This is a genomic window from Arthrobacter sp. CAN_A212 (genome assembly GCF_015752345.1).
Taxonomy (GTDB): domain Bacteria; phylum Actinomycetota; class Actinomycetes; order Actinomycetales; family Micrococcaceae; genus Arthrobacter_D.
In genome coordinates, this window is record NZ_JADOUT010000023.1 from 1 (window position 1) to 47,948 (window position 47,948).

General features: G+C 63.8%; 44 protein-coding genes and 1 pseudogene. 26 read left to right on the top strand and 19 right to left on the bottom strand.

Annotated elements, in window-relative coordinates; translation table 11 throughout:
* Positions 1-244: 244 nt before the first annotated feature.
* Positions 245-517, top strand: coding sequence for a hypothetical protein (locus IWX64_RS17130; RefSeq protein ID WP_334683328.1), 273 nt, complete (start codon positions 245-247; stop codon positions 515-517).
* 149 nt (positions 518-666) lie between these two features.
* Positions 667-2,376 (top strand): glycosyl hydrolase family 18 protein, encoded by a 1,710-nt coding sequence (locus IWX64_RS14475; RefSeq protein ID WP_196867836.1) that lies wholly within the window; start codon positions 667-669, stop codon positions 2,374-2,376.
* A gap of 140 nt (positions 2,377-2,516) precedes the next feature.
* Here the strand turns inward: IWX64_RS14475 and IWX64_RS14480 are convergent, their stop codons facing one another.
* A complete protein-coding gene (locus tag IWX64_RS14480) occupies positions 2,517-4,022 on the bottom strand; it encodes an S-layer homology domain-containing protein (RefSeq protein ID WP_334683329.1) in 1,506 nt (501 codons plus the stop codon).
* A 404-nt stretch (positions 4,023-4,426) separates the two neighbouring features.
* On the opposite strand from IWX64_RS14480, the gene IWX64_RS14485 reads away from it, so the two are divergent.
* From IWX64_RS14485 to IWX64_RS14495, 3 genes are all read left to right on the top strand, one after another.
* Entirely contained in the window at positions 4,427-6,205 is a 1,779-nt protein-coding gene (locus IWX64_RS14485; RefSeq protein WP_196867838.1) for an ABC transporter family substrate-binding protein, read from the top strand.
* Positions 6,206-6,415: 210 nt separating this feature from the next.
* Positions 6,416-7,957, top strand: coding sequence for an ABC transporter permease (locus tag IWX64_RS14490; protein WP_196867839.1), 1,542 nt, complete (start codon positions 6,416-6,418; stop codon positions 7,955-7,957).
* Entirely contained in the window at positions 7,954-9,003 is a 1,050-nt protein-coding gene (locus IWX64_RS14495) for an ABC transporter permease (RefSeq protein ID WP_196867840.1), read from the top strand. The genes IWX64_RS14490 and IWX64_RS14495 overlap by 4 nt, the downstream gene beginning before the upstream one ends.
* A 64-nt stretch (positions 9,004-9,067) precedes the next feature.
* On the opposite strand, the gene IWX64_RS14500 is transcribed toward IWX64_RS14495, so the two are convergent.
* Positions 9,068-9,697 carry a PH domain-containing protein gene (locus IWX64_RS14500; protein ID WP_196867841.1) on the bottom strand — a complete coding sequence of 210 codons (630 nt, stop codon included), beginning with the start codon at positions 9,695-9,697 and terminating at the stop codon, positions 9,068-9,070.
* Between the two features lie 80 nt (positions 9,698-9,777).
* Here IWX64_RS14500 and IWX64_RS14505 point away from each other — a divergent pair, with 80 nt between their 5' ends.
* From IWX64_RS14505 to IWX64_RS14520, 4 genes are all read left to right on the top strand, one after another.
* On the top strand, positions 9,778-11,601 hold the full coding sequence (locus IWX64_RS14505; RefSeq protein ID WP_196867842.1) for an ABC transporter ATP-binding protein: 1,824 nt from the start codon (positions 9,778-9,780) through the stop codon (positions 11,599-11,601).
* 191 nt (positions 11,602-11,792) lie between these two features.
* Positions 11,793-13,574 (top strand): BCCT family transporter, encoded by a 1,782-nt coding sequence (locus tag IWX64_RS14510; RefSeq protein ID WP_196867843.1) that lies wholly within the window; start codon positions 11,793-11,795, stop codon positions 13,572-13,574.
* Between the two features lie 318 nt (positions 13,575-13,892).
* Entirely contained in the window at positions 13,893-15,809 is a 1,917-nt protein-coding gene (gene typA / locus IWX64_RS14515) for a translational GTPase TypA (RefSeq protein ID WP_196867844.1), read from the top strand.
* 11 nt (positions 15,810-15,820) lie between these two features.
* The gene (locus tag IWX64_RS14520) at positions 15,821-16,354 is read left to right on the top strand and encodes a hypothetical protein (RefSeq protein WP_196867845.1); all 534 of its coding nucleotides are present in this window, start codon (positions 15,821-15,823) and stop codon (positions 16,352-16,354) included.
* Positions 16,355-16,361: 7 nt separating this feature from the next.
* On the opposite strand, the gene IWX64_RS14525 is transcribed toward IWX64_RS14520, so the two are convergent.
* Entirely contained in the window at positions 16,362-16,856 is a 495-nt protein-coding gene (locus IWX64_RS14525) for an ArsR/SmtB family transcription factor (RefSeq protein ID WP_196867846.1), read from the bottom strand.
* 231 nt (positions 16,857-17,087) lie between these two features.
* Between IWX64_RS14525 and IWX64_RS14530 the strand changes: the two genes are divergently transcribed.
* The gene (locus tag IWX64_RS14530; RefSeq protein WP_196867847.1) at positions 17,088-17,933 is read left to right on the top strand and encodes a type IV toxin-antitoxin system AbiEi family antitoxin domain-containing protein; all 846 of its coding nucleotides are present in this window, start codon (positions 17,088-17,090) and stop codon (positions 17,931-17,933) included.
* Positions 17,934-17,980: 47 nt separating this feature from the next.
* On the opposite strand, the gene IWX64_RS14535 is transcribed toward IWX64_RS14530, so the two are convergent.
* On the bottom strand, positions 17,981-18,211 hold the full coding sequence (locus tag IWX64_RS14535; RefSeq protein WP_196867848.1) for a putative acetyltransferase: 231 nt from the start codon (positions 18,209-18,211) through the stop codon (positions 17,981-17,983).
* 116 nt (positions 18,212-18,327) lie between these two features.
* Here IWX64_RS14535 and fdxA point away from each other — a divergent pair, with 116 nt between their 5' ends.
* The 3 genes from fdxA (at position 18,328) to IWX64_RS14550 (ending at position 21,194) form a co-directional block, all read left to right on the top strand.
* Positions 18,328-18,654: a ferredoxin gene (gene fdxA, locus IWX64_RS14540; protein WP_196867849.1), complete on the top strand. Its 327-nt coding sequence runs from the start codon at positions 18,328-18,330 to the stop codon at positions 18,652-18,654.
* Complete coding sequence (gene dapC / locus IWX64_RS14545) at positions 18,651-19,805, top strand: succinyldiaminopimelate transaminase (RefSeq protein ID WP_196867850.1); 1,155 nt, start codon at positions 18,651-18,653, stop codon at positions 19,803-19,805. The genes fdxA and dapC overlap by 4 nt, the downstream gene beginning before the upstream one ends.
* Before the next feature lie 105 nt (positions 19,806-19,910).
* On the top strand, positions 19,911-21,194 hold the full coding sequence (locus IWX64_RS14550; RefSeq protein WP_196867851.1) for a citrate synthase: 1,284 nt from the start codon (positions 19,911-19,913) through the stop codon (positions 21,192-21,194).
* A 107-nt stretch (positions 21,195-21,301) separates the two neighbouring features.
* Here IWX64_RS14550 and galE read toward each other — a convergent pair whose 3' ends face one another.
* Positions 21,302-22,315, bottom strand: coding sequence for a UDP-glucose 4-epimerase GalE (gene galE, locus IWX64_RS14555; protein WP_196867852.1), 1,014 nt, complete (start codon positions 22,313-22,315; stop codon positions 21,302-21,304).
* A gap of 137 nt (positions 22,316-22,452) precedes the next feature.
* Between galE and IWX64_RS14560 the strand changes: the two genes are divergently transcribed.
* The gene (locus IWX64_RS14560) at positions 22,453-23,061 is read left to right on the top strand and encodes a hypothetical protein (RefSeq protein WP_196867853.1); all 609 of its coding nucleotides are present in this window, start codon (positions 22,453-22,455) and stop codon (positions 23,059-23,061) included.
* A 14-nt stretch (positions 23,062-23,075) separates the two neighbouring features.
* On the opposite strand, the gene IWX64_RS14565 is transcribed toward IWX64_RS14560, so the two are convergent.
* Complete coding sequence (locus IWX64_RS14565; protein ID WP_196867854.1) at positions 23,076-23,957, bottom strand: hypothetical protein; 882 nt, start codon at positions 23,955-23,957, stop codon at positions 23,076-23,078.
* 7 nt (positions 23,958-23,964) lie between these two features.
* A complete protein-coding gene (dapD, locus tag IWX64_RS14570; RefSeq protein ID WP_196867855.1) occupies positions 23,965-24,924 on the bottom strand; it encodes a 2,3,4,5-tetrahydropyridine-2,6-dicarboxylate N-succinyltransferase in 960 nt (319 codons plus the stop codon).
* 33 nt (positions 24,925-24,957) lie between these two features.
* Here dapD and dapE point away from each other — a divergent pair, with 33 nt between their 5' ends.
* Positions 24,958-26,049, top strand: coding sequence for a succinyl-diaminopimelate desuccinylase (gene dapE, locus IWX64_RS14575; RefSeq protein ID WP_196867856.1), 1,092 nt, complete (start codon positions 24,958-24,960; stop codon positions 26,047-26,049).
* Between the two features lie 99 nt (positions 26,050-26,148).
* Here the strand turns inward: dapE and IWX64_RS14580 are convergent, their stop codons facing one another.
* The 4 genes from IWX64_RS14580 to IWX64_RS14595 form a co-directional block, all read right to left on the bottom strand.
* Complete coding sequence (locus IWX64_RS14580; protein ID WP_196867857.1) at positions 26,149-27,015, bottom strand: amino acid ABC transporter permease; 867 nt, start codon at positions 27,013-27,015, stop codon at positions 26,149-26,151.
* Entirely contained in the window at positions 27,012-27,686 is a 675-nt protein-coding gene (locus IWX64_RS14585; RefSeq protein ID WP_196867858.1) for an amino acid ABC transporter permease, read from the bottom strand. The genes IWX64_RS14580 and IWX64_RS14585 overlap by 4 nt, the downstream gene beginning before the upstream one ends.
* Before the next feature lie 81 nt (positions 27,687-27,767).
* The gene (locus IWX64_RS14590; protein WP_196867859.1) at positions 27,768-28,613 is read right to left on the bottom strand and encodes a glutamate ABC transporter substrate-binding protein; all 846 of its coding nucleotides are present in this window, start codon (positions 28,611-28,613) and stop codon (positions 27,768-27,770) included.
* Between the two features lie 52 nt (positions 28,614-28,665).
* On the bottom strand, positions 28,666-29,454 hold the full coding sequence (locus IWX64_RS14595; protein WP_196867860.1) for an amino acid ABC transporter ATP-binding protein: 789 nt from the start codon (positions 29,452-29,454) through the stop codon (positions 28,666-28,668).
* Positions 29,455-29,573: 119 nt separating this feature from the next.
* Between IWX64_RS14595 and IWX64_RS14600 the strand changes: the two genes are divergently transcribed.
* The 4 genes from IWX64_RS14600 (at position 29,574) to IWX64_RS14615 (ending at position 31,624) form a co-directional block, all read left to right on the top strand.
* Positions 29,574-30,359, top strand: a complete 786-nt coding sequence (locus tag IWX64_RS14600) for a TIGR00730 family Rossman fold protein (protein ID WP_196867861.1) — start codon at positions 29,574-29,576, stop codon at positions 30,357-30,359.
* Positions 30,360-30,401: 42 nt separating this feature from the next.
* The gene (locus IWX64_RS14605; protein ID WP_196867862.1) at positions 30,402-30,725 is read left to right on the top strand and encodes a DivIVA domain-containing protein; all 324 of its coding nucleotides are present in this window, start codon (positions 30,402-30,404) and stop codon (positions 30,723-30,725) included.
* On the top strand, positions 30,722-31,300 hold the full coding sequence (locus IWX64_RS14610) for a DNA-3-methyladenine glycosylase I (protein ID WP_334683330.1): 579 nt from the start codon (positions 30,722-30,724) through the stop codon (positions 31,298-31,300). Before IWX64_RS14605 ends, IWX64_RS14610 begins: the two co-directional genes overlap by 4 nt.
* 156 nt (positions 31,301-31,456) lie before the next feature.
* Positions 31,457-31,624 (top strand): DUF3117 domain-containing protein, encoded by a 168-nt coding sequence (locus IWX64_RS14615; protein ID WP_167993928.1) that lies wholly within the window; start codon positions 31,457-31,459, stop codon positions 31,622-31,624.
* A gap of 135 nt (positions 31,625-31,759) precedes the next feature.
* Here the strand turns inward: IWX64_RS14615 and IWX64_RS14620 are convergent, their stop codons facing one another.
* Positions 31,760-32,404, bottom strand: coding sequence for an O-methyltransferase (locus IWX64_RS14620; protein WP_196867863.1), 645 nt, complete (start codon positions 32,402-32,404; stop codon positions 31,760-31,762).
* 302 nt (positions 32,405-32,706) lie between these two features.
* Between IWX64_RS14620 and sigE the strand changes: the two genes are divergently transcribed.
* Genes sigE through IWX64_RS14635 form a run of 3 tightly spaced genes read left to right on the top strand, consistent with a single transcriptional unit; the run spans position 32,707 to position 34,819 of the window.
* Positions 32,707-33,339: an RNA polymerase sigma factor SigE gene (sigE, locus tag IWX64_RS14625; protein ID WP_196867864.1), complete on the top strand. Its 633-nt coding sequence runs from the start codon at positions 32,707-32,709 to the stop codon at positions 33,337-33,339.
* A gap of 5 nt (positions 33,340-33,344) precedes the next feature.
* Positions 33,345-34,316: a zf-HC2 domain-containing protein gene (locus IWX64_RS14630; protein WP_196867865.1), complete on the top strand. Its 972-nt coding sequence runs from the start codon at positions 33,345-33,347 to the stop codon at positions 34,314-34,316.
* Positions 34,317-34,357: 41 nt separating this feature from the next.
* Complete coding sequence (locus tag IWX64_RS14635) at positions 34,358-34,819, top strand: twin-arginine translocase TatA/TatE family subunit (protein ID WP_196867866.1); 462 nt, start codon at positions 34,358-34,360, stop codon at positions 34,817-34,819.
* Positions 34,820-34,870: 51 nt separating this feature from the next.
* Here the strand turns inward: IWX64_RS14635 and IWX64_RS14640 are convergent, their stop codons facing one another.
* Genes IWX64_RS14640 through IWX64_RS14650 form a run of 3 tightly spaced genes read right to left on the bottom strand, consistent with a single transcriptional unit; the run spans position 34,871 to position 37,867 of the window.
* Positions 34,871-36,004, bottom strand: coding sequence for an Mrp/NBP35 family ATP-binding protein (locus IWX64_RS14640; RefSeq protein WP_334683331.1), 1,134 nt, complete (start codon positions 36,002-36,004; stop codon positions 34,871-34,873).
* Positions 36,001-36,594: a DUF1003 domain-containing protein gene (locus IWX64_RS14645; RefSeq protein ID WP_196867867.1), complete on the bottom strand. Its 594-nt coding sequence runs from the start codon at positions 36,592-36,594 to the stop codon at positions 36,001-36,003. The genes IWX64_RS14640 and IWX64_RS14645 overlap by 4 nt, the downstream gene beginning before the upstream one ends.
* Positions 36,587-37,867 (bottom strand): magnesium transporter MgtE N-terminal domain-containing protein, encoded by a 1,281-nt coding sequence (locus tag IWX64_RS14650; RefSeq protein WP_196867868.1) that lies wholly within the window; start codon positions 37,865-37,867, stop codon positions 36,587-36,589. Before IWX64_RS14650 ends, IWX64_RS14645 begins: the two co-directional genes overlap by 8 nt.
* 118 nt (positions 37,868-37,985) lie before the next feature.
* Between IWX64_RS14650 and IWX64_RS14655 the strand changes: the two genes are divergently transcribed.
* The gene (locus IWX64_RS14655) at positions 37,986-38,810 is read left to right on the top strand and encodes a general stress protein (protein ID WP_196867869.1); all 825 of its coding nucleotides are present in this window, start codon (positions 37,986-37,988) and stop codon (positions 38,808-38,810) included.
* A 238-nt stretch (positions 38,811-39,048) separates the two neighbouring features.
* Here the strand turns inward: IWX64_RS14655 and IWX64_RS14660 are convergent, their stop codons facing one another.
* A complete protein-coding gene (locus IWX64_RS14660) occupies positions 39,049-40,635 on the bottom strand; it encodes an aminopeptidase P family protein (RefSeq protein ID WP_334683332.1) in 1,587 nt (528 codons plus the stop codon).
* Between the two features lie 78 nt (positions 40,636-40,713).
* Here IWX64_RS14660 and IWX64_RS14665 point away from each other — a divergent pair, with 78 nt between their 5' ends.
* Positions 40,714-41,559 carry a PHP domain-containing protein gene (locus tag IWX64_RS14665; protein ID WP_196867870.1) on the top strand — a complete coding sequence of 282 codons (846 nt, stop codon included), beginning with the start codon at positions 40,714-40,716 and terminating at the stop codon, positions 41,557-41,559.
* 13 nt (positions 41,560-41,572) lie between these two features.
* Here the strand turns inward: IWX64_RS14665 and IWX64_RS14670 are convergent, their stop codons facing one another.
* The 3 genes from IWX64_RS14670 to IWX64_RS14680 all read right to left on the bottom strand — a co-directional run bounded on the left by IWX64_RS14670 (position 41,573) and on the right by IWX64_RS14680 (position 45,961).
* A complete protein-coding gene (locus IWX64_RS14670) occupies positions 41,573-42,475 on the bottom strand; it encodes a DNA-methyltransferase (protein WP_196867871.1) in 903 nt (300 codons plus the stop codon).
* Between the two features lie 7 nt (positions 42,476-42,482).
* Positions 42,483-44,210, bottom strand: coding sequence for a DEAD/DEAH box helicase (locus tag IWX64_RS14675; protein ID WP_442859064.1), 1,728 nt, complete (start codon positions 44,208-44,210; stop codon positions 42,483-42,485).
* A 248-nt stretch (positions 44,211-44,458) separates the two neighbouring features.
* Positions 44,459-45,961, bottom strand: coding sequence for an RNB domain-containing ribonuclease (locus IWX64_RS14680; protein ID WP_196867872.1), 1,503 nt, complete (start codon positions 45,959-45,961; stop codon positions 44,459-44,461).
* Between the two features lie 95 nt (positions 45,962-46,056).
* Here IWX64_RS14680 and IWX64_RS14685 point away from each other — a divergent pair, with 95 nt between their 5' ends.
* Positions 46,057-46,830 carry a ferritin-like fold-containing protein gene (locus IWX64_RS14685; RefSeq protein ID WP_196867873.1) on the top strand — a complete coding sequence of 258 codons (774 nt, stop codon included), beginning with the start codon at positions 46,057-46,059 and terminating at the stop codon, positions 46,828-46,830.
* Positions 46,831-47,178: 348 nt separating this feature from the next.
* Positions 47,179-47,856: pseudogene (locus tag IWX64_RS14690) on the top strand (HNH endonuclease); the annotation flags it as partial.
* Between the last annotated feature and the right edge of the window lie 92 nt (positions 47,857-47,948).

The following is a 47,948-nucleotide window of genomic DNA, read 5'->3' on the forward strand; positions in this document are numbered from 1 at the left end:
CACGGCGGCGTGGATCAACCAGCCCCAACAAAGCGAGGTCCCCACACACGCCTAACCACTTAGCTGTGTCTCAAACGCCTTGACAGATTCCGCCCCGGGACTTCCTGAGCAGGTTGCTCCGTTGACTATCTTCTATGTTGCCGTTGACGACAACGGTGTTTCAGGACCCGCGATCGGCTGCGGTGACAGCCTTGTCGCTACAACCACGGCCCCTGTCCGATTCACGGACCAGGTTGGCCCCAGCATGAAGACTCTACTCGCCAACAAGAGCCGCGACGTCGGCATGTCGGGGCTCGTAAACGTCTTGTACCAGTCCAGGCTCACGTACGTCGGCGGCGAGCTGAACGGCAGTACTGTCACCATCTGGCTCACTGGACAGTTCATGCTCGGGGGTGTTTGCGATATACCGCGAGCGAAGGCGCAGCTGGAATACACCGCCATGACCGCCGCCGGTGCAACAACTGCCCGGGTGCTTATTAACGGTCGCCCGATCGACGAGGTGCTGAGTCAGAAATAGGGCACAAAACCGTTCCCCGGCCTGCCGGAACTCTGCCGCTTGACCAGTATTGTCGTCTCCTCTGGCCGGGCGCGTTAGCCAGCAAGCTTCATCCAGTAGCCTAGAAGAGCCGCTGCCTGCCGGTGCTGGTCTCACATGCCGGAGGAAAAATGAAACGAGTGCGCCCGCGCCGATCCCAACGGATCGTCGTCCTGGCCGTCGTCGCGCTACTCGGAATCAGCGGCATCGCCGCCTGTTCCTTCGATGGTTCCTCGGAGGGAAAGAGTCCCGACGACGCAGCCACCACTCCTGCTCTCATCAACGGCTACCGGAGCGTTGGCTATTTCCCCCAGTGGGGGGTCTACGGACGCCAATACACAATGAAGGACCTTCAGGACTCGGGCGCGGCGGGCAACCTGAGCCACATCAACTATGCCTTCGGCAACATCCACCACGAGACCCTCACCTGCTTCCAGGCAAACAAGGCTCAGGAAAGCGGACCGGATGGCTCGGACGGCGCCTCCGATGCCTGGGCGGACTACGGCATGGCCTACGACGCCGCCGGTTCGATTGCCGGTACGCCGGACACGGCTGAGCAACCGCTGACAGGATCGTTCAACCAGCTGAAGCAGTTGAAAGCAGCCAACCCCGGGTTGCGCGCCGTAATCTCGCTCGGTGGATGGACCTGGTCGAAAAACTTTTCCCGCGCCGCCGCCACCGACGAATCCCGGAAAGCCCTGGTGGCCTCCTGCATCGACCTGTACATCAAGGGAAACCTTCCGGTTATTGAGGGCAGGGGAGGGGTCGGCGCCGCTGCCGGCCTGTTCGACGGCATCGACATCGACTGGGAGTGGCCGGGCACCGACAAGGGTCTCGAAGGGAACGGTGTGGACACCGAGAACGACGCCGAGAACTTCCGGTTGCTGTTGCAGGAGTTCCGGGCACAGCTCGACGCCTACGGTTCAACCACCGGTGCCTCCTACTCCCTGAGCGCCTTCCTGCCCGCAAATCCGGTGGTCATCGAGGCTGGCGGGTGGAACGACCCCGCCTTGTTCGAGTACCTGGACTTTGGAAACATCCAGGGCTACGACCTATGGGGAACCTGGGAGCCGAACCTCACCGGACACCAGGTGAACCTCTTCGACGATCCGGACGATCCTCGTGAAGATGGTGAACGTTTTTCGGTCGACCGGACCGTGAGCGCCTATCTCGATGCAGGGATCGATCCCGCCCAGCTCGGGCTCGGCCTCGCAGCGTTCGGCAGGGGCTGGTCCGGAGCTGACTCCGCAGAGCCCTGGGGTACAGCCACCGGGCCTGCACCGGGTGGCGAAGAACCCGGCCTCGAGGACTACGACGAACTGCTTGAGGTTGGTGAAGAGTTCACCGACTCGATCCTGGGTACGGCCTGGCGGTTCGACGGCGATCAGTGGTGGAGCTACGACAACCCCGAGACCGTGCGCCTCAAGAGTGACTACATCCTGGAGCGTGGACTGGGCGGTGGAATGTGGTGGGACCTGGCCGGCAACCGGGACGGCTCGCTCTTTGCTGTGCTGTCCGATCAACTGCGCGACGCTGCGACGGGCCCTGCCCGTGACCGGGTGATGCCCGAGCCAACAGTCCAGCCATCCAGCCCGACGTCGGCACCCGGTACGCCGACCGCTGTCCAGGACCCGACCACCCAGGGAGCGGCGGACTCCGACCCCTCACCGTCGGTAGATGAGGCAGCGGACGTTGCACCCGTTCCGTGGGACGAAAACGAGGTGTACACCGAGGGCCGCCGCGTGGTCTTCGAGGACAGGGTGTACCGGACCCAGTGGTGGACCCGCGGCGATGTGCCTGGTGCCGAGCAGTGGGGCCCGTGGCGGCAATCGGATGACTGACCGGTCCCAGACAACGCTGTTTCATTGACAAAGACCATGGCCGTTACGCAAGTAGCCGGTCAGCTTCCGGCTGGTTTGCAGAACCGGAATTGCCTAAACCCGAAAATACAGTTGAGTGAGCTCACTGGTGTCACAAACAATCAGCGGGCGCCAGCAATGTTGTCTCTTGTGTTGTTGGTGACAACGCGCAGCAGGGGACGAAGTTTCGCCCAGTCATTCTTAAGGGCTTTGACCTGTGTCTGGTCTGATGCTGGCTCCGCATAGAGTGTCACCCCGCTGGAGCGGACCAGGACATGTCCGCCATAGTGTTGCAGCGCTTCAGCGAGCGCATATCCCTCTGGCGACAGTCCAAGCCCACCCAGGGCGGTGCCTTGAGGAAGGGCGAGCATTGAGCCCATAGGGATATTCCCCGTGTAGGCCCGCGCTGAATCGCCATCCTCTCGCCGTGCTGGCCAGACGCCGGTGCCGCTGTTAACGCTCTTGAGCTGCGCATTGTCGATACCAATCGCGAGGCTATGGTTGATGTCGAGGTTCTTCAGCTCGTCCTTGCGAATCAAGCCATGGAGATGGCTGATTCCAGAAGCCCGAGCCCCAGCTGTCATTCCCTCGCCGCGAATGTCGGTCTTAACGATGTAGCGGGCGGTCCACTCAGTTGCGGATATCCGCTGCATCCCCCAGGCCTCGTAAGCAGTTTGAGCGTCGGGCTGGATGATCGACATGTGTTGGTCGGTCCCGCCGGTGGTGGTCGCGTTGAGCGGCATCCTGATGGAGTGGGTGCCGCCGGCGTCGGCACGCACCGTGGCCACCGGATCGCTTTGCGAGGCTTGTTGAACGGAGATGGACCACCGCTCGCTGTTGACGTTGGTTCCGCCGGAGAGAAATGTTGAGTGCCGTGGGTCAGACGCGCTGGCGAACCTTATTGCAGGTCCCACTCTGGTGTTGGAGAACGCAGAAGTACTGAACGGATAGAGCCTGAAATCCTTTGTCACGGGTATCAACGGCAGGATGTGATTTGGGGGCAATTCGGAGGCGGTCCGGTACATAAAAGCTGCCATCGCGTCGCGGTTGACGGCTTGCAGCGGCTTGAAGACGTCGCCTGGGTACCCGGTAGAGATTCCGGTGGTCGCAAGCCAGCAGATCTCCTTATAGAACTCGACACCGACCGGAACATCGCCGAAGGCTGCTGCTCTTGGGGGAGCGAACTCGGGGCTGACGGCGAAGCGGTAGAGGAAGGCAGCCATCGCGTCCCGCTTAACTGGTTGAAGCGGTTTGAATGTCCCATCGGACCAACCAGTTGCAATCCCGGAGGAGGCAAGCCAATGAATCTCTTTAAAGAATTGCGATCCCACTGGAACGTCGACGAATTTCGACTGCGCGGGCGAGTTGAACGATGGCTTGCCTGCCAAGCGGTATAGGAAGGCCGCCATAGCGTCCCGATTGACGGGCTGTCCCGGCTTGAAGGTTCCGTCAGGATAGCCGGTGGAGATGTTCTGGGTTGCCAACCAGGTGATTTCGGAATGGAACGGTGTGCCCGGTGGAACGTCGCTGAATGCGGAAGCCGACGTAGCTGGTTGGGGAGCGATGAGACTGCCAGCCAATAGAAGGAAGGCGCACACTACGAGAATGGCAGATTTGATCAGCAACAAGCGGGTCTCCAAGGCAGAAGGTGCGCAACGAGGATCCGCTTCGCGAGAGTGAGCTCAAGTTGTACCGGGATCGAAACAACTGTGGCGGGTAGCCGACTGAGCTCTTGTTGTTGAGAGCGTATCTTCGCGGTTGCTGCCCGAGGAGGGTCCAGCGAATTTCCTGTACAAAAACTGGGCGAATATTGATGATCAGCGGGGGCTGGGAATCAGCTGTGCGATGGCTGGAAATAAATTTGGTTGCATCTCGGTAACAACCCGGACGCGCCGGGGGTTATGACACCTCGCCGCAACAATTAGCATTTATGCTTCTAGTCATGTGAGGCACGCCACTCCTCTCGCGGGGGCGTGTCAGCTCTTTGTAAAACCACATTGAGCTATTTCCAGAACATGAAATAGGAGGCGGAATGCGTTTCGGACGTACTTCCAAAGCTGTTGGAGTCGCAGCAATCGCTGCACTTGCACTCAGCGCCTGCGCCAGCACTGACAGCGGCGACGGCAATTCTGACCCAGACGCAAGCGGTGACACCGGAGCCTCAAGTGGCGGCGTCGTCAGCGTTGCCGAGGTAAACCCGTTTACCTCGTTCAACTCAGACAGCGCCACAGGCAACGTGGACATCAACGGCAAGGTCAGCTACCTGACCAAGTCGGGGTTCAACTACATCAACGACCAGCTCGAGGTTGTTCCCCGGGAAGAGTTCGGATCCTACGAAGTCGTCTCCGAGGATCCCCTGACGGTCACCTACACCGTGAACGAGGGTGTCGCCTGGTCCGACGGCGAGCCCATCGACGGTGGGGACCTCCTGTTCTCCTGGGCCGTCAGCTCCGGCTACTTCGATGATGCAGACGCCGAAGCAGAAACCGGCACTACGTACTTCACTGCTGCGAGCACCGCTGGCCTAGATCTGTCCCTCCTCCCCGAACTGGGTGAAGATGGCCGTTCCATCACCATCGAATACACCGAGCCCTACGCCGACTGGGAAATCGCCTACGGCGTGATCGACACCCCAGCGCACGTGGTCGCCACCCAGGCTGGTCTGGCTGACGAAGATGCACTGATTGAGCTCATCCAGAACACCCCTGAGGGTGACCCGGAGGATCCCCAGGAGCGTCCCGATCTGCAGCCTGTTGCCGACATCTGGAACACCGCGTTCGACACCACCACCCTTCCTGACGATCCAGCCATGTACCTGTCCAGCGGACCGTACATCGTTGACGCAATGACGCCCGACCAGTCAATGACCCTCGTCAAGAACGAGGACTACAACTGGGGCCCCGAGACCCAGCTCGACGAAATCACCATCCGCTACATCGGTGACGCCACTGCCCAGGTCCAGGGCCTGCAGAACGGCGACGTCGACGTCATCCAGCCGCAGGCATCCGCCGACACGCTGGCTTCACTCGAAGCCCTCGATGGCGTCAACATCTTCGAAGGTGACGAACTCTCCTTCGATCACCTTGACCTCAACTACAGCGGTGTCTTCGAAGATGAGAACGTCCGCAAGGCGTTCATGATGACGATCCCTCGCGATGCGATTGTTGAGTCAACCATCCGTCAGCTCGACCCCGAAGCAGATCACAGGAACTCCCACATCTTCGACGTCGGCACCCCCGGCTACGAAGCCGCAGTGCCTGAAAACGGTTCGGATATGTACGACGAGGTAGACATCGAAGGAGCCACCGAGCTGCTTGACGGTGCTACCCCAGAGGTCCGCATCATGTACAGCGTCGACAACCCCAACCGTGTTGACGCCTACACCCTCATCGCTGAGAGCGCCGAGCAGGCAGGCTTCGTAGTTGTTGACGGCGGTCTCCCCGGTAACGAGTGGGGTTCTGCCCTCGGAACCGGCACCTATGACGCGACCATCTTTGGCTGGGTCAGCACCGGCGTCGGCGTCACCGGCGTTCCGCAGCTGTACGGTTGTGGTTCGGCATCCAACTTCAGCGGATTCTGCGATGAGGAAGCTCAGGCCGCTATGGATGAGCTGATCGTCACCACTGATGAAGCTGAGCAGCAGGAACTGCAGACCATCGTCGACACCCGTCTGTTCGACACCGGCTACGGCCTGCCACTGTTCCAGTCGATCGGCATCAATGCCGCCAGCGACTCCATCGAAGGCGTCGGCTTCAGCCCGACCCAAGAAGGAATCTGGTGGAACTTCTGGGAATGGAACGTTGCTGAGTAATTCGGCCACACCCACGACCTAATGTGCTAGATCTGAAAGCGCTGGGGCCGGACCACTGGCCCCAGCGCTTTTCTAGTGCCTGAAGTACCCGAAGACGTGCCCAGGAAAGCGATTGGGATCTCCCAAATATCGGCTGACTATTAGGTGCATTACACTTTTGCCACAACGCCGGGTGATCCCCGGAACCTTAACATTGAGGTTATAAACACTATGGTGACCTACATCGTCCGGCGCTTAGTTGCTGCCGTACTCATCCTGCTGGGCGCATCCTTCATCGTCTACATGCTGACCGCAGCATCAGGCGATCCGTTGAGGGACTTGCGCGAGAGTAACGTCCCCAACCGGGACACGCTCATCCAGCTGCGGACAGACCTCTTGAGTCTGGACGTCCCCGCCCCTATCCGTTACTTCGAATGGCTGGGTGGCGCCGCAAGCTGCCTCATCCCCTTCGCCGCTACCTGCGACCTCGGCAGCAGCATCGCCGGCATCGAGGTGACCCAGCTCCTGGGCCGGGCAATGGGACAAACCATTCTCCTGGTGACCGGTGCCACCGTCCTCGCGATCCTCATCGGTATCTCGCTGGGAATCATCACCGCCCTCCGGCAGTACAGCGGGCTGGACTACGGCGTGACCTTCATGGCATTCCTCTTCTTCTCTCTCCCCATCTTCTGGGTGGCGGTTCTCCTCAAGGAATACGGAGCGATCAGCTTCAATACGTTCCTCGCCGATCCGAATATCTCTCTCACAGCCATTCTCATTACCAGCCTGGCGAGTGCGTTCATCTGGTATCTGGTGGCACGTGGAACATTGAAGAAGCGACTCATCGCAGCCGCCGCAGGGTTCGCCTTTGCGGCTGCCATCCTGTTCTTCCTTGACATCACGCAGTGGTTCAGCTCGCCAGGCTTCGGCCCAGTAGTGATCGCAATCGCCGGCGTGGGCATCGCCTACGGGATCACCCTGCTGACTGCCGGGCTCAAAAACCGTAAGGCCCTGTACTCCTCCCTGATCACCGTGGGAATCGGTCTCATCGCCTACTTTGCGGTCCAGCCACTCCTGGATCTGGCCACCCCGCTCATGATCGTCCTACTGGCCATCGTCACTGTCCTGGTCGGCGTTGCGGTCGGCTACTTCATGGGCGGCTACGACCGGCGTCAGAGCATGAATGCGGCCGGGCTGACAGCGTTCCTCATGGGGTTCACTATCCTGCTCGATCGCTTCATGCAGTCCTGGCCGCTGTACTCGGACAACAACCGCATCCGTGGCAGGCCAATCGCTACCCTCGGTTCGTCAACCCCGAATCTTGACGGCGACTTTTGGATCATGGGCATCGACACGTTCACCCACCTGCTGCTCCCAACCATCGCCCTCATGCTGATCTCCCTGGCTGGTTACAGCCGCTACTCCCGCGCGTCAATGCTGGAGATCATGAACCAGGACTACATCCGCACCGCCCGGGCCAAGGGCCTGGGGGAGCGCACGGTGGTCATGCGTCACGCCTTCCGCAACGCGCTCATTCCGCTGGCCACCCTCGTGGCGTTCGATATCGGCGGTCTGATTGGCGGCGCCATCATTACCGAGCAAGTCTTTGCCTTCAGCGGCATGGGCCAACTCTTCATCGGTGCCCTAGGACGCGTTGATCCAAATCCCATCATGGGAGTCTTCCTGATTACCGGCATTCTGGCCCTGGTCTTCAACCTGGTTGCTGACCTGGTCTACTCGGTACTCGACCCACGAGTGAGGGTAAAAGCATGAGCACGAGAGCAGAGAACAAGAAAAAGCCCACCCCGGCGAAGGACGACTCGATCGGTCTGAGCCAGGGTCAGATCGTCCGTAAACGGTTCTTTGGCAACTCCGCTGCCGTCGTCAGTATGGTTGTCTTCGTCTTCGTGGTGATCATGGCCTTCACCTCGATTGGGTACGCAGGTATCCCCGGCTGGTGGAAATGGAACTACGTCCAGACGCTTCCTTTGGCGACTCCGAACGGGGCTCCCACCTGGGTCCTGCCGTTCGACTTCGGTGACCACCCATTCGGTCAGGACCGCGTTGGTCGTGACCTGTTTGCGATGACCATGCGTGGGACCCAGCTGTCCCTGATCATCATGTTCATCATCGGCATCCTCGGAGGCATCCTCGGAGTCATCATTGGTGGTGTCTCCGGGTACTTCCGCGGTTGGGTCGAAGCAGTGCTGATGAGGTTCACCGACGTCATCATCGTGATCCCCCTGATCATCCTCGCCGCCGTACTGGGCAGCGTGGGCAACAACCTCACCGGGAACGGCACCTTCCTGCGGACCATTATGGGCGGCAGCGCCGGAGTGATCCTGCTGGGCGTCTTCGTGGGACTCATCATCTGGACCGGACTCGCACGTTTGGTCCGCGGCGAATTCCTTTCCCTGCGAGAGCGCGAGTTCGTTGATGCTGCCCGGATCGCCGGCGCATCCGACACCCGGATCATCTTCAAGCACATCCTGCCGAACGCCGTCGGTGTCATCATCGTCAACACCACCCTGGTGATGGCCTCGGCAATCCTGCTCGAATCCGCGCTGTCCTTCCTGGGGCTCGGTGTGAGGGCTCCGGACATTTCCCTGGGCAGCCTGATCAGCGATAACCAGCAGGCATTCAACACCCGTCCCTGGCTGTTCTGGTGGCCGGGGCTCTTCATCATCCTGATCTGTCTGTCGATCAACTTCATTGGTGACGGTCTCCGGGATGCGTTTGACCCGCGGCAGAAGAAGTTCAATGCCAAGAAGGCAGTGCATTCGGGCGACATCTCCGATCCCAACCGTCCCGAGGCCTAAGATGCCGAGGCGCAGGGTTCATCCGGTGGGTGTGGCAGCGGTGCAACTGCGCCGCGCCCACCGGTTAGACCATGGAGAAGGCGATCACATTGGCGGCGATCAGTGCAACAGCGCAACCGATAGCAATCCAGTGGAAGCGGGACGTCACAGTGGTCGTTTCAGTGGCGTCAGCGTCAATCAGGCCGCCGTCGACGAGCGTCGCCCAGTGGGTTCGCACCAGGAAGGCTGCCGCACCCGAGTCGGTGTTTTTCAGGTCTCCAGGCCGGATCGATTGAGCAGGACCGTAGCTGGATTCGGGGAGCCCCTGAACATGCTCGGGCTTCCCCCGGTGAGTGCCCCACACCCCGGGCGCCGGTGCTGCCCACGCGGTATGGCTGCCCCGGACGGTGACCAGGGTGAGCGCGAACTTTGTGTCGACATGGATAAGCGCCGGCCACGGGACGGAGATGGACCGCACCGGGTTATTCAGCGTGACAGCATTGTCGGCAACAACCACCGAGGGATACCAGAACAGCAACCAGCCAAAGTAGGCCAGGGCGAGCAGGGGCCACGCGGACACCAGGCCCTCGACGCCATCGCTGAAGACCGACAGCACAATGCCGATCCCCGCCAGCACCCAGGTCAGGGACGCAAACCACTTGCCGAACCGGGGTTTGAACACAACGGGGCTGGCGGCATCATTCGGGCGACTCATACCCATATAGTTTCAGGATTCCGGGCCAGGCCACTAATCACCAGAATGTGGCAGGCCACGGGCGGAAGGAAAGCAGAATCATGACCGACGGCGTCATCATCAACTCGGACTCAGGGCAGCCACCTCGAAGCGACGTGCCAGTGCTGGAGGTCAGGGGCCTCAGCGTTGACTACGGGGTGGACAAGGTCTGGGTGCCTGCGGCCATTGACCTCAACTATGAGGTCAGGGCCGGTGAGGTACTCGCAATCGTCGGTGAGTCCGGTTCCGGCAAAAGCGCCAGCTCGATGTCGCTGCTGGGGCTGTTGCCCGAGAACAGCCGCACCTCCGGCAGCGTCAAGCTCAATGGGAGGGAAATTCTGGGCCTGACGGGGAGCAAGCTTCGGCAGATCCGCGGCCGCGACGTCGCCGTGATCTTCCAGGAGCCGATGACGGCGATGAACCCGGTCTACACGATCGGCTTCCAGATCGTTGAGACGATCCGGCTGCACAACGAGATCTCACCTGAAGAGGCGAAAGAGCGCGCCTTGAAGTTGCTGGAGATGGTCGAACTGCCGGATCCGGACAAGGCCTTCAAATCCTATCCGCACCAGTTGTCGGGTGGGCAACGCCAGCGCGCCATGATCGCCCAGTCGCTCTCCTGCGACCCGAAACTGCTGATCGCTGACGAGCCAACCACCGCCCTCGATGTGACGGTCCAAGCAGAAATCCTCGATCTGATGCGCAATCTGCGCAGCAAGCTCAACAGCGCCATCGTGCTGATCACCCATGACATGGGGGTCGTCGCCGACCTCTCCGACCACATTGTGGTCATGAGCAAGGGCAGAATCGTCGAGGCTGGCACCGCCGAACAGATCTTCCACAACCCGCAGCACGAGTACACACGTAAGCTGCTCGCAGCCGTGCCCCACCTCGGGCAGGGCGGCGAAGGCACCGATGAGGTGGACATCACCGCGGCGCTGGCCGCCGCCACGTCCACCGAGCTGCGCGGGGTGGACCACGACGAACTGATGCGCCGCGAACGCGAGAACCAGGCCCGCCTGGAGGAGAAGGAACGGGCGGCCGACACCTCGCGGGGTGAGGCAGTCCTCAAGCTGACGGACGTGGCGATCGAATATCCCAAACAGGGCCGGGTGCCAGCGTTCCGCGCAGTGGAAGGCGCGAACCTGGCAATCTACCCTGGAGAGATCCTCGGCCTGGTGGGGGAGTCGGGATCAGGAAAGACCACGATCGGCCGGGCTGCGGTTGGTCTTCTGCCTGTCGCCGAAGGATCCCTGACCGTCACGGGCAAGGAGATTTCCAACGCCACCCGCAAGGAACTCTTCGAGCTGCGACGCAATGTTGGAATGGTTTTCCAGGATCCCTCCTCATCCCTGAACCCTCGCCTTCCCCTGGGTGAAAGCATCGGCGAGCCCATGTTCCTCGCCAAGGTAGCCAAGGGTGCGGACCTGCAGAAGCGGATCGAAACACTCCTTGACCAGGTGGAACTGCCGCGCGCCTACCGCAACCGGTACCCCCACGAGCTGTCCGGCGGCCAGAAGCAGCGGGTTGGTATTGCCCGGGCGCTGTCCCTGAAACCCAAGCTGCTGGTCGCCGATGAGCCGACGTCGGCGCTCGACGTCTCGGTGCAGGCCACCGTCCTGGAGTTGCTGAAGAACCTGCAGCAGGAGTTGGGCTTCGCCTGCCTCTTCGTGACCCACGACCTCGCCGTCGTCGACCTCATGTCCGACCGTATCTGCGTGATGCGGCGCGGCAAGATTGTGGAGCAGGGCACCCGGGACCAGATTCTTCGGCGACCACAGGACCCGTACACCCAGCGACTGCTGGCAGCGGTGCCGTTGCCCAACCCGGAGAAGCAGCGCGAACGCCGCGAACTGCGGGCGAAACTCCTGGCGTCAGCCGAGTAGTCCCTCACAAAACCGGCGCGAACGACGGAGTCCTGTCCCTGCGGGGATAGGCCGCCGTCGTTCGCAGGTTAAGGGGGACCTTATGCATAAGGAGCCTTACTTCTGTAGGGTGGGATAGGCTCTACTGCCTTTGCAGCGGCGTGTCAATAGTCTTTCTCACCCTAAATCGAAACGTACGAGGAGTAACTCGAATGTCCCTCAGGTCCGGAATTCCGGCAACCGATAGTCCACCCGGCGAGCAAGACGGCCATCCCACGGAAGGAAAACCGCAGCCTGCCTCACGGCTGTCCAAAGCGGTGTTCATTCCAGCAGCTGCCCTCATCGTGGTGTTCGTGGGCTTCGCCCTCATCTTCCCCTCCACGGCCGCAGAGGTCTTTGGCGCCATCCAGACGAACGTCATCAGCGGGTTCGGCTGGTACTACGTGGCAATCGTCGCCATGTTCGTTGTGTTCTCCCTCTGGGTCGGACTGAGCCGCTTCGGAGACATCCGGCTCGGTAAGGACGAGGATCGTCCCGAGTTTTCACTGATGTCCTGGTTTGCGCTGCTTTTCGCTGCGGGCATGGGCATCGGCCTGGTGTTCTGGGGTGTTGCCGAGCCGCTGAACCACTTCGCGGCTCCGCCTCCCGGAACTGAAGGGACCGGCATCGAGCTGGCCCAGCAGGCCCTCACCCAGACCTTCCTCCACTGGGGACTGCACGCCTGGAGCATCTACGTGGTGGTGGGTCTTGCGATCGCCTACGCGGTCCACCGCCGCGGCCGCCCGATCTCGATCCGTTGGACCCTTGAGCCGCTGCTGGGCGACAAGGTCAAGGGTAAATGGGGCGACGCGATCGACGTCATCGCCCTGGTGGGTACGCTCTTCGGTGTCGCCACCTCCTTGGGCCTCGGAGTGCTCCAGATGTCGGCCGGTCTTGACACCGCCAACATCGTGGAGGCAACCAAGTTCACCCAGGTGGGCCTGATCCTCTGCATCACGGCGCTGACCCTGGTCTCCGTGGTTTCCGGCGTCGGCAAGGGCATGAAGTGGCTCTCCAACACCAACCTGGTCTTGGCCGGCGTACTTTTGCTGTTCATCCTCTTTACTGGTCCCACCCTGTTCCTGCTGCGTGAGTTCGTTCAGTCGATTGGTAACTACCTGCAGAACGTCATCGGACTCACCTTCGACACCCTGGCGTTCGCCGGGGCCGACGGCGAAGCCTGGCAGTCCGCCTGGACCACCTTCTACTGGGGCTGGTGGATTTCCTGGGCCCCGTTCGTAGGTATCTTCATTGCCCGTATCTCCAAGGGCCGCACCGTGCGCGAGTTCGTTGCCGGCGTGCTGCTGGTACCCACCATGCTTACTTTCCTGTGGTTCTCGGTGCTCGGCGGATCAGCTCTCTACCGCGAACTGTTCGGTGAGGGCGGCCTGGTGGGCGAAGACGGAGCGGTTGACACCAACAACGCCCTGTTCGGGCTGCTCACCGAGCTTCCCGGTGGGCCGATCCTGTTGATCGGCGCGATCATCCTGATCGCCATCTTCTTCATCACCTCCGCGGACTCCGGCGCGCTGGTGATGAGCATGATCTCCACGGGCGGGCACCCGGATCCGAAGAACTCGGTCCGTGCGTTCTGGGCCGTTGCTGCAGCATCAGTGGCGATCGCGCTCCTGCTCGTCGGGGACGACGGGCTGGCCTCAATCCAGACCGCCGCGATCCTCACGGCCCTGCCGTTCAGCGTGGTGATGATCTTCATGTGCATTGCGACAGCGAAGGCCTTCCACGACGAGCACCAGCAGTTCCTGCGTGCCCAGCGACGCCAGGCCCGCAACGCCCTCGCCGACCAGGTCACAGACCAGGTCAACGAGCACATGTCCGATCGCATGGATCAGCAGATCCAGGACCAGCTTGCGGATTACCATCTCGAGGAAGCCTCAGGCTCGGCGGGCACCAGCTCCACCCGGCGCTGGAAGCTCTCCCGCTCGAAGAAGTCCTAGCCTCCTCCGAGCACACGTCCTGCGGCTCGAGATAGCGCAGAAAGCAGCAGCGGCCCGTCCCTCTGGGACGGGCCGCTTTTTTGTGCCACCGGACGCTGTCTGGCGCAAACTGCTGGTCACCGACCGGTCCGACGGCGGCTCGCTCCCTGGGGGTGGGCCGCCGTCGGGCGTTGCAGTGACCGGCGAAAGAGCTGTGATTTTGACCCGAAATGGTCCCTGCGTTAGGCCATTTTTTCCTGAGAGCTTAGACTGGTACAAGCAGGCGCCGTCCTCATAACGCTAGATTCCCCTCAAGATTACTGAATTGAGTCATTACGCATGTCTGAAACCACAGGCAACACAGCTGTTCGCAGCGACCTCCGCAACGTTGCCATCGTGGCCCACGTTGACCACGGAAAGACCACCTTGGTTGATGCCATGCTCCGGCAGACCAATTCCTTCGCAGCCCACGGCGACGTGGCAGACCGGGTCATGGACTCGGGCGACCTTGAGCGCGAAAAGGGCATCACCATTCTCGCCAAGAACACCACCGTCTTCTACGACGGCCCGTCGGCTAACGGTGAGACCATCACGATCAACGTGATTGACACCCCCGGCCACGCCGACTTCGGCGGTGAGGTGGAACGTGGACTGTCGATGGTTGACGGCGTCGTTCTGCTGGTTGATGCCTCGGAAGGCCCTCTGCCCCAGACCCGTTTCGTGCTGCGTAAGGCCCTGGCCGCGAAGCTCCCCGTGGTGCTGCTGGTCAACAAGACCGACCGCCCCGACTCGCGGATCGACGAAGTGGTCAGCGAATCCATGGACCTCCTCCTGGGCCTCGCGTCAGACCTGTCCGACGAAGTTCCTGACCTGGACCTCGATTCGGTGCTGAACGTTCCCGTGGTGTACGCCGCAGCCCGTGAAGGCGCAGCCTCGCTTGAGCAGCCCGCCGATGGAACGGTTCCGTCGAATGACAACCTTGAGCCACTGTTCAAGACCATCATCGATCACATCCCAGCGCCACGGTACAACCCGGAGGGCGTGCTGCAGGCCCACGTGACCAACCTGGACGCCTCACCGTTCCTCGGCCGTCTCGCCCTGCTGCGTATCTTCAACGGCACCCTGCGCAAGGGCCAGACCGTTGCCTGGGCGCGTCACAACGGTGAAATGAAGTCAGTCAAGATCACCGAGCTGTTAGCCACCCGCGCCCTCGATCGTGTGCCCACCGATTCTGCCGGACCGGGCGAGATCGTCGCCGTCGCCGGCATCGAAGACATCACCATCGGTGAGACACTGACCGACATTGACAACCCTCAGCCACTGCCGCTGATCACCGTCGACGATCCGGCCATCTCGGTCACCATCGGTATCAACACCTCGCCCCTCGCGGGCCGGGTCAAGGGGGCCAAGGTCACCGCGCGCCAGGTGAAAGATCGCCTGGACCGTGAACTGATCGGCAACGTCTCCCTGAAGGTTCTTCCCACCGAGCGTCCCGACGCCTGGGAAGTCCAGGGCCGTGGCGAGCTCGCTCTTGCCATCCTGGTGGAGCAGATGCGCCGCGAAGGGTTCGAACTGACCGTCGGAAAGCCACAGGTTGTTACCCGGATGGTTGACGGCAAGGTCCACGAGCCGATGGAGCACATGACCATCGACGTCCCTGAGGAGTACCTCGGCGCCGTCACCCAGATCCTGGCAACCCGCAAGGGCCGGATGATCAACATGTCCAACCACGGCACCGGCTGGGTGCGGATGGAATTCATCGTTCCCGCCCGCGGCCTCATCGGCTTCCGCACCAAGTTCCTCACCGACACGCGCGGCGCCGGCATCGCTTCCTCGTACTCAGAGGGCTACGAGCCGTGGGCCGGTGACATCGAGTACCGCACCAACGGTTCGATGATCGCTGACCGTGCCGGAGTTGTCACCCCGTTCGCCATGATCAACCTGCAGGAGCGCGGCTCATTCTTCGTGGAGCCCACCTCCGAGGTGTACCAGGGCATGATTGTCGGCGAGAACTCACGCGCCGACGACATGGACGTGAACATCACCAAGGAAAAGAAGCTCACCAACATGCGTGCGGCCTCCTCTGACACCTTCGAGAACCTGACCCCTCCCCGCAAGCTCACGCTGGAGGAGTCGCTGGAATTCGCCCGCGAAGACGAGTGTGTCGAGGTGACCCCTGAGTCGATCAGGATCCGCAAGCTGATCCTCGACGCCAACGAGCGGATGCGTGCGGCTCGTTCACGCGCCCGCGTCTAGGGTCGCTGACGTTGCAGGATCCTCCTCCGGGACTGACTGACGACGACGCGCGGCGCCCTGCCGCCGTCGTCGTCGGTCGTTCGGGGGGCAGTACCCCTGGTGACCGTAATCGGGGGAACTCTGCGTGGCGTCCCGCGTCCCGCTGGCTTTCGCTGGCAGGTTCGGTCGCTGCTGGGGTGGCCGCAGCCATCCTGGGGACCGCGCTGCACGCCCGGGGATGGGATCTGGCTGGGTTGACCGTGCCCCTCGGGGCCCTGGCCGCTATCGTCCTGGTGGGAAGCACTGCTGTTTTCGCTGCGGTGTGTGCCCGGAACGTGTATTTGAGCCCCGTGGTCGGCGGGGTGGCGTACCTCGTGGTGGGGTGGTTTGCCGCCGTCGAGACCTATCCCCTGGTCCTGACCGATACGGGAGCGGATCCGGCGCTGCCAGCGGCAATCGCCGGAAGTGTCTGGGTTTTTGGAGTGGCCGTCGCCACGCTCCTGGCGACCCTGGTGTCCTGGTGGGCGCTGCGTCCCCGGCGCCCAAACAGGCTTCGCGCCGTGTAGCTTTTGCCTAGTCGGCGCTGCGGTCCAGGTGGTGGGCCAGCATGATCGAGGTTGCGGTGCCGTCGGTGTCGGAGTCACGCACCGCGTATTCTTCGAGGATTTCGCGGATCCTGCGCATCATCTCGGTGCGATTGTCCTCGTTGAGTCGTACTCCGAGGCGCCAGACATCAATTTCGGACGGGTTCAGACCGTCAATCTCCTGCAGGAACGTTTCCACCAGCACCGGTGCGGCATTGGGAATCCTGCTGCGCCACGACAAACCTGTCGCGCGGTAGGGGATTTCCTTCGCTCCACGGTTACCGGTACGGGGCTCTTCTGCGGCGAGGAACTCGGTGGCCAGCAGGGTCCGCACGTGGTGCAGCGCGGTCGCTGGGTTCAGGTCGAGGATTTCGGCAATTTCCTTGTTGGTTCTGCCCTTGTGGAGGCATAACCGGAGGATTCGCAGTCTAACGGGGGAGCTGAGCGCACGGCCGCGCGCCTGTACGTCCTCATCAGTATCCATGGCTTAAATGATACGTCAGACCGGCCGAGTGGTTGACAATTTCCAATCACTGCCCGCTCCAGCTCTGGAAGCCGCAGTGTGTCCCAGTGACGAGGGTTATTCAGTGGAATTGTCTAGACAGTCCCACTGACTCGTGGGCTTCGGTGGGACAGTTCGCCATTGCGGCTGAGGATTGTCCACATCCAGCCTCCCGCCCCCACAAGGAGAGCTGTCCGGGAGCAGTATTCATTCATGGATCTTCTCAATCTGATGGCCGCAGGTGGTGGAGTTGCCCGGCGCAAGGATCTGGTCGCCAACGGAATCAGTAGTCACCAACTCGCCGCAGCGCTCTCTGCAGGCCAGCTATCCAAACCTTGCCGCGGAGTCTATTGCCTTCCCAACGCCAACCGCTCCGCCCTAGCCGCTGCCTGCGCGGGTGCTGACCTCGCCTGCATCAGCGCGGCCACGCGGCACGGACTATGGGTCCTGCGTCCACCGACGCAGATTCATGTCAGCATTGACCATGGCCGCTCGCTGGATCAGGCGTTCAAGGTCCACCGATCGTCAAAACCCCTGACCATTCTTGATATCTGCGTTCAGTGCATGAGGTGTCTGCCCGAGCTGGATGCGCTGTGCATCGTCGAGTCCGCGGTAGTCCTGGGCGAAGTCACCATTGACGCCCTTCGGCGCAGGGCGTCCGGCCGTCGGGATGCATCGCTTCGAACAGTCATCGACATGATTGACCCATTCTCGCAGTCGATCATCGAAACGGTGTCAAAATATTACCTGCGTCGGGCCGGATACAGCTTCCAGTCCCAGGTCTACGTCAAAGGGGTGGGACGGCTGGACCTGATTGTCGAAAAGGTGCTGGGGATCGAAGCAGATGGCCGTCAGTTTCACAGCGGGGCATCAGACTTCGAGGAAGATCGTCGGCGGGGAAACCTGCTTGTGATCAAGCGAATTCCAGTGCTGCGGGCTTCATACGCACTGCTGGTCGACCACCCGGAGGTGTTCCTTCAGCTGGTCAGACAGGTGATCGATGCGTACGTTCCCACTGAACAGCACCCACCGGTGGGAATATCTAGACAGTCCCACTGATCGGGTGGGTTCGATGGGATATTCGGTGCCAGGGTGAGCACACCGGGCTAGAACCGCCGGGGACGGCGGGGCGGCGGGGGAGGAACGGGCTTCGCAGCGGTCACGAGGTCCAGATTGATAACGACGTCGCCCTGCCGCCGGGTCCGTACCGTGCAGCTGACGCTGTCAACGTGCACCAGATCGCCCAGCGCATCCGTCAGTCCACCATCGATGCGATACCGCACCACCACGCGGGTACCCACGGGAAGGTGCGTCAGCTGCTGTCCGGGGGAGTCCATTCTGTTTATCGTAGTGGGCAGCGTCATAGCGCGGGTCGTGGAGGCGATGCGGCTGCAACCGGCCCTTGCGTTAAGCTGGAAACGGAATCAAAGCCCCAACTGGAAAGGCGTGGGAAGTGACCTACGTAATCGCACAGCCGTGCGTGGATTTGAAGGACAAGGCCTGCATCGAGGAATGCCCCGTAGATTGCATCTACGAAGGCGAACGGTCCCTCTACATCCATCCGGATGAGTGCGTCGACTGCGGCGCCTGCGAGCCGGTGTGCCCGGTGGAAGCCATCTACTACGAGGACGACACCCCCGACCAATGGGCCGAGTACTACAAAGCCAACGTCGAGTTCTTCGACGACATCGGCTCCCCGGGCGGTGCCGCGAAGCTGGGAAACATCGGCAGGGACCACCCGATCATCGCTGCCCTCCCGCCCCAGACCCACGACGTATGAGCGTCCAGGGCGGAAACCGGCAGTTCGGGATCGCCCTCCCGGACTATCCGTGGGACGCCATGGCACCCTACGTGGCGATGGCAGGAGAGCACCCCGACGGCGCGGTCAACCTCTCGATCGGCACCCCGGTGGATCCCACACCCGCCGTCATCCAGGACGCCCTGACCGCAGCCGCTGACGCGCCCGGCTACCCGACCACCCACGGCACCCACGAACTCCGGGTGGCGATCAGTGACTGGTTTGCCCGCCGCCGGGGAGTCGATGGCTTGGACCCCCTGAACATTCTGCCGACCGTCGGCTCCAAGGAACTCGTCGCCTGGCTGCCCACTCTCCTTGGCCTGGGCGAGGGCGACGTCGTCGTCCGCCCCACCGTCGCGTATCCCACCTACGACATCGGCGCGCTCCTGACCGGCGCCACAGCAGTGGCCGCCGACGACCTCTCCACCCTTGACGACGACACCCGTGCGCGGGTGCGGCTGGTGTGGGTCAACTCGCCGGGGAACCCGACCGGCCAGGTGTTGTCAGCCCCCGAGCTGGAGCGGATTGTCACGGATGCACGGGCGCTCGGAGCCGTCGTCGCATCGGACGAATGCTACGCGGAGCTGGGCTGGGGCGACTGGGACAGCGTGCGCGGTGGCGAGGCCGTACCCAGTGTGCTCGACCCCCGCGTGAACGGTGGCGACCACACCAACCTGCTGGCCGTCTACTCGTTGAGCAAACAATCCAACATGGCGGGTTACCGGGCGGCGTTCACCGCTGGCGACCCGGATCTGATCGCGAACATGGTCAACTCCCGCAAACACGCCGGGATGATTGTGCCCTTCCCTGTTCAGGCTGCCATGCGCGCCGCCCTCGGCGACGACGACCATGTGCAGGCCCAGAAGGACCTTTACCGGGCGCGCAGGGAACAACTGATGCCGGCACTTCAGCACTTTGGCCTGAAGATCCAAGACTCTGCCGCTGGACTGTACCTGTGGGCCACCGCGGGTGAGGACACCTGGACCACCGTCGAACGGTTCGCCCGGCTCGGCATCATCGTGGGGCCCGGCACCTTCTACGGCGAGGCCGGCAAAGGGTTCATCAGGGTGGCCCTGACCGGGACCGACCAGGGCATTGCGGCGGCCGCAGCAAGGCTCACCGCCGCGCAATGAGTGTGACGGGGCTGGCGGATTAGCGCTGGGGGTGCCCCTGACGGTAGCGTTTTAGTTGAATGTGCCGTAGAGCCAATGCATGCCCCACTCCTAGAGGAGAGTTCAATGACCGAGCAAAACGGTGCGTCCCTGCACTATGACGGAGGCGAACTCAGCCTTCCGATGGTCAACGCCGCTGAAGGCAACAATGGCTACGATGTGTCGAAGCTGCTCAAGCAGACCGGCGCTGTCACCTTTGACCCCGGCTTCATGAACACCGCAGCCACCACCTCGGCGATCACCTACATCGACGGCGACCAGGGCATCCTGCGCTACCGGGGTTACCCGATCGACCAGTTGGCGCAGCACTCGAGTTTTCTCGAAGTCTCCTATCTGCTGATCTACGGGAATCTGCCCACCCCCACCGAGCTGGCCGCGTTCGACGACCGGATCCGACGCCACACCCTGCTGCACGAGGAGCTTAAGGGCTTCTTTGGCGGCTTCCCCCGTGATGCGCACCCCATGCCGGTGCTCTCGTCGGCGGTGTCGGCGCTGTCCACCTTCTACCAGGATTCCCTCGACCCGTTCGACGATGAGCAGGTGGAGCTCTCCACCTTCCGCCTCATGGCGAAGCTCCCCGTCATCGCGGCGTACGCGCACAAGAAGTCCATCGGACAGCCGATGCTTTACCCGGACAACTCGATGAACCTGGTCGAGAACTTCCTCAGGCTCTCCTTCGGCCTCCCCGCCGAGCCGTACGACCTGGACCCGATGATGGTCAAGGCGCTCGACCTGCTGCTGATCCTGCACGCCGACCACGAGCAGAACTGCTCGACGTCGACCGTCCGCCTGGTCGGCAGCTCGAACGCCAACATGTTCGCCTCGGTTTCGGCCGGCATCAACGCGCTGTTCGGCCCGCTGCACGGTGGCGCCAACGAGGCAGTCCTGAACATGCTCCGCGACATCCATGGCAAGGGCATGAAGCCCGAAGACTTCATGGAAAAGGTCAAGAACAAGGAAGACGGCGTGAAGCTCATGGGCTTCGGACACCGCGTTTACAAGAACTATGACCCCCGCGCCACCATCGTCAAGGCCACCGCCCACGACATCCTCAGCAAGCTCGGCGGAAACGACGAACTGTTGGACATCGCGATGCGGCTTGAGGAGAAGGCCCTCGCCGACGACTACTTCATCGAGCGGAAGCTGTACCCGAATGTGGACTTCTACACCGGCCTGATCTACAAGGCGATGGGCTTCCCGGAGAAGATGTTCACCGTGTTGTTCGCCATTGGCCGCCTCCCGGGCTGGATTGCCCAGTGGCGCGAAATGATGCAGGACCCGCAGACCAAGATCGGTCGCCCGCGGCAGCTCTACACGGGCGAGGCGGAGCGCAACTACCCCGCGCGGTAGCGGTAGCGAACGCCGCATCGGTGTCTTCTGATTAACGACGACGACGGCCGGTCACCTCCTGAGGTGGCCGGCCGTCGTCGTCATACCCGGGGGAATCCGGGCGTCTCCTAGCTCGCGTAGCCCTGGGGGTTGTGCTTCTGCCAGCGCCAGTGATCCTCGCACATCTGCGACAGCGAACGGTGCGCGGACCAGCCAAGGTCGGCCAGGGCCGCTGACGGGTCGGCGTAGCTGACCGCCGCGTCGCCGGGCCGGCGGTCAGCGAATTCGTAGGGGATTTCGTGGCCGGCGGCGGACGAGAAGGCGGCGAGGACTTCCAGGACCGAGGAACCGTTGCCGGTGCCCAGGTTCCAGCGGTGCACCCCGGCGTGGGTGCGCAGGTAGTCGAGGGCGGCCAGGTGGCCGGCTGCGAGGTCCACCACATGGATGTAGTCGCGGACGCCGGTGCCGTCGGGAGTGGGGTAGTCGTTGCCGAAGACCATCACCTTCTCGCGGCGGCCCACCGCCACCTGTGCGACGAAGGGCAACAGGTTGTTCGGGATGCCGGTCGGGTCCTCGCCGATCTTCCCCGACTCGTGGGCGCCCACAGGGTTGAAGTACCGAAGGAGGGCAATGTTCCAGCGGTCGTCCGCCGCGCCAAGGTCGGTGAGGATGTCCTCGATCTGTTCCTTGGTGCGGCCGTACGGGTTCACAGCGTCGAGGGGCATCTTCTCGATCAGTGGCACCTCTTCAGAAGCACCGTACACGGTCGCCGAGGAGCTGAAGACCAGGGTCCGCACCTGCCGGGAGTCCATGACGCGCAGCAAGTTCAGGGTGCCGCCCACGTTGTTGTGATAGTAGTGCAGCGGTTGGGCTACCGACTCGCCGACAGCCTTCAGGCCCGCGAAGTGGATGACGGCGTCGATGGCCTCGGCGTCAAACACCGCGGTCAGCGCCGCCTCATCCAGCAGGTCCACCCGGTGGAAGGTGAGGTCTTTCCCGCTGAGTTCCCGGACCCGGTCCAGTGCTGTCTCGGAGGAGTTCATCAGGTTGTCGACGACCACCACCTCGTGTCCCGCGTCGAGGAGGGCGAGTGTCGTATGGGAGCCTATGTACCCGCTACCGCCGGTAACCAAAATTTTCATGCTTCCAGCCTAGTTTGTTCCTGCCATATTGATCTGCTCAACCGCTGGAGGGGTGTGAGAGTTAGGTCTACCCTTGAAGGCAGCGGGCCGAGCCCAGGACCGGGTACCGGGAGGGCTTGCCGGGAAAGGTTGTGCTGATGATGTCCACCGGTGGGCCCGGATGGCAGGTCGTTGCTGGTTCATCGCGGGTGCTGCTGTTCGCTCTGTACCTGCGGGACTGCGCCGGGCTGGAGGCGGTGGGAAGCCCCCTGCTGCCGCCGGTGATCCCTCCGGTGCGCAGGGCAGACCCATGTCAGCTGGTGCACGCGGCGGGTGGGCTGACGGTCCTGCGGATCGAATGGGAGACCTGGTGGTATCAGCTGGTGGGAGATTGCTTCGACGCCAAGGCGACCGCTCCGGGGTTCCCTGAACTCGATTCGCTCCCGGCGTTGCAGCTTCTTGCTCGTGCCCACTACGGGGCGGGCCTTGACTGGGCCCGCGAACGGCGGACGGAGTACGTTGCCATGGCCGAACGTCGCGGCGGTAGCTTACGGCAGCCGGAACCTTTCGATCAGCTGGTTCATGAGCGGGAGCTGGAACTGGGCAGGGACGCACGGCCTTTCACGTTGCGGGTGGTTGAACTTCCGCTCAGCGAGGCGCGGGCATGGTTCGTCGAACCCGGTACCCTCCTGATGAGTCAGGACCTCGCCACCGACCCGCCGACCTTCAGCAGCTACGTGCGACCGGTGGTCGAACTGCTCGCTTAAAGCTAGAACTAGGACTAGGGCTGTTCGCCGTCGTCGCCAGCGAGCTCGATGCGGATCTGTCCGGTGGTCGTGTCGACGGCGGTCCATCCGTGCCCGGCACGGGTCCATTCGAGGCCTCCGAAGGCTACCGACTCGATGTGCAGCGCCTTCGCGTTGGCGACCGCCCACTGCGCCGCCGCCCAGCCGGTTGCGCCGGTGGCTTCGAGGATGAGCGATCGGTCATCCACCACCGTCGAGCCGAGTGATCCGAAGGCAGTCGCCGCCGCAACCTGGACTGACTCAGGGTCCCCCACCTGGTCGGCACCGCGCAGCACACAGTTGAGCGACGCGGGGGAGTTGCCGGTGAGGGCCGAAGCGAACGCCCGGCCCTCCGCCTCATGGTCGGCGTAGGCGTCAGGCAGCGCGCTGCGCTGCACCGCCTGCGCAGCCTCAGTGATGGGCAGCGACTCGTACCCCGGAATGTCCAGCAGGGCGTCGTAAAACGCGCCGGCAGCATAGAGCGGGTCCTGCACCTGATCGTCGGTACCCCACCCCTGGGAGGGGCGCTGCTGGAAAAGACCCCGCGAGTCTGGGCCGGCGTCGTCCCCGTAGTCGAGGTTGCGCAGCCCCGACTCCTGGACGGCCGTGGCCAGCGCAATCGATGCGGCGCGGGCGGGAAGGCCACGCGCCACCGCCACCGCCACGATCAGGGAGGCGTTCTGTGCCTGTTCGAGGCCCAGCTCGTACGTGTCGTTGCCGACGACGGCGGTGCACCGTTCCCGCACCAGGACCTCCGAGGAATTCACCTGGCTGACGGCGAGGTAGATCCCACCCGTCAACACCGCCAGCAGAATGACGAGGACAATCGCAGTCTTCCGGCGGCGGCGTCGACGTGCCTCGGCCTTCGTGTACGCCATCGGCTAACTAGTTGGCGTGCAGCACTGAGTTCAGGGCGACGCCGTGGCCGCTGCGGGGACGGGCTTCGACGACGCCGGTGGCCGAGTTGCGGAGGAACAGGAGGTGCGATTCGCCGGAGAGCTCGGACGCCTTGATCACGCGCGCGTCCGGCAGGGTCACCTTGGTGCCGGCGGTGATGTACAGCCCGGCTTCGACGACGCAGTCGTCGCCCAGGGAGATACCGATGCCGGCCTGCGCACCGAGGAGGCACCTCTCGCCGATGGAGACGCGTTCCTTGCCCCCGCCGGAGAGGGTGCCCATGATGGAGGCCCCGCCGCCGATGTCCGAACCGTCGCCCACCACCACTCCGGCGGAAATACGGCCCTCAACCATCGAGTGTCCGAGGGTACCGGCATTGAAGTTGACGAATCCCTCGTGCATCACCGTGGTTCCGTCGGCGAGGTGGGCGCCCAGGCGAACCCGGTCGGCGTCAGCAATACGGACGCCGGTGGGCACCACGTAATCAACCATCCGGGGGAACTTGTCCACCCCGTAGACCACCACGGCGCCGCGGGAGCGCAACCGCAGGCGGGTGGTGTCAAAGTCCTTCACCGGGCAGGGGCCGAAGTTGGTCCACACCACGTTGGCCAGGAGGCCAAACAGTCCGTCGAGGTTGATCGAGTTGGGAGCGGCGAGCCGATGGGACAGCAGGTGCAGACGCAGGTAGGAATCGGCAGCGTCGGCTGGCGGGGCATCCAGATCGCTCTGCACCTGGACGACCTCCTGGCTGGTGCCGCGGAGGTCATCGGGGCCGGCCAGGGCGGTAAGGGAGTCCCTGAGATCCTCCTGGGTGGAACCGCCAAGCTCCGGGCGGGGGAACCACACGTCGAGGACTGTGCGGTCGGCGGTGAGGGTCGCCAGGCCTAGTCCGTGGGCTGAGCGGGGGCCAGAATGGGCTGGGGCGGGAGCTGTGGCTCGTTCAGTCATGGCCTCAAGTCTACCGAGCGATAGGCTGGATCAATGACCGCACACCTTCCCCCCGCCCTTGATCTGACCGCCGATGTTGCCCTCCTGACCGCCTCGCTGCTGGACATCGAGAGCGTTTCTGGGAACGAGCTCACCCTTGCCGATGCCGTTGAGACCGCACTGCGGGGGTACCCCCACCTGGAGGTGGTGCGCGACGGCGACTCGATAATCGCCCGGACCTCGCTGGGCCGGGCGGAACGGGTGATCCTCGCGGGCCACCTGGATACTGTCCCCCTGCCGACGGTGCCGGGCTCCCGCGGCACCGTGCCGAGCACCTGGGACGGGGAGGTTCTCTACGGCCGTGGCGCGACCGATATGAAGGGCGGCGTGGCGGTGCAGCTGGCCCTGGCCGCAGAGCTGACCGCGCCCGCCCGCGACATCACCTATGTGTTTTACGACCATGAGGAAGTGGAGGCCTCGCTCAGTGGGCTGGGCCGACTGGTCGAACGGTTCCCGGACTGGCTGACGGCCGACTTCGCTGTCCTGCTGGAACCCACCGACGGCACCGTGGAGGGTGGGTGCAACGGCACCGCCCGTTTCAACGTGACCACCACCGGGCGGGCCGCGCACTCCGCCCGGGCCTGGATGGGGGAGAACGCCATCCACGCCGCAGCCGACATCCTCGCCCGGCTTCGGGACCACGAGCCGTTGACTGTCGACGTCGATGGCCTGGCCTACCGCGAAAGCCTCAACGCCGTGATGATCAAGGGTGGCACAGCGGGGAACGTCATTCCGGACCGGACGGTGATTGAGGTCAACTACCGGTTTGCGCCGGACAAGACGCCCGACGACGCCGAGGCTTACGTCAGGGCAGTGCTGGCGGGCTACAACATCGAACGAACTGATGCAGCAGCCGGCGCACGTCCGGGCCTGAACCATCCGGCGGCCGCCGACTTCGTTGCGGCGGTGGGAGCCGAGCCCAAGCCGAAGTACGGCTGGACCGACGTCGCAAGGTTCAGCGAACTGGGTATCCCCGCCGTGAATTTTGGGCCCGGCGACCCCTTGCTGGCCCATTCCGACAATGAGCATGTGAGCGCCGACGAGATCAGGCAGTGTCTGGGTGCCCTGCGGACCTGGCTGGGCTAAAGCCCCTCTTCCGCAAGGCTCCATGACGCAAAGAGTGCGGCTACACCCCTGGGGGTGTAGCCGCACTCTTTTGTATCGCGAAGTAATCCTCGCGGGCGATCAGGGTACTGGGGCAGCGGCCGCCAGTTCCGGATCCTCGGTCTTCTTCACCTTGCGCCCGGTTCTGAAGCTCAGGAGCGTGGAGAGCTTGTTGGCAACCGATGACAGGATGAAGTTGATCAGGATGAAGATGAACGCTGCGATCAACAGGGACTGCAGGAGGTTTCCTTCACCCACGCCGAGTCGACGTGAGTACTGCAGCAGCTCGGCGTAGCCAATGATGTAACCCAGCGCGGAGTCCTTGAGGATGACCACGAACTGGCTGACCATTGCCGGGAGCATTGCCACCAGCGCCTGGGGAATCTCGACGCTGCGCAGTGACTTGCCGGGCGTCATGCCGATCGCCATGGCTGCCTCGCGCTGGCCCTTGGGCAGGCCGTGCACACCCGAACGGACCAGCTCGGCGATTACCGAACCGTTGTAGAGAGTCAGCGCCGTGACAACGGACACGAAAATCGGATCCTCAATGAATGGCACCTGCGACAGTGCCAGCCACAGGAAGATCATCATCAGCAGGACCGGGACAGCGCGAAGGAATTCGACCACCAGTCCGGCAAACCAGCGGATCGGGGCGATGTGGGACAAACGGCCGATACCGAACAGTAGACCGAAGGCGATTGACGTTACGACCGCCACCGCTGCTGCCTTGAGGGTGCTGAGAAGGCCGGGGAGGATAAAGAACTCCCAGGTCCGCCACTCAAGGAAGGGAGTCCATTTTGCTGCGGCGAATTGCCCTTGCCCGGCCAGAGCGACGACGACGAAGGCCAGGAGCCCGACGACCAGCAGGACGCCGGCAATGTTGCCGAGGAGAATGCGGCGCTTGCCCTTGGGCCCGGGGGCATCGAATAGAACCTGTTGAGCGCTCATCGTGCCACCGCCAGTTTCTTCGACAACCAGGTTGTCAGCAGGCCAATGGGAACCACGATGATCACGAACCCCATGGCGAAGACGAAGAAGATCGGGATCACCAGGTCGCCTCTGAACTCGATCATTTCCTTCATCAGGTTCGATGACTCGACGACAGACCCGGCAAATGCGACAGTCGAGTTCTTGGTGAGGGCGATCAGGACGTTACCCAGCGGTGCGACGGCGCCGCGGAGCGCCTGGGGGAGGATGACCAGGCGTGCAGCCGGGAGGAAGCTGAGCCCGATGGCACGGGCGGCTTCGGCCTGGCCGAGCGGGACGGTGTTCACGCCGCTGCGGATCGCTTCACAGACGAAAGCGGCGTGGTAGATACTCAGCCCCAGGATGGCGAGGCGGAGAAAGTTCACCTGGAAGTCTTCGGCCAGGACAACGTTCAACTGCCCCCAGAGCCCGAGAACACCGAAGGCAATAATCACCGTGAGCGGTGTGTTCCGGAAGATGTTCACGTACGCAGCCCCGAACCACTGCAGGCTGGCGATCGGCGAGATGCGCATCAGCGCAAGAATGGTTCCCAGGATGAATGACCAGATAGCGGCCCAAAACGTCAGCTGGATATTGACCCAGAACGCTCCTGCGACGTCGTACGTCTCAAAGAGCGATAGGAAATTATCCATGGTTCACCTCTTCCGTGGTGGTGAAATGCCTTGACGGGGCGACCACAGGGTCACCCCGCCAAGGCATTAAACGGTTGGAGCCTAGGCGCAGGCGTCAGGTTCTGGTGGGTTCAGTTCGTCGTTGTATGAGTAGTCAGCACCCTCGGTGTTGGCCATGATGGCCTCTTCCCAGGCGCCGTCGTCGATCATCTGGACGATCGCGGCGTTGATGTCTTCACACATGTCGCTGCCCTTGGGGAGGCCAACTCCGTAGTTCTCCTCGGAGAACGGGTTGCCGACCACCTTGAAGTTGCCAGCGTTGGCTTCCTGGGAGGCGAGGCCGGCCAGGATGATGTCATCGGTGGTGACGGCGTCAATCTGGCCGCCGCCCATCAGTGAGACACACTCCGCGTAGCCGGGCTGCTCCACCAGGTTCGCGTCAGCGCCGAACTCTTCGTTGATGCGGGCGGCCGAGGTTGAACCGGCAACTGAGCAGAGGTTCTTGCCGGTCAGCGCCTCCGGGCCCGTAATCTCTTCATCGTCGGCGCGGACGAGGAGGTCCTGGCCAGCGACGAAGTAGGGTCCGGCGAAATCGACGGTCTCTTTGCGCTCGTCGGTGATGGAGTAGGTCGCGAAGATCATGTCCACCTCGCCGGTGGAGAGCAGGTTTTCACGGTTGGCTGAGGGAGCCTCAACGAATTCGATCTGATCCTCTTCGTAGCCAAGTTCAGCGGCTACGTACTTGGCCACGTCGACGTCGAAGCCGGAGTACTCGCCGCCCTCATCGAAGCCGAGTCCCGGCTGGTCGAACTTGATACCGATGCGGATGCTGTCGGAGGCTGCTTCCGAACCGGTGTCGTCGCTGGCCTCGTCCCCTCCGCCACAGGCGGAAAGGGTGAGTGCGGCTGCAGCAGCCATGGCGGCTACTGCATAACGGGGCTTGCGCATGATTTCTCCTTGCGTTCGTCTATTTATTGAAATTTTTTCGGTGCGGTGGCAGCTAGTGCGCAAGAATCTTGCCGAGGAAATCCTTGGCACGGGGGCTCTGGGGGTTGGTGAAGAACTCTTCGGGAGTGGCTTCCTCGACGATCTGGCCATCGGCCATGAAGATCACCCGGTCGGCAGCCTTCCTGGCGAAGCCCATCTCGTGGGTGACCACGATCATGGTCATGCCCTCCTTGGCCAGGGTGACCATGGCGTCGAGCACCTCGTTGATCATCTCGGGGTCGAGCGCGGAGGTCGGTTCGTCGAACAACATCACCTTAGGCTGCATGGCAAGCGCCCGGGCGATCGCGACACGCTGCTGCTGGCCGCCGGAGAGCTGGGCTGGCAGTTTCTGGGCCTGGTTGTCAACGCCAACCCGTTTCAGCAGGGACATAGCGAGCTCTTTGGCCGCGCCGCTCTTCATGCCCTTGACCTTGATCGGGCCGAGGGTCACGTTCTCGAGGATGGATTTGTGCGCAAATAGGTTGAAGGACTGGAACACCATCCCGACGTCGGCACGGAGCTTCGCCAGTGCCTTGCCTTCGGCGGGCAGTTCGACACCATCGATGCGGATTTCGCCGTCGTCGATGGTTTCCAGCCGGTTGATGGCACGGCACAGGGTCGACTTTCCGGAACCGGACGGACCAATGACCACCACCACCTCCCCGCGGGCAACCTCAAGGTTGATGTCCTGCAGCACGTGCAGGTCGCCGAAGTGCTTGTTGACGTTCTTCAGCAGTACGAGCGGCGTCTGCGCCGATGCTGCAGTGGACCCGGACGAGTTTGCTTCGAAATCACTGGTCATAGTGATGAATGTAGCGAAGGATTGGCTGCTGGCAAGACACCTTGGTGCCGAATGTCGAAATCGTGACTCAAGAGCAACCAAGACGGAGAGGGGTTGCGGTGGACCGATAGGCTCAAAAGATGCCTTCCAATGAGTTCACCCAGGATCCAGTACCGACCACTGCCACCCCTACGCCGACCCGGCGCCGAGGGCAGGTCGAGTTGCGCCGCGGCCAGACCAAGGCAACCCAATCAGACCGGTATCTGCTCGATTCCGGTGGCGGCAACCACTTCACCAAGACGGACCCGTGGCGGGTGCTCCGCATCCAGAGCGAGTTCGTGGAAGGTTTCGGCACCCTTGCGGAGTTGGGCCCGGCGATCAGCGTGTTCGGATCCGCCCGCACCCCACGGGATTCACCGTTCTACGCGATCGGTGAGGAGGTGGGTCGCCGGCTGGTGGAAACGGGCTACGCGGTGATCACCGGTGGCGGACCGGGCGCCATGGAAGCAGCCAACAAGGGTGCGTGCGAGGCGGGCGGCATGTCGGTGGGCCTGGGTATTGAGCTGCCGTTCGAGCAGGGGATGAACGAGTGGGTGGACCTGGGCGTCAACTTCAGGTACTTCTTTGCCCGCAAAACGATGTTCGTGAAGTACGCCCAGGGCTTCATCGTGCTGCCGGGTGGTTTCGGCACACTGGATGAACTCTTCGAGGCGATGACCCTGGTCCAGACCCAGAAGGTGACCTCCTTCCCGATCGTCCTGATCGGCACCGAATTCTGGACACCACTCTGGGACTGGGTCCGCGGCAGTCTGTTGGCGAACGGGATGATCTCCGCCAAGGATCTGGACCTGGTCCATCTGGTGGACGACCCGGCCGAAGCGGTCCGGTTGGTGCGCGCGGACACCGCCTCCCATGTCTCACCCTGACGGAGGAGCCGTCGCTGATCCTGGGGTGGGTATCTTAGAACGGTGAGCATTTTCCTTGTCCTGGTCGCGGTAGCAGTTCTCGGCGCGGTGGCGTTTGCGTTGCTGGATGGGCGCCGCGCCGGTGGACAGGACGCAACGCCCGCCGCCAACTTCGCAGGGCTGGTTGAACCCACTCCATCCCTGCCTGCGGTGTTGTTGCCTGACGAACCGGACGCTGCCGACGTCGGAGCGGTCCGGTTCGCGCCAGCCCTGCGCGGATACCGGATGGACCAGGTCGACGAGGTCCTCGATCGGCTGGCGACAGTGCTGGAGGAGCGCGACGCGACGATTGCCGAGCTTCGCCAGGCACGCCAGGATTACCCGTGAGCGCCGGTGTCCGTGGCGAGGACGGCCTGATTCGCTGTGACTGGGCGGATTCAACCGCGGAATACCGGAGGTACCACGACGAGGAATGGGGCCGGTCCGTCGCCGGTGAGGCGGCACTTTTCGAACGGCTCAGCCTCGAAGCTTTCCAGTCGGGTCTGAGCTGGCTCACGATCCTGCGCAAACGGGACGCCTTCCGGGCCGCGTTCAGCGCGTTCCAGCCATCAGCGGTGGCTGATTTCGACGACGACGACGTCGAGCGCCTATTGCAGGACCAGGCGATCGTCCGCAACCGGGCCAAGATCCTCGCCACCATCGCCAACGCCCGCGCACTCCAGCAACTCCCGCCGGGGGAGTCCCTGGGCATACTGCTGGAACAACACCGTCCGGCGCCCCGGCCGGCACCGGCCACTCTGGCCGATGTTCCTGCGGTGGTCCCGGAATCGGTGGCTTTGGCCAAGGCCTTGAAGGCCCGCGGGTTCCGGTTTGTCGGGCCCACCACCGGGTATGCGATGCTTCAGGCCACGGGGTACGTGAACGACCATCTGCGCCACTGCTGGGTGCGGGGTTCGATGTGACCCACGACGCACCGCGATTCGCCCACTCAGCCCACGTGTTGGATAATGAACAAGGATCATTGCGCGGGGGCCAGCATGCCGCCGTGTACGTGAAGTTAATTTTCGTTGACGGGCGGCCGGGGATCCCGGGCGCGCACTTGTGAAGGGATACTCCTTATGGCTGCGATGAAACCGCGGACCGGCGATGGGCCGATGGAAGTCACCAAAGAGGGACGCAGCCTGATTATGCGGGTCCCGATCGACGGCGGCGGGCGGCTCGTTGTCGAGCTCAACGCGGAAGAAGCGGGCAAGCTCAAGGACTGTCTCCTCACCGTCACCGAGTAGTCAGCGGTCCGTCATCACGATGACGGACCGATCCTGTCGCGGTGAGTCAGCTGCCGCGGAGAGTGACCAGAACCGACAGCGACCGGTACCGACCGCGGCCGAATCACCCCATGGGTGGTCGGCCGCTGTCGCGTCTCAGCGGCTGGTTGGCATCTTGACGGCGAGCAACAGCCCATGGCCGGTCGGAAGCAGCGCTGTGACCAATTGGTCGTGATCGCGAATGGTGCGGCCCACCTGGCGCGTGACGTTCGTCGATTCGTCCCTGATGGCGGGGTCCGCTACCCGGTCCTGATCCAGCGCATCGTTGAGCATCAGCATGCCGCCGGGCTTGAGCAGGCGAATGGCCTGGTTCACGTAGAGCGGGAGACCTGCCTTGTCAGCGTCGATGAAGACCAGGTCATACGCGGCGTCGGTCAGGCGTGGCAGCACGTCGGCTGCCCGGCCCGAGATGGTACGGGTCCGGTTGCCCGGCACGCCTGCTTCGGCGTACGCTTCCCGGGCTGCCCTCAAATGGTCGACGTCGGAATCAATCGTGGTCAGGACCGCCTGTGGCCCCAGTCCTCGCAGGATACACACTCCCGAAACGCCCGCTCCCGCGCCGATTTCCACGACAGTCTGCGCCTTCGACGTTGCGGCCAGGACGGTCAGGGCCGCGGCAACACCGGTGCTGACCGGAGTGACCCCGAGTTCGTAGGACCGGTCGCGGGCCCGCAGGAGCACGTCGTCCTCATCGGGGAGTCCCTCGGTGTAGGACCAGCTGCTCTGTTTGTCCGCGCTCATATGTATACCGCTGTCTTCTCGCTCAGGTTGTGTGCACTTCGACGTCCAGCCGCTGGGTGTCCCTGCAGTCGGCGAAAGTTTTCCTTACCAGCGTACTGGGTGCCGGCCCGTGGCCCTATTGTCCGCAGGCCGCGCAGTGCGTGCTGATTCATGACCGCGAGGGCCAAGGGACTGCCGGGTTGATTTTTCAGCGATCTCCCAGCTTGATAGGGCAATATTCAAGTCCGGGCATCCGGTTCTTCATCGGCCGCGAATACCCTGATGAGACGGCAGCAGCCGTCCCACACTGGGAGGAGAGGTTGATGTCCACTTCGCAAACAACGGTGGCCGATTCGACTGCTGCCGATGGAACCCCCGAGACGGAACCTGTTTGGGTGGCGCCGTCCTGGGAAGAGGTAGTGACCGTCCATTCGCCAAAGGTTTACCGTCTTGCCTACCGGCTGACGGGCAACAAGTTCGACGCCGAGGATCTCACGCAGGAAGTGTTTGTCCGGGTCTTCCGGTCACTCGCCAATTTCAAGCCGGGGACGCTCGACGGTTGGCTCCACCGCATCACCACCAACCTGTTCCTCGACCAGGCGCGACGCAAGAGCAGGATCAGGTTCGACGGGCTGACCGAAGAGGCCGAAAGCAGACTTCCGAGCGCTCACCCGGGCCCCGAACGAACCTTCGAGTTCAACAACCTGGACATTGACGTGCAGGCTGCCCTGGAGGAGCTTCCCCCAGATTTCCGCGCCGCGGTGGTCCTCTGCGACCTTGAGGGTCTTGCCTACAACGAGGTCGCGGAGGCGCTCGGCGTCAAGCTCGGAACGGTTCGCTCCCGGATTCACCGCGGCCGCACGATGCTGCGGGAGAAACTCGCCCACCGGGATCCGTCGCTCACCGCGGCGAAGGGTCCGCGGATGCAGATGCCCCGGATTGCAGGTGCCCGTTAGCGGCTATGCGACATCCGAAGCGACATCTAGCTGACTTCGTCGACGGGGAGTTGCCCTCCGGCCGCCGTCGGGCGGTCGAGAACCACCTTGCTCGCTGTGGTTCCTGCCGGGAGATCGTGCAGGGACATCGTGGTGTCCGGAATCGGCTACAGAATTCCGAGATCCCGAGGCCCGACGCCGACCTGGTGGGCCGGATCATGGCCACAGCCCACCACGAACCGGCCAACGCGCCCGTGGACCTGACCGACGACGTCGGGTACCACGGTGAGCAGGCCCGCAGGATGAGCGGGTTCGCGTCGCGTCACCGCACACCCATGGCCGTCGCGGGCGGCCTCGTCGTTGTGGCATTGGCAACCCTGACCGGCGCCTATGTACTGGGTGCTGAATCGGAGGACGACATCCTCGCCGACACGGGCCGGAATGGCGCGCTGATGGCGGGCTGGGAGTCGGTGGCCGCCGAATCACCTTCGGTGCTGAATGCCAGCGAACTCGACGAGCTGAGGGGCGGCGGTTGGTATTGCCCGGACCTGGAGCGGATGGGGTTCACGGTCTCCAGCGCAGAAGCGATCACCGTCGCCGGTCGCCCGGCGCTGATGATGGTGCTCGAGGACGGGGCCAATTCGGTCACCATCTACGAGCAACGGAAACTGGGCAGTGGTCGGCAGCCTGAGGCGTCGCCGCCCATCAACGCCGTCACCGGGAACTCGGTGACTGCGGACGGCTTCGAACGCATCGGCGGGATGCAGCGCCAGCTGTGGGTCCACCCCGGCCACTCCTGGCAGGTGGTGCTCGACTCCCGCTCCGTGACCTACACGGTGATTTCCAGCCTGCCAGCTGCCGAGATGCCCGCGGCCGTCAACCAGCTGGTGCTGGCCGAACACTCGCAGCTCGCCCCCACCACGCCGACCCCCCACGATCCGCTCAGCCGGATCCTTCGCGGCCTCAATAAGTTGGCGCAGCCATCCTCGGGGCAGTGAGCCAAGTAGCTCCTGCCGCCGCAGAAAGGTAGTCTTCATCAGTGTTTGGAATCAACGGGCTCGAGTTTCTGCTGCTGGCGGTCATCGCCGTCATGGTGCTCGGACCCGAACGCCTCCCCGAGTATGCCGGTCAGCTGGGACGGCTGGTCAAGGACCTCCGACGGATGGCCACCGGCGCCCGTGAACAGCTCCGCGACGAGGTGGGTCCGGAACTCGACGAAGTGGACTGGCGGAAGCTCGACCCCCGCCAGTACGACCCTCGCCGGATCATCAAGGAAGCCCTGCTCGACGACGTGCAGGAGGCGTTCAAGCCGGTCAGCGGCGGCGCACCCGGCAGCATCAAGGGGTCAGGTGCCGCGGCATCGGGTGCCGCCGGGTTGGCCACGGGTGGTGCGGTGCCTCCGGTCGAGTCGGGACCACGCGCCCGCCCGATGCCGTCGGTAGCCAGCTCCCCACATCTTTCGGTCGGCGAGCGAGCACCGTTCGATCTGGAAGCGACCTAGGCCACCTGCGCTGACCGCGCTGGTCGTCACTGACCGCTGTGGTCAATCCGCCTAGGTGGGAGTGACCTTCAGCCGCAGGTCGCCGAGCCCGCGTGGACGGCGTGCAAGGGCCCCCGCGATGTCGCGGAGTTCCCGTGCGGCGGCCGAGTCGCTGGCGCCGGCGACGATGGGTTGGCCGCTGTCGCCGCCCTCCCGCAGCGCAACCTCCAGTGGGACACTGCCGAGCAACGGTACCGTATATCCCATCGCATCGGTGAGGCGCCCCGCGAGGGCGGCTCCGCCACCCCTGCCGAAGAGTTCCATCCGTTCCCCGCCGGGGAGCTCAAGCCAGGACATGTTCTCGATGACTCCCGAGACCTTCTGCCCGGTTTGAGCGGCGATGGTGCCCGCCCGCTCGGCCACGTCAGCTGCGGCTGTCTGCGGCGTGGTGACCACGAGCAACTCGGATGAGGGGAGGAGCTGTGCGACCGAGATCGCGATGTCTCCCGTGCCGGGAGGCAGGTCCAGGAAAAGGACATCCAGGTCACCAAAATGCACGTCGCCGAGGAACTGTTCCAGTGCCCGGTGCAGCATCGGTCCTCGCCATGCGACCGGCTGGTTGCCGGTGATGAACATGCCGATGGAGATGACCTTGACGTCCATTGCCACGGGGGGCAGGATCATTTCATCCACCCGGGTGGGCGCCTGGGTGATCCCCATCAGGGACGGCACGGAGAAGCCGTACACATCGGCGTCGACAATCCCAACGCGCAGCCCCTGCGCGGCCATCGCCACCGCAAGGTTCACTGTGACACTGGATTTACCGACGCCGCCTTTTCCGCTGGCCACCGCATAGATCCGGGTAAGGGACCCGGGGTCGTTGAAGGGGATACCCAACCGGTCGCCGGGCCCTTTGAGCTGTTCCTTGAGCCGGTCCCGCTGCTCCTGGGTCATCACCCCTAGCCGGACCTCCACTGCCGAAACGCCCGGCAAGCCGCCAACCGCTGCCTCAACATCCCGGGTAATCGTGCCCCGAAGCGGACAGCCCGCAATGGTGAGCAGAATGTCGACGGTGACCACGCCGTCGTCGAACGCGGTGCCAGCCACCATGCCGAGCTCCGTGATGGGTTTGCGAAGTTCAGGATCGATCACGGTCCCCAGGGCCGCGTCAATTTCCTCCAGCGTTGTAGCTGACGTTTCCGTCACGTCCGGTCTGTCCGGTTGGGTTGGAGTTTTGGCAGGGACGCTGTTTGCTCGCCGCTCCGGCGCCGGGCCTTTTTATGCAGTGCGGTGTCCTTGTCCTCGGTGTCGAGGATCTCCTCGAGCACTGAGCGGAGCTCCGACCTGACGTAGTCGCGGGTGGCAACCTCACGGATGGCGATGCGGAGTTCCGCGATCTCGCGGGTCAGGTACTCGGTGTCGGACAGGTTGCGTTCGGCACGCTGACGGTCCTGGCGGAGTGACACCCGGTCGCGATCGTCCTGCCTGTTCTGGGCCAACAGGAGCAGGGGAGCGGCGTAGGACGCCTGCAGGGACAGCATCAGGGTCAGCAGGGTGAAACCGATCGCGGCGCTGTCGAAACGCAGCCCGCCGGGTGCCCACGAGTTCCAGGCAAGCCAGAGAGCAACGAAAACGGTCATGTAGAACAGGAACTGGGGGGTCCCCATGAACCGGGCAAAGTTTTCGGTGGCGCTGCCGAACCGGTCAGGGTTGGGGCGCAGGCGGGGGAGCCAGCGGGTCCTGCTCTCACGGGGGGTGTCGAGCCCCGTCGCAGTGGTTTTAATTCGCTCAGCCATTTGTTGCTCCCTTTGTCACTCCGGGATAGTCGTTTGCGGCCCGCCAGTCGTCGGGCAGCAGGTGGTCCAGCACGTCGTCGACCGTTACCGCACCGACCAGCCGGCCCTCCTTGTTGACCACGGGAAGGGAGTTCAGGTTGTAGGTGGCAAGGATGCGCGCCACTTCACTGATGTTGGCCTGGTCGCCAACGGGTTCCAGATCGGTATCCACGATGTTGCCCAACTGCTCGGGCGGTGGGAACCGCAACAGCTGCTGGATGTGGACAACGCCCAGGTACCGTCCGGTCGGGGTCTCCAGGGGTGGCCGGCAGACGAAGATCGACGACGCCAGGGCGGGAGTAAGCTCCTCGCGGCGGACATGAGCCAGTGCTTCCGCCACCGTCGCTTCGGGCGGGAGGATGACCGGCACCGTCGTCATCATGGAGCCCGCAGTGTCCTCCTCATACTGAAGCAGCCGCCGGACATCCTCGGCGTCCTCGGGCTCCATCAGCGCCAGCAGATCTTCCTTCTGCGCCTCGGGGAGCTCATTGAGCAGGTCGGCGGCGTCGTCCGGGTCCATTTCCTCAAGGACATCAGCGGCGCGCTCGCGGTTGAGGGACGAGATGATCTGTACCTGGTCGTCGTCGGGCAACTCCTGGAGGATGTCCGCAAGACGGTCGTCTTGCAGTGCGCCAGCGATCTCGGTGCGCCGCTTGTCGCTCATTTCGTGGAGAGCATCAGCGAAGTCGGCCGGTTTCAGGTCCTCATGCTGGGCGACGAACTGGGAGGCACCCTGGGGCTCGGCCGCGTCGCCGTGATAGGCGTCCAGCCAGTCAACGATCAGGCGCTCGCCGCGCCTGAGACCACGCAGGGGTGACGATGCCGTCCCGCGCCTGATGAACACCTGGGACACGTGCCAGTCGCCGGCACGGTCCATCTCGATGGCAATGTCCTCGACCGTCGCCTCACCGCTGTCGTCGCGGAGGGTGACCCGACGGTCGAACAGTTCCCCGACGACCAGCATTTCGGCACCCCGCTGCTCGAAGCGGCGCAGGTTGACCAGCCCGGTACAGATGATCTGGGTGGAGTCAATGGAGGTGACGCGGGTCATCGGCACGAAGACGCGCCGTTTGCCGGGAACCTCAACCACCAGGCCCACCGCCTGCGGGGCGGCATTCGGTCCAAGATCCAGGACGACGGCGTCGCGAAGCCTGCCCAGACGGTCACCCAGGGGGTCGAACACATCGAGGCCAAGCAGGCGCGCCACAAAGACGCGGGTCGGGTTAGTACTCACCTGCCTAGGCTACTTCGGAACAGCTGGTTCTGCGTTATTGAGTCGGGGGCCGGTGGGGGCTAGTTCACTGCGAGCGATACGGGCCCACAGCACAGTCAAAGTGGGCAAGAATAGGATCATGTCAAACGTGCTTGGACGAACGGCGTCACGGGATGAAGGCCGCACCCTGCCCAAAGGCGAGACCGTTGGGAGGTACAGTGCCTACCTGGATGCGCAGAAGGCAGTGGATTTCCTTGCCGACAGTAAATTCCCGGTCCAGAAGGTCTCGATCATCGGCAGCGACCTGAAAATGGTCGAACGGGTCACCGGGCGGCTTAGCTACCCACGGGTGGCTCTTGCCAGCGCGGCTACCGGTGCCTGGTTTGGCTTCTTCGTGGGCCTGATCCTTACCCTGTTTGGCGACGGCGGCACGTACCTGCCGATCATCACCTCGATGGCGCTCGGTGCGGTGTTCTGGATGCTCTTCGGCGTAATCACCTACGCCTTCCAGCGTGGCAAGCGGGACTTCACCTCGACAAGCCAGGTCATCGCGACCAGCTACGACGTCATTGTCGAACCGGATTCGGCGGGCGAGGCCCGTCGCATGCTGCAGCAACTCCCCATGAATGGGCAGTCCCAGCACCCCGCCCGCGCCCCGCAGGGCTGGCAGCCCCCCGCAGCCGGTGGACAACCGCAGCAGCCGACGACGCCGGCCGCCTGGCAGGATCCGCTGGCGCAGCCGCCCCGCAACATGCAGCCTGCCGGCGAGCAGCCGACCGGTTCGCAGGGTTCCGCCGGGGAACCGACCCCGGAGTCAGGCGTGCGACGCGGACAGTTCGCCGATCTCCCAGACGGCCGGCCCCAGTACGGGGTGCGCGTGAGCCAGCCGGACAACGGGCCGGCTCCCGAGACAACCGGGCCGCAGGAACCCAGTGAACCCGCTCAGCAGGATCCGAAGCAGTAAAGCTCCCGCCCGTGCAGGTGACGTCGCGGTAGGCGTCAACTGTCCTGCTGAACGCCTCCGGTGGAGCGCCGGAGTACCCACTGTTCGCCGTCGAGGGCGGTGGCGAACACCACCCGGTAGTCGAGGCTCGCCTCGTTCAAGCGCAGACTCTCCGGATCCAGCTCGAGACCGTGACCGCCCAGCCGGCAGCGCCGTCAGCTCTGCCGGTGACGGCGCTGCCGGCTGGGCGGTCATCGGATTACTCTCCGGTGGGGCTGTAGATGCCCGCCATCCAGGCTTCGACGTCGTCAGCCTCGCGGGGCAGCGCTGCGCTCAGGTTCACGGGACCGTCGGCAGTCATCAGGATGTCATCTTCGATGCGTACACCGATGCCGCGGAACTCCTCGGGCACTGACAGGTCCTCGTCCTTGAAATACAGGCCCGGCTCAATGGTGAACACCATGCCCTCGGTAAGGATCCCCTCCAGGTAGAGCTCACGCTTGGCCTGAGCGCAGTCGTGCACGTCCATGCCGAGGTGATGGCTGGTGCCGTGGGGCATCCAGCGGCGGTGATGCTGGCCGTCCTGGGACAGGGCCACCTCGAGGGATACCGGGAGCAGGCCCCAGGCGTCGAGGCGTTCGGCCAGGACGGTGATCGAGGCCTGGTGGACGTCCCGGAACTTGCGGCCCGGCTGGGCGGCGGCAAACCCGGCGTCGGCCGCGTCGAGCACAGCCTGGTAAATCTTCCGCTGGACGTCCGAGTATTTGCCGTTGACGGGGAGGGTGCGGGTGATGTCGGCGGTGTACAGGCTGTCGGCTTCGACGCCGGCGTCGAGGAGCAACAGGTCACCGGCGTGAACCTGCCCGTTGTTCCGGATCCAGTGCAGCACCGTCGCGTTGTTACCGGACGCGGCGATGGTGTCATATCCCAGATCGTTGCCCTCCTCCCGGGCGCGGGAGAAGAAGGCGCCCTCAACCACACGCTCACCGCGGGGGTGGGTGATGGCGCGGGGAAGTTCCTTGACCACTTCGTGGAATCCGTTGACGGTCGCGGCGACGGCAACCTTCATCTGCTCGACCTCCCACGAATCCTTCAAAAGCCGGAGCTCGGAGAGGGCCTCAGCGAGTTTGCTGTCCAACTCGTCGGACTTCTCCAGATCGACGCCGGTGTTGATCCGGGAGGTATCGACCAGCGCGTCGGCGTTGAAGTCCACCTCACGCAGCAACCGGATCCGCATGCCGCCGACCTCCGGTACTCCCGCATCCTTCGTGACCGCGACCTCCAGTTCGGACAGGTCTGCCGTCTTGATCGACAGCAGTGTCTGGACCTGGGCGTGGGACAGGCGGGATCCGATCCAGAACTCGCCGTACCGCGCGTTGGCGTAAAACTCCGGGTTGTCGTGCCCGGCGAGTTCCTTGAAGTACAGGGTGGCGTGGTGCTGGCCGTCGTCGTCGCCCTGGCCAGCCTCGGTGGGCTCCATGATCAGGACGGCATCCGGCTCGTGGTCAAGCCCGAGACCGGTCAGGTGGGCGAACCCTGAATGTGGCCGGAACCGGTAGTCGGTGTCATTGGAGCGCACCTTGAAAGGTCCGGCAGGGATCACGATCCGCTCGCCGGGGAACTTGTCCGAGATGGTCCGTCGTCGCTTCGCTGCGAAGGGCGCCACCTCCGTCTCGGCGGGCAGTTCAGTGGGCTTCGCTGCCCACTGCTGGGCCATGAAGGCCTTGAAAGCATCCGAATCCGGCCGCTGGGAACGGTTCTCGTTCCGGGCGGCGAGGGGCTGCTCCTCTGGGGTGAGAGGTGTCGCGGCGGTCTGGGACAGGGTGTCGTTCTCTGCAGTACTCACCCCCCTATGATCCCACCGGTACCGGAGGCAACCAAACACTTGTTCATCGGAGCGTCGGCGCGGGCGTAGATTGGTTGGGTGAGAATCGACCTACACACCCACTCGACCGTCTCGGACGGCACCGAAAGCCCAGCCGTGCTGATCAGGGCGGCCCGGAACGCCGGACTCGACGTGGTCGCGCTGACCGACCACGACTCGACCGCTGGTTGGGGGCCGGCTGCCGAGGCTGCGCAGCTGGAGGGAGTGGCATTGATCCCCGGGATGGAGGTCTCCTGCCGGACCGAGACAGGCATCAGCGTCCATGTGCTCTCCTACCTGCATAACCCGCTGAATGCGCCCCTGATGGAGGAGATCCAGAGGTCCAGGGATGCACGGCTGTCGAGGGCGGAGCGCATGGTTGAACGCCTCGGCGCCGACTATCCCATCACCTGGGCCGACGTGCAGGAGCACATTGCCGAGGGCGCAACGGTCGGCCGACCCCACATCGCTGATTCGCTGGTCGCGCTGGGAATCGTCTCAGACCGCAGTGAGGCCTTCAGCCACATCCTCACCGCCGCCTCGCCCTACTGGGTGGGCCACTACGCGCCACACCCCGCGCGGGCCGTGGAGCTGATCCGCCAGGCGGGAGGGGTGGCGGTCTTCGCCCATCCGGTGGCCTCGGCGCGCGGACGGGTGGTGGGCGACGACGTCGTCGGGCAGATGATCGACGCCGGCCTGCAGGGCCTCGAGATTGAGCACCGGGACAACCCGGAGCCGGGACGCCAGGAGCTCCGGCGCATCGCCGCCCAGCACGGGCTTCTCACCACCGGATCCAGTGACTACCACGGGGAGGGGAAACCCAACCGGTTGGGGGAGAACCTGACCTCCCCGGCGGTGCTTGAGCAGATTGAGGCGCTCGCCACCGGTTCCGTCGTCGTCCGCTGACCCGACGCTCGAGCTAGATCTTCGGAGTCCGGTCCGGGCCTGCCGGAGTGGCAGGCTCACAGTACTGGCCGAGCCGGGAGTTCATTACCTCGATCGCCTGGGGGTTCTGGTCCACGCAGACAAAGCGGCGGCCCAGTTTCGCTGCTACCGCTCCCAACGTCCCGGACCCCGCGAAGAAGTCGAGAACCCAGTCGCCTTCGCGGCTGCTGGCCGTGACGGCCCGGCGGAGAAGACCCTCGGGTTTTTGCGTGGGGTAGCCGGTCTTTTCCCGGCCTGTGGGGGAGACGATGGTGTGCCACCAGACATCGGTGGGCAGTTTGCCCAGCGCCGCCTTCTCGGGCGTGACCAGCCCGGGCGCCATGTACGGCTCCCGGTCCACCCCGCTGCTGTCGAAGTAGTAGTTTGCCGGGTCCTTGACGTAGACCAGGATGTTGTCGTGCTTGGCGGGCCACCGGCTTTTCGCCCGTGCACCGTAGTCGTAGGCCCAAATGATCTCGTTCAGGAAGCTTTCGCGGCCGAAGAGCGCATCAAGCATCACCTTGACGTAGTGCACCTCCCGATAGTCCAGGTGCACATACAGGGTTCCGTCATCGGTGAGGAGCCGCCACGCCTCCGCGAGGCGTGGTGCAAGGAACTCCCAGTAGTCCTCGAAGGCATCGTCATAGCTGGCAAGCATGCCCTTGACGGTCGAGTAGCTGTGCCCCTTGAAACCTATCCGGTCCCCGGTCCCATCAAGGTTGCGCACCATCGAGGTTTGCTGGCGCCGCTGAGCCCGCCCCGTATTGAAGGGCGGGTCAACGTAGATCATGGTGAAGGACCTGTCCGGCAGCGTGGGAAGGTAGGTCGCGTTGTCCGCGTGCACCACCAGGTTGCTGCCGTCCGGGCGCCACAGGGGCGCCGGCCCGGGAACGGCCACTGAGTACTTAGCCGTCCGTTCCGGCGGCGGGTTTGTTGACTACCTCGCCATTGCGGCTACGGGTCCGTGAGCGGCTCCGGCGGGGACGGTCGGCTGCAGGAGCGCCGTCGCTGGCGGGCGCGGTCGCCGCTGGCTGCCGTGCCTGTGCTGAATCCTCGCCTGATCCGCCTGATCCGCCTGACCGACGACGTCGGCTACCCGGGGCGTCCCCGGACTTCTGCGAGCCGCGCTGATCGGTGGAACGCGAGCGGTCCCCGCCGCGTGAGCGGTCGTTGCTGCCCGAGCGTTCCGAGCCGCGTCCCCGGCCGGAGCCCTGCGAATCAGCACCGGCGCGGTGCTTCTTGCCGGTTTCGCCCAGATCCTCGAGCGTTTCGGCATTGATGCCGGCCAGAGTTCGTTTGTTGCGGGGGAGCCTGCCCTTGGTGCCCTCGGGAATGTCGAGTTCCTCGTAGAGGTGCGGGGAAGAAGAGTAGGTTTCCACCGGCTCGGCGGCAGCCAGGCCGAGGGCCTTGTTGATCAGGCCCCACCGGGGCATGTCGTCCCAGTCCACGAAGGTGACGGCGGTGCCCTTCTTGCCAGCGCGGCCGGTGCGGCCAACCCGGTGCAGGTACGCTTTTTCGTCCTCGGGGCACTGGTAGTTGATGACGTGGGTGATGTCCTCGACGTCGATACCACGGGCTGCCACCTCGGTGGCGACCAGCACATCGATCTTGTCGCCGCGGAAGGCGCGCAGCGCCTGCTCGCGGGCGCCCTGGCCAAGGTCGCCGTGAATCGCTCCGGCGGCGAACCCACGGTCGATCAATTCTTCCGAAAGCTTCGCGGCGGTGCGCTTGGTCTTGGTGAAGATGATGGTTCGGCCGCGGCCGCGGGACTGTAGGATCCTCGACACGACCTCGGCCTTGTCAAGGTTGTGCGCGCGGTAGATGACCTGGCGGATGTCCTTCTTGGTGATGCCCTCGTCCTCGGGGTCCGCAGCCCGGATGTGGGTGGGTTGCGTCATGTAGCGCCGCGCCATCGCGACGACGGGGCCGGGCATGGTGGCGGAGAACAGCATGGTCTGACGGACCGCAGGAGTACCGGCGATGAGCGTTTCGACATCTGGAAGGAACCCGAGGTCGAGCATTTCGTCGGCCTCGTCCAACACCACCAGCTTCACGTTGGCGAGGGAGAGCAGCTTCTGCCGGTACAGGTCAATGAGTCGACCGGGGGTGCCGACCACAATCTCGGTGCCATTCTTCAGCGCCTCGATCTGTGGCTCGTAGGCCCGTCCGCCGTAGATTGTCACAATCCGCGCGTGCCGCTTCTTGGCAGCAGTGGTGAGGTCGCCGGCAACCTGGACGGCGAGCTCGCGGGTGGGCACCACAATGAGGGCCTGGGGAGCGCCGGGCACGGGGAGGCGGTCGTAGCCGTCGTCCTTGGGGGCAACGACACGCTGCAGTGCGGGGATGCCAAAGCCGAGGGTCTTGCCGGTTCCAGTCTTGGCCTGGCCGATGATGTCATGGCCGCCGAGGGCGATGGACAGGGTCATGGCCTGAATAGGGAAGGGGTGGATGATCCCGGCGTTGGCCAGGGATTCCACAATGTCGGCGCGGACGTTGAAGTCGGCGAACGTTTCCTCCGCCTCCTTATGAGGCTCCTCGGTGGTTACGAGGGTCTCCTCGACGAAGATCTCCTCGTCGCTGTTGTCAGCATGGAGGTGGTGGGTGTCTTGCACCTGGGTGTCATCAATGTTCAATTAAATACCGTTCATTTAGGCCGTGCGGCTGCTTGAACTCGACGGGTGGCTGACGTGTGGTCAGCCCGGAGGAACAGGCGCATGGCGTCCAGTGGAAGCCGATCGCGGGCTTACAACTGCAGGCCGGGGATTCGAGGGAATCCTGCCGGCTAAGAAGAACTCAAGATCGCGTAGGTACTTGCGGGTCAGGGGTTACTAATCAAGATATGACGAGTACGACCGGGCATCCATTACTACGGAAGTTAACTCTACCCTGCCCTGGCGGCGGTACCCGACACGCCGGGCGTGGGCGCACCATTGACCAACTCGAACCGGGTAGTCCGTGTTGGAATATCGGCGATTACCAGCCGTACCCGGACTTCCTCGCCCGCGACCAGTTCACCTTCGCATCTGGCCTCCACCGCGGGGTTGGCCAGCTGGATGGTTCCGACGGGCCGATAGTCGTCGGGGGAGTTCCCGTTCGGTGGCTTCGAAGCGGCGATGACGACGGCGTCGAACTCCTGGCCGACCAGGTTGCTCAGGAGCGCCGCCTCGACGGCGTCCAGGGCGCCCCGCTCCAGTCGGGAGGACAGCTGGTTAGATGAGTTCATCAACGAATTCAGTTCCGGAAGTGCGTCCCGGGCCCACCCGGGGACCTCCGTCCCCGCGCTCAGTGCCGCGCAGATCACCAGCACAAATCTGTCGACCAGCCGGCGCAGCGGGGCTGTGGTGTGGGCATAGGGGGCGGCGATGGCCGCCTGTGTCATGGTGGCGGGCAGGTCGCCGTCGAACGCGGTGTAGCCAGCACCACGGAACAGCGAGGCGGCCGCGTGCATGAGGGACAGCTGGCGCGGTTCGGTGGTGTCGAGGCTTCGCAGGAATTCGCCGTAGGCCATGCTCTCCGGCCAGGGCTTCCCGAGGACCCGGGCCTGATGGCGAAAACGGGCCACCGACTCTTTGTCTGGTGATGGCATAGTCCGAAGCACACCGATCTTTCCGTCGATCATCAGCTGTGCGGCGGCCATTCCGGTCATCAGGGAAATCTGGGCATTCCAGTCCTCGGCGGGCAACGGCGGTGAAGTGAGGATGAAATACCTGTCACCGTCGTTGGCGATTTCCTGCTCGGGAAGGTTCAGGCTGGCACCCCCGCGCAGTCGTTCCAGTTCGATGCGCAACAGGCCCACCTCCCTGAGCAGCACCAGATTCTCGGGTGCGCCCCCGGAGTCGAGGTCCCGTTGCACCTGCTCATACGTCAGTTGGGCCCGGCTGCGAATCGTGGCGCGCTGCAGATCCATGTCCTGCACCTCCCCTTCCGAATCCAGCAGGAACTGCCACACATAGGCTGGGCGTACCTTTTCGGGCAGCAGGCTGGCGGCATCCTCGGAGATCAGCTCAGGATGCAGGGAGATCCGGCCGTCCGGCGCGTAGACGGTCTGACCGCGGCGGCGGGCCTCACGGTCAATGGCACCGCCGGGTGCCACGAAGGCTGGGACGTCTGCAATCGCGTACCAGACGCGGTAGCCGGACCCGTCGCGTTCCAGATGAACCGCCTGGTCCAGATCGGTGGACCCGGGTGGGTCGATGGTGATGAAACCCAGGCCGGTGAGATCGGTCGTTGGGGAGGAGTGGCTGGTGATTGCCCGCCTGGCCTCGTCGAGAACGTCGGGCGGGAAGTCAGCCTCAAGGTTCAACTCTTCACGGAGCAACTGCAGGGAACGAGTCAGCTGAAGCTGCGAGTTCCGGTTCGATAAATCCAGATGCGAGTACGGCACAACCTCAACCGTAATACACCGGGCTCCGGGAACGCAGGGTTGGTGGTGGGACAGATGACCGGGCCCGACGGTTCGGCACCGGTACCCTTAACCCCATGAGTTCAGCGCCGTCCTCCCCATCCGGGCAAGTCACCCCTCAGCAAGCCACCTCCTACGCCGCGGAATCTGGCGCCGTCACTGATGCGGCCACCGGAGTGACGCCGCGGCTTCCCGATGATCCCCGGTACGCGCGGTTCATCGTTGACCTGTTCGGGGTGATGGCCTACGGAGAATTGTCAGGGTTTGAGCGGCTGTCATCGGATGCCCGGTTCTCGCCCACGCTGCATGACCGTGCCACGCTGGGGCGTCTCGCCGTGATCGAGTTTGAGCATTTCGAGATGGTCAGCGCCCACCTGGCCGCCCTGGGGGTGGACGTGGAAACAGCAATGACCCCGTTCCAGCCGTCCATTGACTCCTTCCACGAAAGGACCCGGCCGGGCGACTGGTATGAGTCACTGATGAAGGCCTATGTGATCGACGCGATCTCGGACGACTTCTACACAGCGCTCGCCGGACGGCTGGATGCGCCCACCCGGGAGCTGATCGGCAGAATCCAGTCCGCTGATGAACAGGGCCCGCTCCTGCAGGAGCGACTGCAGGCCGCGCTCGCCGATGACCCACGGTTGGCGTCTCGGCTGGCGCTGTGGGGGCGGCGTCTGGTGGGCGAGGCGCTTACTCAGGCGCAACGGATCGGGATCGAGCGGGCCTTTCTCGGTGCCTTGCTGTTCGCCGGTGCCGAGGAGGACCAGGAAAAGGAGACCCTCCTGCTCTTCTCGCAGCTGACCCGTAATCATTCCCGCCGGATGAGTGTTCTCGGACTGACCGCCTAGCTGTCTTGGGACACCTAGGCTGGGGTTTTCGCCCGCGCTGGTGCTCGCCGCCAGCGGGGCGCAGGTCTTGGACCAGGATCTGCTCCGTATCCGGCCCGCCTTGCCCTTGACGCCGAAGGTAGCGGGTGAGCCTGACAAACTCTCCACGCTGGCCACGGGATTCTCTCAGCACTAGTTCGACCGTCCCCACCGACTACCCGTCCGAAAATAGATCCAGAGATCTCCTTCTGTCCTGGCCCTACCTCGTCGGATAGGCAGATTCCCATCGTTCGAATATTCGTTCGAGAGGTTTGTCCACATAGCCCGGAATTCCGCAGGAATGTCGGTGGGGTTTGGGACAATAGAGGTATGGAAGGCAGCGCAGCTCCATCGCCGAAACGGAAGGGAATCCCCTCCCGGGTGGCGGCTCCGCGGGGCGGCTCTGGTGCTCTTTCTACTGGTGGTGCTGGTCGCAGCGTCGTTGTGGGAGATACGACGGCTGTGGCCGAAGCCCTGAACTCGTTGCGGCCGGCTGTGGATGCGGTGGGGTTGATTGATCAGTTGCGGGACTTGGAGGATCTGAAGTCGGCGATTGCTGGGGTGCAGGCCCGGATCACGGTCGCGATCGACGTGGTCGAACGGCACACCCAAACCCTCGCCGGGGTACCCGCTGCGGAGCGTGGGAAGGGGGTGGGGGCGCAGGTCGCGTTGGCCAGGTGTGAATCCCCGTCCCGGGGCAGCCGGCTCCTCGGCTTGGCGCGGGCGCTGGTGACGGAGATGCCCCACACACTAGCCGCGCTCCACACGGGGCAGTTGAATGAGTGGCGGGCGACCCTGTTAGTGAAAGAGACCGCGTGCCTTAGCAGTGCTGACCGGGCCGCCGTGGATGAAGAGCTCGCAGCTGATACGGGTAGGTTCACCGGGTGTGGGGATAAGGCGGTCGTCGCCGCTGTGAAGGCTGCCGCGTACCGCAGGGATCCCCGGTCGGTGGTGAACCGGGCCGCCCACGCTGTCACGGAGCGGTGTGTGAGTATCCGTCCGGCACCGGGGGCCTGTCAAGTTGTTTGTGTAAGTGAGCGGGCCATTTTTTAGTTGAGGTAGTAGTCGAGGCGTTCAGGGTAGGTGATGGCGAGGTGTCC

Bases quoted from the DNA above. Each gene is read 5' to 3' on its own strand.
- IWX64_RS17130 (WP_334683328.1), top strand. From the start codon at position 245: ATGAAGACTCTACTCGCCAACAAGAGCCGCGACGTCGGCATGTCGGGG.
- IWX64_RS14475 (WP_196867836.1), top strand. From the start codon at position 667: ATGAAACGAGTGCGCCCGCGCCGATCCCAACGGATCGTCGTCCTGGCC.
- IWX64_RS14485 (WP_196867838.1), top strand. From the start codon at position 4,427: ATGCGTTTCGGACGTACTTCCAAAGCTGTTGGAGTCGCAGCAATCGCT.
- IWX64_RS14490 (WP_196867839.1), top strand. From the start codon at position 6,416: ATGGTGACCTACATCGTCCGGCGCTTAGTTGCTGCCGTACTCATCCTG.
- IWX64_RS14495 (WP_196867840.1), top strand. From the start codon at position 7,954: ATGAGCACGAGAGCAGAGAACAAGAAAAAGCCCACCCCGGCGAAGGAC.
- IWX64_RS14500 (WP_196867841.1), bottom strand. From the start codon at position 9,697: ATGAGTCGCCCGAATGATGCCGCCAGCCCCGTTGTGTTCAAACCCCGG.
- IWX64_RS14505 (WP_196867842.1), top strand. From the start codon at position 9,778: ATGACCGACGGCGTCATCATCAACTCGGACTCAGGGCAGCCACCTCGA.
- IWX64_RS14510 (WP_196867843.1), top strand. From the start codon at position 11,793: ATGTCCCTCAGGTCCGGAATTCCGGCAACCGATAGTCCACCCGGCGAG.
- typA (WP_196867844.1), top strand. From the start codon at position 13,893: ATGTCTGAAACCACAGGCAACACAGCTGTTCGCAGCGACCTCCGCAAC.
- IWX64_RS14525 (WP_196867846.1), bottom strand. From the start codon at position 16,856: ATGGATACTGATGAGGACGTACAGGCGCGCGGCCGTGCGCTCAGCTCC.
- IWX64_RS14530 (WP_196867847.1), top strand. From the start codon at position 17,088: ATGGATCTTCTCAATCTGATGGCCGCAGGTGGTGGAGTTGCCCGGCGC.
- IWX64_RS14535 (WP_196867848.1), bottom strand. From the start codon at position 18,211: ATGGACTCCCCCGGACAGCAGCTGACGCACCTTCCCGTGGGTACCCGC.
- dapC (WP_196867850.1), top strand. From the start codon at position 18,651: ATGAGCGTCCAGGGCGGAAACCGGCAGTTCGGGATCGCCCTCCCGGAC.
- IWX64_RS14550 (WP_196867851.1), top strand. From the start codon at position 19,911: ATGACCGAGCAAAACGGTGCGTCCCTGCACTATGACGGAGGCGAACTC.
- galE (WP_196867852.1), bottom strand. From the start codon at position 22,315: ATGAAAATTTTGGTTACCGGCGGTAGCGGGTACATAGGCTCCCATACG.
- IWX64_RS14560 (WP_196867853.1), top strand. From the start codon at position 22,453: ATGATGTCCACCGGTGGGCCCGGATGGCAGGTCGTTGCTGGTTCATCG.
- IWX64_RS14565 (WP_196867854.1), bottom strand. From the start codon at position 23,957: ATGGCGTACACGAAGGCCGAGGCACGTCGACGCCGCCGCCGGAAGACT.
- dapD (WP_196867855.1), bottom strand. From the start codon at position 24,924: ATGACTGAACGAGCCACAGCTCCCGCCCCAGCCCATTCTGGCCCCCGC.
- dapE (WP_196867856.1), top strand. From the start codon at position 24,958: ATGACCGCACACCTTCCCCCCGCCCTTGATCTGACCGCCGATGTTGCC.
- IWX64_RS14580 (WP_196867857.1), bottom strand. From the start codon at position 27,015: ATGAGCGCTCAACAGGTTCTATTCGATGCCCCCGGGCCCAAGGGCAAG.
- IWX64_RS14585 (WP_196867858.1), bottom strand. From the start codon at position 27,686: ATGGATAATTTCCTATCGCTCTTTGAGACGTACGACGTCGCAGGAGCG.
- IWX64_RS14590 (WP_196867859.1), bottom strand. From the start codon at position 28,613: ATGCGCAAGCCCCGTTATGCAGTAGCCGCCATGGCTGCTGCAGCCGCA.
- IWX64_RS14595 (WP_196867860.1), bottom strand. From the start codon at position 29,454: ATGACCAGTGATTTCGAAGCAAACTCGTCCGGGTCCACTGCAGCATCG.
- IWX64_RS14600 (WP_196867861.1), top strand. From the start codon at position 29,574: ATGCCTTCCAATGAGTTCACCCAGGATCCAGTACCGACCACTGCCACC.
- IWX64_RS14615 (WP_167993928.1), top strand. From the start codon at position 31,457: ATGGCTGCGATGAAACCGCGGACCGGCGATGGGCCGATGGAAGTCACC.
- IWX64_RS14620 (WP_196867863.1), bottom strand. From the start codon at position 32,404: ATGAGCGCGGACAAACAGAGCAGCTGGTCCTACACCGAGGGACTCCCC.
- sigE (WP_196867864.1), top strand. From the start codon at position 32,707: ATGTCCACTTCGCAAACAACGGTGGCCGATTCGACTGCTGCCGATGGA.
- IWX64_RS14630 (WP_196867865.1), top strand. From the start codon at position 33,345: ATGCGACATCCGAAGCGACATCTAGCTGACTTCGTCGACGGGGAGTTG.
- IWX64_RS14645 (WP_196867867.1), bottom strand. From the start codon at position 36,594: ATGGCTGAGCGAATTAAAACCACTGCGACGGGGCTCGACACCCCCCGT.
- IWX64_RS14655 (WP_196867869.1), top strand. From the start codon at position 37,986: ATGTCAAACGTGCTTGGACGAACGGCGTCACGGGATGAAGGCCGCACC.
- IWX64_RS14685 (WP_196867873.1), top strand. From the start codon at position 46,057: ATGAGTTCAGCGCCGTCCTCCCCATCCGGGCAAGTCACCCCTCAGCAA.